Source organism: Aliirhizobium wenxiniae, assembly GCF_019511445.1.
GTDB classification, from domain to species: domain Bacteria; phylum Pseudomonadota; class Alphaproteobacteria; order Rhizobiales; family Rhizobiaceae; genus Neorhizobium; species Neorhizobium wenxiniae_A.
The window spans coordinates 1-57,240 of the sequence record NZ_JAEUAN010000010.1; the positions used below are offsets into that span (position 1 = coordinate 1).

At 60.6% G+C, this 57,240-nt stretch carries 50 protein-coding genes and 1 pseudogene (1 of these 51 only partly in view); 19 read left to right on the forward strand and 32 right to left on the reverse strand.

All coding sequences use genetic code 11. The features are described from left to right. Positions 1-180: 180 nt before the first annotated feature. From JNB91_RS13590 to JNB91_RS13610, 5 genes are all read left to right on the forward strand, one after another. Positions 181-624 (forward strand): DoxX family protein, encoded by a 444-nt coding sequence (locus tag JNB91_RS13590; RefSeq protein ID WP_220326060.1) that lies wholly within the window; start codon positions 181-183, stop codon positions 622-624. Then, positions 621-2,225: an MFS transporter gene (locus JNB91_RS13595; RefSeq protein WP_220326061.1), complete on the forward strand. Its 1,605-nt coding sequence runs from the start codon at positions 621-623 to the stop codon at positions 2,223-2,225. Before JNB91_RS13590 ends, JNB91_RS13595 begins: the two co-directional genes overlap by 4 nt. Positions 2,226-2,536: 311 nt before the next feature. Next, positions 2,537-3,373 (forward strand): alpha/beta fold hydrolase, encoded by an 837-nt coding sequence (locus JNB91_RS13600; protein ID WP_220326238.1) that lies wholly within the window; start codon positions 2,537-2,539, stop codon positions 3,371-3,373. 224 nt (positions 3,374-3,597) lie between these two features. Beyond that, a complete protein-coding gene (locus JNB91_RS13605; RefSeq protein WP_220326062.1) occupies positions 3,598-4,614 on the forward strand; it encodes a LysR family transcriptional regulator in 1,017 nt (338 codons plus the stop codon). Between the two features lie 185 nt (positions 4,615-4,799). Beyond that, positions 4,800-5,336, forward strand: coding sequence for a DUF992 domain-containing protein (locus JNB91_RS13610; protein WP_220326063.1), 537 nt, complete (start codon positions 4,800-4,802; stop codon positions 5,334-5,336). Between the two features lie 101 nt (positions 5,337-5,437). Here the strand turns inward: JNB91_RS13610 and JNB91_RS13615 are convergent, their stop codons facing one another. The 4 genes from JNB91_RS13615 to JNB91_RS13630 form a co-directional block, all read right to left on the reverse strand. Continuing rightward, the gene (locus tag JNB91_RS13615) at positions 5,438-6,016 is read right to left on the reverse strand and encodes a flavodoxin (protein WP_220326064.1); all 579 of its coding nucleotides are present in this window, start codon (positions 6,014-6,016) and stop codon (positions 5,438-5,440) included. A 28-nt stretch (positions 6,017-6,044) separates the two neighbouring features. Further along, the gene (locus JNB91_RS13620) at positions 6,045-7,262 is read right to left on the reverse strand and encodes a (R)-mandelonitrile lyase (protein ID WP_220326065.1); all 1,218 of its coding nucleotides are present in this window, start codon (positions 7,260-7,262) and stop codon (positions 6,045-6,047) included. Positions 7,263-7,420: 158 nt separating this feature from the next. After that, the gene (locus JNB91_RS13625) at positions 7,421-8,410 is read right to left on the reverse strand and encodes an aldo/keto reductase (RefSeq protein ID WP_220326066.1); all 990 of its coding nucleotides are present in this window, start codon (positions 8,408-8,410) and stop codon (positions 7,421-7,423) included. Positions 8,411-8,583: 173 nt separating this feature from the next. Next, positions 8,584-9,525 (reverse strand): sugar-binding transcriptional regulator, encoded by a 942-nt coding sequence (locus JNB91_RS13630; RefSeq protein ID WP_220326067.1) that lies wholly within the window; start codon positions 9,523-9,525, stop codon positions 8,584-8,586. A 195-nt stretch (positions 9,526-9,720) separates the two neighbouring features. Here JNB91_RS13630 and JNB91_RS13635 point away from each other — a divergent pair, with 195 nt between their 5' ends. The 7 genes and pseudogenes from JNB91_RS13635 to JNB91_RS13665 all read left to right on the forward strand — a co-directional run bounded on the left by JNB91_RS13635 (position 9,721) and on the right by JNB91_RS13665 (position 16,978). Then, positions 9,721-11,355, forward strand: a complete 1,635-nt coding sequence (locus tag JNB91_RS13635) for an ABC transporter substrate-binding protein (protein ID WP_220326068.1) — start codon at positions 9,721-9,723, stop codon at positions 11,353-11,355. A gap of 72 nt (positions 11,356-11,427) precedes the next feature. Further along, on the forward strand, positions 11,428-12,438 hold the full coding sequence (locus JNB91_RS13640; RefSeq protein ID WP_220326069.1) for an ABC transporter ATP-binding protein: 1,011 nt from the start codon (positions 11,428-11,430) through the stop codon (positions 12,436-12,438). Positions 12,439-12,494: 56 nt separating this feature from the next. After that, positions 12,495-13,421, forward strand: coding sequence for an ABC transporter ATP-binding protein (locus tag JNB91_RS13645; RefSeq protein WP_220326239.1), 927 nt, complete (start codon positions 12,495-12,497; stop codon positions 13,419-13,421). A 12-nt stretch (positions 13,422-13,433) separates the two neighbouring features. Beyond that, positions 13,434-14,360 carry an ABC transporter permease gene (locus tag JNB91_RS13650; RefSeq protein ID WP_220326070.1) on the forward strand — a complete coding sequence of 309 codons (927 nt, stop codon included), beginning with the start codon at positions 13,434-13,436 and terminating at the stop codon, positions 14,358-14,360. Between the two features lie 51 nt (positions 14,361-14,411). Beyond that, positions 14,412-15,254 (forward strand): annotated as a pseudogene (locus tag JNB91_RS13655) (ABC transporter permease). 30 nt (positions 15,255-15,284) lie between these two features. After that, positions 15,285-16,049 (forward strand): glycerophosphodiester phosphodiesterase family protein, encoded by a 765-nt coding sequence (locus JNB91_RS13660; RefSeq protein WP_220326071.1) that lies wholly within the window; start codon positions 15,285-15,287, stop codon positions 16,047-16,049. Between the two features lie 14 nt (positions 16,050-16,063). After that, positions 16,064-16,978: a TIM barrel protein gene (locus tag JNB91_RS13665; protein ID WP_220326072.1), complete on the forward strand. Its 915-nt coding sequence runs from the start codon at positions 16,064-16,066 to the stop codon at positions 16,976-16,978. 144 nt (positions 16,979-17,122) lie between these two features. Here the strand turns inward: JNB91_RS13665 and JNB91_RS13670 are convergent, their stop codons facing one another. Further along, positions 17,123-18,721 carry a GMC oxidoreductase gene (locus JNB91_RS13670; protein WP_220326073.1) on the reverse strand — a complete coding sequence of 533 codons (1,599 nt, stop codon included), beginning with the start codon at positions 18,719-18,721 and terminating at the stop codon, positions 17,123-17,125. A gap of 514 nt (positions 18,722-19,235) precedes the next feature. Between JNB91_RS13670 and JNB91_RS13675 the strand changes: the two genes are divergently transcribed. Continuing rightward, on the forward strand, positions 19,236-19,538 hold the full coding sequence (locus tag JNB91_RS13675; RefSeq protein ID WP_220326074.1) for a hypothetical protein: 303 nt from the start codon (positions 19,236-19,238) through the stop codon (positions 19,536-19,538). 202 nt (positions 19,539-19,740) lie between these two features. Further along, positions 19,741-20,646 (forward strand): S1C family serine protease, encoded by a 906-nt coding sequence (locus JNB91_RS13680; RefSeq protein ID WP_220326075.1) that lies wholly within the window; start codon positions 19,741-19,743, stop codon positions 20,644-20,646. Between the two features lie 14 nt (positions 20,647-20,660). On the opposite strand, the gene JNB91_RS13685 is transcribed toward JNB91_RS13680, so the two are convergent. The 13 genes from JNB91_RS13685 to JNB91_RS13745 all read right to left on the reverse strand — a co-directional run bounded on the left by JNB91_RS13685 (position 20,661) and on the right by JNB91_RS13745 (position 33,728). Continuing rightward, a complete protein-coding gene (locus tag JNB91_RS13685; protein ID WP_220326076.1) occupies positions 20,661-21,923 on the reverse strand; it encodes a glycerate kinase type-2 family protein in 1,263 nt (420 codons plus the stop codon). 163 nt (positions 21,924-22,086) lie between these two features. After that, the gene (locus JNB91_RS13690; protein ID WP_220326077.1) at positions 22,087-22,698 is read right to left on the reverse strand and encodes a DUF2026 family protein; all 612 of its coding nucleotides are present in this window, start codon (positions 22,696-22,698) and stop codon (positions 22,087-22,089) included. Between the two features lie 192 nt (positions 22,699-22,890). Next, positions 22,891-23,094, reverse strand: coding sequence for a cold-shock protein (locus tag JNB91_RS13695; protein ID WP_112456227.1), 204 nt, complete (start codon positions 23,092-23,094; stop codon positions 22,891-22,893). A 147-nt stretch (positions 23,095-23,241) separates the two neighbouring features. After that, on the reverse strand, positions 23,242-23,850 hold the full coding sequence (locus JNB91_RS13700; RefSeq protein ID WP_220326078.1) for a J domain-containing protein: 609 nt from the start codon (positions 23,848-23,850) through the stop codon (positions 23,242-23,244). A 105-nt stretch (positions 23,851-23,955) separates the two neighbouring features. Next, a complete protein-coding gene (locus tag JNB91_RS13705; protein ID WP_220326079.1) occupies positions 23,956-24,558 on the reverse strand; it encodes an alkylhydroperoxidase domain protein in 603 nt (200 codons plus the stop codon). Between the two features lie 13 nt (positions 24,559-24,571). Further along, positions 24,572-25,168, reverse strand: coding sequence for a CMD domain protein (locus tag JNB91_RS13710; protein WP_220326080.1), 597 nt, complete (start codon positions 25,166-25,168; stop codon positions 24,572-24,574). A gap of 25 nt (positions 25,169-25,193) precedes the next feature. Further along, a complete protein-coding gene (locus tag JNB91_RS13715; protein ID WP_220326081.1) occupies positions 25,194-26,231 on the reverse strand; it encodes a putative FMN-dependent luciferase-like monooxygenase in 1,038 nt (345 codons plus the stop codon). Continuing rightward, a complete protein-coding gene (locus JNB91_RS13720; RefSeq protein ID WP_220326082.1) occupies positions 26,228-27,880 on the reverse strand; it encodes a dipeptide ABC transporter ATP-binding protein in 1,653 nt (550 codons plus the stop codon). The genes JNB91_RS13715 and JNB91_RS13720 overlap by 4 nt, the downstream gene beginning before the upstream one ends. Then, positions 27,877-28,764 (reverse strand): ABC transporter permease, encoded by an 888-nt coding sequence (locus JNB91_RS13725; protein WP_220326083.1) that lies wholly within the window; start codon positions 28,762-28,764, stop codon positions 27,877-27,879. Before JNB91_RS13725 ends, JNB91_RS13720 begins: the two co-directional genes overlap by 4 nt. Further along, positions 28,761-29,705 carry an ABC transporter permease gene (locus tag JNB91_RS13730; RefSeq protein WP_220326084.1) on the reverse strand — a complete coding sequence of 315 codons (945 nt, stop codon included), beginning with the start codon at positions 29,703-29,705 and terminating at the stop codon, positions 28,761-28,763. The genes JNB91_RS13725 and JNB91_RS13730 overlap by 4 nt, the downstream gene beginning before the upstream one ends. An 81-nt stretch (positions 29,706-29,786) precedes the next feature. Continuing rightward, positions 29,787-31,415: a TIGR04028 family ABC transporter substrate-binding protein gene (locus tag JNB91_RS13735; protein ID WP_220326085.1), complete on the reverse strand. Its 1,629-nt coding sequence runs from the start codon at positions 31,413-31,415 to the stop codon at positions 29,787-29,789. A 165-nt stretch (positions 31,416-31,580) separates the two neighbouring features. Next, the gene (gene hutC, locus JNB91_RS13740) at positions 31,581-32,297 is read right to left on the reverse strand and encodes a histidine utilization repressor (RefSeq protein WP_220326240.1); all 717 of its coding nucleotides are present in this window, start codon (positions 32,295-32,297) and stop codon (positions 31,581-31,583) included. Between the two features lie 69 nt (positions 32,298-32,366). After that, positions 32,367-33,728: a formimidoylglutamate deiminase gene (locus tag JNB91_RS13745; protein WP_220326241.1), complete on the reverse strand. Its 1,362-nt coding sequence runs from the start codon at positions 33,726-33,728 to the stop codon at positions 32,367-32,369. A gap of 117 nt (positions 33,729-33,845) precedes the next feature. Here JNB91_RS13745 and hutI point away from each other — a divergent pair, with 117 nt between their 5' ends. From hutI to JNB91_RS13765, 4 genes are read left to right on the forward strand one after another with little or no spacing between them, the layout of a single operon-like run. Beyond that, complete coding sequence (hutI, locus tag JNB91_RS13750) at positions 33,846-35,135, forward strand: imidazolonepropionase (RefSeq protein WP_220326086.1); 1,290 nt, start codon at positions 33,846-33,848, stop codon at positions 35,133-35,135. Then, positions 35,132-36,667 carry a histidine ammonia-lyase gene (gene hutH, locus JNB91_RS13755; protein WP_220326087.1) on the forward strand — a complete coding sequence of 512 codons (1,536 nt, stop codon included), beginning with the start codon at positions 35,132-35,134 and terminating at the stop codon, positions 36,665-36,667. The genes hutI and hutH overlap by 4 nt, the downstream gene beginning before the upstream one ends. Before the next feature lie 28 nt (positions 36,668-36,695). Beyond that, on the forward strand, positions 36,696-38,381 hold the full coding sequence (hutU, locus tag JNB91_RS13760; protein WP_220326088.1) for a urocanate hydratase: 1,686 nt from the start codon (positions 36,696-36,698) through the stop codon (positions 38,379-38,381). A 4-nt stretch (positions 38,382-38,385) separates the two neighbouring features. Continuing rightward, positions 38,386-38,958 (forward strand): HutD/Ves family protein, encoded by a 573-nt coding sequence (locus JNB91_RS13765; protein ID WP_220326089.1) that lies wholly within the window; start codon positions 38,386-38,388, stop codon positions 38,956-38,958. A gap of 33 nt (positions 38,959-38,991) precedes the next feature. Here JNB91_RS13765 and JNB91_RS13770 read toward each other — a convergent pair whose 3' ends face one another. The 11 genes from JNB91_RS13770 to JNB91_RS13820 form a co-directional block, all read right to left on the reverse strand. After that, positions 38,992-40,728: a sulfite reductase subunit alpha gene (locus JNB91_RS13770; RefSeq protein WP_220326090.1), complete on the reverse strand. Its 1,737-nt coding sequence runs from the start codon at positions 40,726-40,728 to the stop codon at positions 38,992-38,994. A 10-nt stretch (positions 40,729-40,738) separates the two neighbouring features. Next, a complete protein-coding gene (locus JNB91_RS13775; protein ID WP_220326091.1) occupies positions 40,739-46,234 on the reverse strand; it encodes a glutamate synthase-related protein in 5,496 nt (1,831 codons plus the stop codon). Between the two features lie 216 nt (positions 46,235-46,450). Next, positions 46,451-47,305, reverse strand: coding sequence for a D-amino-acid transaminase (locus JNB91_RS13780; RefSeq protein WP_220326092.1), 855 nt, complete (start codon positions 47,303-47,305; stop codon positions 46,451-46,453). A gap of 72 nt (positions 47,306-47,377) precedes the next feature. Next, a complete protein-coding gene (locus tag JNB91_RS13785) occupies positions 47,378-48,292 on the reverse strand; it encodes a LysR family transcriptional regulator (RefSeq protein WP_220326093.1) in 915 nt (304 codons plus the stop codon). 5 nt (positions 48,293-48,297) lie between these two features. Further along, entirely contained in the window at positions 48,298-48,957 is a 660-nt protein-coding gene (locus tag JNB91_RS13790; protein WP_220326094.1) for an aspartate/glutamate racemase family protein, read from the reverse strand. Continuing rightward, positions 48,954-50,414 carry a dihydropyrimidinase gene (gene hydA / locus JNB91_RS13795; protein WP_220326095.1) on the reverse strand — a complete coding sequence of 487 codons (1,461 nt, stop codon included), beginning with the start codon at positions 50,412-50,414 and terminating at the stop codon, positions 48,954-48,956. Before hydA ends, JNB91_RS13790 begins: the two co-directional genes overlap by 4 nt. 11 nt (positions 50,415-50,425) lie before the next feature. Next, positions 50,426-51,352, reverse strand: coding sequence for an N-carbamoyl-D-amino-acid hydrolase (locus JNB91_RS13800; RefSeq protein WP_220326096.1), 927 nt, complete (start codon positions 51,350-51,352; stop codon positions 50,426-50,428). A gap of 20 nt (positions 51,353-51,372) precedes the next feature. After that, positions 51,373-52,038, reverse strand: coding sequence for an amino acid ABC transporter permease (locus JNB91_RS13805; protein ID WP_220326097.1), 666 nt, complete (start codon positions 52,036-52,038; stop codon positions 51,373-51,375). Positions 52,039-52,048: 10 nt separating this feature from the next. Then, positions 52,049-52,723 (reverse strand): amino acid ABC transporter permease, encoded by a 675-nt coding sequence (locus JNB91_RS13810; protein WP_220326098.1) that lies wholly within the window; start codon positions 52,721-52,723, stop codon positions 52,049-52,051. Between the two features lie 5 nt (positions 52,724-52,728). Beyond that, positions 52,729-53,472 (reverse strand): amino acid ABC transporter ATP-binding protein, encoded by a 744-nt coding sequence (locus JNB91_RS13815; RefSeq protein WP_430736277.1) that lies wholly within the window; start codon positions 53,470-53,472, stop codon positions 52,729-52,731. Between the two features lie 161 nt (positions 53,473-53,633). Next, complete coding sequence (locus JNB91_RS13820; protein WP_220326099.1) at positions 53,634-54,485, reverse strand: transporter substrate-binding domain-containing protein; 852 nt, start codon at positions 54,483-54,485, stop codon at positions 53,634-53,636. 236 nt (positions 54,486-54,721) lie between these two features. Here JNB91_RS13820 and JNB91_RS13825 point away from each other — a divergent pair, with 236 nt between their 5' ends. Continuing rightward, the gene (locus tag JNB91_RS13825; protein ID WP_220326100.1) at positions 54,722-54,943 is read left to right on the forward strand and encodes a hypothetical protein; all 222 of its coding nucleotides are present in this window, start codon (positions 54,722-54,724) and stop codon (positions 54,941-54,943) included. Between the two features lie 89 nt (positions 54,944-55,032). Here the strand turns inward: JNB91_RS13825 and JNB91_RS13830 are convergent, their stop codons facing one another. The 3 genes in view from JNB91_RS13830 to JNB91_RS13840 are tightly spaced (at most 22 nt apart) and all read right to left on the reverse strand, a layout consistent with a single transcriptional unit that may run on beyond the window. Further along, positions 55,033-55,788: an SDR family NAD(P)-dependent oxidoreductase gene (locus tag JNB91_RS13830; protein WP_220326101.1), complete on the reverse strand. Its 756-nt coding sequence runs from the start codon at positions 55,786-55,788 to the stop codon at positions 55,033-55,035. Then, positions 55,781-56,665, reverse strand: a complete 885-nt coding sequence (locus tag JNB91_RS13835; RefSeq protein WP_220326102.1) for a polysaccharide deacetylase family protein — start codon at positions 56,663-56,665, stop codon at positions 55,781-55,783. Before JNB91_RS13835 ends, JNB91_RS13830 begins: the two co-directional genes overlap by 8 nt. A 22-nt stretch (positions 56,666-56,687) precedes the next feature. Next, on the reverse strand, positions 56,688-57,240 hold the 3' portion of the coding sequence (locus tag JNB91_RS13840; RefSeq protein ID WP_220326103.1) for an ABC transporter ATP-binding protein. Its footprint extends 1,160 nt past the window's final position; 553 of the gene's 1,713 nt are visible here — the last part of the coding sequence; its start codon lies off the right edge, out of view — the gene reads right to left on this strand; the stop codon is at positions 56,688-56,690.

A 57,240-nucleotide genomic window follows, 5' to 3' on the forward strand; every position in this document is an offset into this window, starting at 1 on the left:
TAAGAGACAGGGGCATTTCTGTCCTAGGTGAGAACCAATTCGATAGATGAATTGCGATTTTTGCAATTAAATCGACACTTTTAGTGCAATTGTCGGCGGCAATCTTTCCGGCCAATATCGCTCCATCAACAGACGACAGCGCCGCTCGGTTCGACCGGCCAAACCTTAAGAGGAGCAGACATGACCGATCATTCTCCAGCCGCAACGCGCCCAGGCACCTTGCTCGCCCGTGTCGCCACCGCCCCTGCGACGCGCACCGTGGCACTTCTGGCGCTCTGCGCCGCCTATATCCAGGGGCCGCTGACCAAGATCTTCGATTTCAACGGCGCTCTGGCCGAAATGGAACATTTCGGCCTGCACCCTGCCGGCTTGTTCGCCGTCGCCGTCATCGCCTTCGAACTGACGGCCTCCGCCATGGTCATCTCGGGCTTCCTGCGCTGGGCAGGCGCGCTCGCGCTGTCGGGCTTCACGCTTCTCGCCACCTTCATTGCCCTTCGCTTCTGGGAAATGGCACCCGGCATGGATCGCATGATGGCGACCAATGCCTTCTTTGAACATGTCGGCCTCGCTGGCGCTTTCGTCATCGTTGCCGCAATCGATCTGACCAAAGGACAAGGCAAATGAGCGCCGCCCCCTCCAAATCCGGCGGAGGCAGCTTTGCCCCGCTCGCCCAACCGGTCTTCGCAGTCCTCTGGGCGGCAACGGTTCTCGGCAATACCGGCAGCTTCATGCGTGATGTCGCAAGCTCCTGGCTGATGACGGATCTTTCGGCTTCACCGGCCGCGGTCGCCATGGTTCAGGCGGCGGGCACCCTGCCGATCTTCCTGCTCGCCATCCCGGCGGGCGTGCTGACCGACATTCTCGATCGCCGCAAATTCCTCATCGCGGTGCAGATCCTCCTGGCATCGGTCAGCCTGACGCTGATGGCGCTTGCCCATACCGGCCTTCTGTCGATCAGCTCGCTGATCGCCCTCACCTTCGTCGGCGGCATCGGCGCTGCCCTGATGGGGCCGACATGGCAGGCGATCGTGCCCGAACTCGTGCCGCGACAGGATGTCAAAAGCGCCGTGGCGCTGAATTCTCTCGGCATCAATATCGCCCGGTCGATCGGCCCGGCTGCCGGTGGCCTTCTGCTGGCCGCCTTCGGTGCCGGTGTCACCTATGGCGCTGACGTGGCAAGCTATCTTGTCGTCATCGCAGCACTCATCTGGTGGCCGCGGGCAAAGAACGCCAATGATGCGCTGGCTGAAGGTTTCTTCGGCGCATTCCGTGCCGGTCTTCGTTACACTCGTGCCAGCCGTCCGCTGCATGTCGTGCTTGTCCGCGCCGCGATCTTCTTCGCCTTCGCCAGTGCCGTCTGGGCGCTTCTGCCGCTCGTTGCCCGCCAGTTGCTTGGTGGCGATGCAGGCTTCTACGGTATCCTGCTCGGTGCCGTCGGTGCCGGTGCCATCGGCGGAGCGCTTGTCATGCCGAAACTGCGTCAGCGGTTGGATGCCGACGGTCTTCTGCTTGGTGCGGCGATCATCACCGCGCTGGTCATGGGAGCGCTTGCACTCGCCCCGCCAAAGTGGCTCGCCATCGTCATTCTGCTCTTTCTTGGTGCCGCCTGGATCACCGCACTGACGACGCTCAATGGCGCTGCCCAGTCGATCCTGCCCAACTGGGTGCGTGGCCGCGGCCTTGCCGTCTACCTCACCGTCTTCAACGGCGCGATGACGGCAGGCAGCATCGGCTGGGGTGCCGTGGGTGAAGCTGCAGGCATTCAGGGCACGCTGCTGATCGGCGCCGCCGGATTGCTGGTCGCCGGCCTGATCATGCACCGCCTGAAACTGCCCACCGGCGATGCGGACATGATCCCGTCCAACCACTGGCCCGAGCCGCTTGTTGCAGAACCCGTCTCCCACGACCGTGGACCCGTGCTGATCCTCATCGAATACCATGTCGAAAAGCACCACCGTACCGCCTTCCTGCATGCTCTCGATGAACTCTCCCAGGAGCGCCGCCGTGATGGTGCCTATGGCTGGGGCGTGACGGAAGACTCGGCCGATCCGGAAAAACTGGTCGAATGGTTCATGGTCGAATCCTGGGCGGAACATCTTCGCCAGCACAAGCGGGTCTCCAATGCCGATGCCGATTTGCAGGGCAAGGTTCTCGCCTATCACACCGGTCCGGAAAGGCCTGTCGTGCGCCATTTCCTGACCATCAATCGGCCCGGTGCCGCTTGATAAACCCGAGAAAGGCGGCATCCGCCGCCTTTCTCAATAATTGCGGAAATCGCAATTGATTGGAAAGCATTGGTGCAATTGTTGGTGCCAATCTTTTCGGCCAATATGCCTCCATCAGACGAACACAGGGTCGTTTGAGGCAAACGAAAACGATCCGAGGAACTGACATGACAACGAATATTCTTCCCATCACCCGCCGCGGCGCTTTGCTCTCGGGCGCTGCCGCTGCCGCAATCCTGGCAATCCCCACCTCGTTCACTCTCGCAGCCAATGCTGCATCCACCAAACACCCCACCGAAGGAAACAAGACCATGGCTTATGTAACCACTAAGGACGGCGTTGAAATCTTCTACAAGGACTGGGGTCCGAAGGACGCTCAGCCGATCGTCTTCCACCACGGCTGGCCGCTGTCGTCGGACGACTGGGACGCACAGATGCTGTTCTTCCTCTCCAAGGGTTATCGCGTAGTCGCCCATGACCGCCGTGGTCATGGCCGCTCGGCCCAGGTGGCGGAAGGTCACGACATGGACCATTATGCAGCCGACGCATTCGCCGTCGTCGAACATCTGGATCTGAAGAATGCAGTCCATATCGGCCACTCCACCGGCGGTGGCGAAGTTGCCCGCTATGTCGCCAAGCACGGCCAGAAGGCCGGCCGCGTCGCCAAGGCTGTTCTTGTTTCCGCCGTTCCGCCGCTGATGCTGAAGACCGACGCAAACCCGGAAGGCCTGCCGATCGAAGTGTTTGACGGCTTCCGCTCGGCGCTTGCCGCCAACCGCGCGCAGTTCTTCCGCGATGTTCCGGCAGGCCCCTTCTACGGCTTCAACCGCGATGGTGCCAAGGTGCAGGAAGGCGTGATCCAGAATTGGTGGCGTCAGGGCATGATGGGCGGCGCAAAGGCTCATTATGACGGCATCAAGGCCTTCTCCGAAACCGACCAGACGGAAGACCTGAAGGCGATCACCGTGCCGACGCTGGTGCTTCACGGCGAAGATGACCAGATCGTTCCGATCGCAGATTCCGCACTGAAGTCTGCCAAGCTTCTGAAGAACGGCACGCTGAAGACCTATCCAGGCTTCTCGCACGGCATGCTCACGGTCAATGCCGATGTGCTGAACGCCGATCTTCTGGCCTTCGTCCAAGGCTGAATTTGAACATGGGCCGCGGCAGGATGAATGCCGCGGCCTTTTTGTCTCTGCGCTATCGGGCGCAGGAAGATTTGTCGTGTTTCATGACAACGATCAATCTTTTCAGGCTCTTGATGCTTTAGCCATGATTTCGATCCCCGCCGCCATTGCGGTCTGCATTCCTGCGATGCCCGCCTTTTCGGCGATCGAAATGAAACGTCTATGCGAAAGAGCAGCGGTTCCCCATGAGCCTTCCTCCCAGCTTCCGCCAGGTGCGCGCCTTCCTGGCCCTTGTCGAACACCTGAAATTCACCCGCGCTGCGCAGGAACTGAACGTCTCGCAGCCGACATTAACGGTGCAGATCAATCAGCTCGAGGAGCAACTGGGCATCAGGCTATTCGATCGCAACAAGCGACGTGTCGAGTTGACGCCGGCCGGGCGCAACATCCTGCCGCTGATGGAGCGCCTCGCTATGAATATGGATGAGATCCTGCTCGCTGCAACGGATCTCACCTATGCCCGCAGGGGTATCGTAAAAATTGCCGCCCTGCCTTCCGTTGCGGCAAGTTTTCTGCCGCGAGCGATCATGTTTTTCCGGGAGCAGAACCCGGGCATCGAGATTAGTGTCTGGGATGTCGTCGGTGAAGACATCATCAAGCTTGTGAAAGCCGAGGAGGTCGATTTCGGCATTGGAACGCGTATCAGTTCCGATCGAAGCATAAAGGTCGAAGACTATGTGTCCGACAGCCTTTGTGCGTTCTTTCCAGTCGACCACCCACTGGCCAATGCTGCGCCGGTTTTGCAGATCATTGATTTTGCGTCCTATCCACTCGTCCTGACGAGAAAAAACAGTACGGTTCGCGTGCTTTTCGAGCGTTCGATGGAGCGTGAAGGCTGTGAGGTCAGCGTCGTCATGGAAGCCAACTATATGTCGACGGCACTGAGCATGGTGCGGGCAGGCGTTGGCGTCGCCATTCTTCCGACGTCCGCGGTAGAGGCCGGGAACATGACGGGGCTTGCCTTCAAGCTCGTTGATGCGCCCTGGTTCAACCGACGAGTGGGGATCATACGCAAAGCGGAGCGTTCGCTTCAACCGGTAGCCAAACGCTTCATCGAGACGATGTATAATATGCCGGATCTTCGCACCGACGAGAGTTTCAAATCGGTTCGCCGCCTTGACAAGGTTCCGGCGAGAGTGCCGATGCCGGGAGCGAACAAGTCTGACAGCGTTCCGGTTTCGTTGCCCGGAGTAGCGGTCTGAGGCGGTTTGCCCTTATCGTTGAGGGGAAGACGTGATCGGTGGGTGCGCTTCATTCACATTGGCGCGCAAAGCGAGATAATTCGTGTTCCTGCAATTTTGGATCATTCTTCTGCCACATGCGTTAGTCATCGCTGCACATCATCCGCACCCGAACGGATGAACAGAATACGATAAGGAGTACAGGGATGAAAAAGACAATCGCCGCGGCTTTCGCCGCTCTTCCCGTTGCATTCGTCGCAACGGCTGCCCCGGCCGCTGACGTCATCAGCCGACGGGATAACGTTCCGACCTACCAGGAAACTGACCAGCGCGGCGGTGTCAGGATCGGCTATCTCGATTGCTCGATCGGTGGCGGCGTCGGTTATGTACTGGGCTCGGCCAAGGAAGCAGACTGCGTGTTCAAATCGACCATGGGCAGTGAGCCGCTTGATCGCTACACCGGTGTGGTGCGCAAGATGGGCGTCGATCTCGGCTTCACCACGCGTAGTCGCCTGATCTGGGCAGTCTTCGCACCGACTGCCGGTTATCACCATGGCTCGCTCGGTGGCCTTTATCAGGGCGCGACCGCGGAAGCTACGATCGGCGCTGGCGTAGGCGCCAATATCCTCGTTGGTGGTACATCCGGCTCGATTCATCTCCAGACGGTCAGCGTGACGGGCCAGCTCGGCCTCAACCTCGCTGCGACCGGCACGTCGGTTACACTCTCGCCTGCCCAGATGTAATCCAGCACAGCGGCCTGCCTTGCCAATCTTGCGAGGCAGGCCGAAATTGCGTTGATCGCAGCTTCGCTGGTAGATCGGCCGACGACGGCAAGAAACGCTTGCTAATTTTCCGTCAGCCAGTCTGAAACCCTGTTCAGGGTTCGGCGCTCCTGGTCTGCCTCCATCGCGAATGGCGAATGAAGATCGGTGCCCGGCATATGTGCTTGAAGCACATCCATGCAATTGCCCAGCCCATATCCACCATGTGTGATGAATGGAATGACCGCCTTTCCGGACAGCTCGTGGGCGCGAAGGAACGATCGAATGACCGGCGGCGCAGTCATGCCCCATATCGGCATGCCCAGAGAAACCCTGTCATATCGGTCGATATCGGCCACGAAATGCCCGAGCGGCGGCAGGTATTGCGATTGGGTTTCACGTCGCGCCTGCTCGACTGTTGCCTGGTAGTCCTCCGGGTAGGGCGTTTCCGTTTTAATCTCGAAAAGCGTGGCATCCATGGCCCGCCTTATCTGGCGGGCTATGACGGCGGTGTTTCCCGTTCGCGAATAATAGGCGACGAGTATCTTTCCTGCTTCAACCTGACGCTGTTGGGCCGATGTCTCGGCTGCCGCCAGCACCAGACCGGCGGCAGTCAGGGGCAAAGCTTTCAGCAGGTTTCTTCTCTGCAACTCGTTGTCCATGATCGGCCACCTCCGGTCTCCTGTTCCTTCACTCTATGGTGCTGGCCTTGCCATAATGGTCGTCGGAGACTTTCTCCATCCAGGTTACAACACTGCCGTTCTCGGCTTCGGCAATGGCGAAATGCGTCATGGCTTCGTCAGCGGAAGCACCATGCCAATGCTTGAGATGCGGCGGGATCCAGACGACATCACCGGGACCGACGGTCTCCACAGGGCCGCCTTCCTTCTGCACCCAGCCCTTGCCGGAGGTGATGAAAAGCGTCTGCCCAAGAGGATGGGTGTGCCATGCAGTGCGGGCCCCGGCTGAGAAGGAAACGGTTGCACCGCTGATGCGCGCCGGATCGGTACCTTTGTAATGTCCGGCAACGCTCACCTCTCCGGTGAAATAGGCATCCGGCCCGGCAGCAGGGTTGCTGTTGGCACGTGTGACTTGAAGGTTCATGTCTGCTCCTTGGGAAATCGCTTGAGAAGCCTGCGTCTGGGTTATGCTTTTACGGCCTTCGAAGACTGCCTTCAGCACGGGAACTGCCGACATGGCCCGTGGCCAGCCTGCATAAAACGCGACATGGGTTATCGCTTCGGATGCCTCCGAGGCGGTCAGGCCGTTCTCCATCGCCCGGTTGGCATGGAAGGGCAGTTGCTCCGGCTGACCGATCGCAACGAGAGCAACCATTGTGATCAGGCTGCGGTCTCGGGCAGAAATATCCGGCCTCTGCCACAGATCGCCGAACAGCACGCGGTTCGTCAGTTCGGCAAGCGCCGGGGCTGTCGGGGCGACCGCGGTGTTGACCGTTGCGGTACGTGCAGCTTCAGTTGCCGCCTCGAGTTCGATACGCGCAGCATCGCTGTTTCTCACCGGCGCGATATTGCGTTCATCGAAGACCTTGGCGACTTCCTGTACCGCCGAAATCGCGTTGGGCCAGCCGGAATAAAGGGCGAGCTGAGTCATCAGCTCGCCGATTTCCTCGGGCTTTACGCCATTATCGAGAGCACGCCGCACATGGCTGCCGATTTGTGCCGACTTGCCCGTGGAGACAAGTACCGCGAGCGTCACGAGGCTGCGGTCGCGAGGCGCTAGTTCGGTTCGCTCCCATACCTCGCCGAAGAGGATATCATCGGTAAAGTGACCAAGCCCCGGGGCAACATCATAGACCGCCGGAGGAGCAACGCGGCGTCGCTCCTCCTGGGCTTCCACGCCGGTTACGGCGAGCGTTGACATGGCGATGCTGGCAGCAATGTTCTTCATCCGGATTTTCCTCTCCATAAGGTCTTGGTCGGCCAAACGCGCGGTTTCCCAGCCTTTCATGTGGGCTGAAATTCCTGCGGGATTAGATGGCTGAACCTGATTGGGCCTATGCGCCGGGTTCATGAATGGACCGATGGCCGCGCCGTCGGCCGCGGGGGTTAGAGGCCGGTCGTCTTCATGAGATGCTCGGGATAACGTTCGCCCTCGATACGGATCTCGGCGGCAGCTTTTTCGATCCGCGACAATTCGGCTGGCGTCAGTTCGACATCCGCGGATGCGAGGTTTTCCTCAAGCCGATGCAGTTTGGTCGTGCCCGGGATCGGAACGATCCACGGTTTCTGAGCGAGGAGCCATGCGAGAGCAATCTGGGCCGGCGTGGCGCCTTTCTCATCGGCGATCGCCTTCAGAAGATCGACCAGCGCCTGGTTTTTCTCCATCGCCTCTGGAGTGAAGCGTGGCAGGATGTTGCGGAAGTCACCTTCGCCGAGCTTCGTATCCTTGTTCATCGCGCCTGTTAGAAAACCCTTGCCGAGTGGGCTATAGGGAACGAGCCCGATACCGAGTTCCTCGCAGGTTTCGAGAATGCCATTGGTCTCCACGCCGCGGGTCCAGAGGGAATACTCGTTCTGGAGCACCGTTACCGGTTGCACCGCATGGGCGCGGCGCACCGTATTGGCACCCGGTTCGGACATGCCGAAATGCTTGACCTTGCCCTGGGCAATCAGGTCCTTCACCGTGCCGGCGACATCCTCGATCGGCACATTCGGGTCCACCCTGTGTTGGTAGAGGAGGTCGATCGTCTCGACGCCAAGGCGCTTCAGGCTGCCCTCCACTGCCTTCCTGATATTGTCTGGCTGGCTGTTCAGGCCGGCCTGTTTGCCATCGACGAAATTGAACGCGAACTTGGTGGCGATGACGACCTGATCGCGGAAAGGCTTCAATGCCTCGCCGACCATTTCCTCGTTGGTAAAGGGGCCATAGACTTCCGCCGTGTCGAAAAAGGTCACGCCGCGCTCGGCGGCCTGGCGGATCAGGGTAATACCTTCCTGCTTGCTGACCTTGCTGGCGTAACCGAAGTCCAATCCCATGCAGCCGAAGCCGAGCGCCGACACTTCGAGGCCGGCGTTTCCGAGGACGCGCTTTTTCATATCCTGTCTCCATTCACGATAATCGTGAGGAAGTGTCGCCAACCAGCCAGTTTGCCGGGCAATCACCTCACCATAGATGGAGATTTAAACCCTAATCGGTCATTCGATTAGGTGCTGAGTGCGGCATGAACTTATGCTTCATATTCATCAATTGATAGGCCGAGGCGGCAATTTTACAAGTCTCGGCCCAGCAGCCGATATGCGCTGTCGGTATCCGTGATGACGGTGGTTGCAAGCCTAGCCTTGAGGCATGCGGCCAATATCTCCCCCTTATGCGCGCCCCCGGATGCGATGATACGCGTCGGAATTCGGCAGTAATCGATGATCGACGGAGATATGACCTGCCGGTTCAAGGGGTGATCAATCTCCGTGCCGCTGTCGTCGAGATATCGCCCTAACAAATCGCCAACGGCTCCGGCTCTCGTAAGTTCGGTGATATCGGTTCCGGTCGGCAGGCCATATCGCACCTGAAGCGATTCCGGCGAGACATCGCCGATGCTGAGGATCGACACGTCCACAGCGGTTGCTTCCCGGAGCAGGCTCTGGAACACAGTCTGCGCAACGATCGTATCGCGCGAAGCCGGATCGTCAGCGTAGATCGGAGCTGCCAGATAATGGCATTCCGCATTCAACACCTTGGCGAAGCGCCGCACGATTTCGAACGTGTTGATCTCCGAGCCACGCGTCAATCCGCCCATCATCGAACGAACCTTCACATCCGGCGCATTCGCTGGCGCCATGTGATGGACGGTCTCCCTGAGCGTCGCACCCCAGCCAACACCCAGCGATGTCGGTTCACTCGCCTGTATCAGACGCTCCAGAAACATGGCCGCAGCACGACCGATTACCGTCGCCATCTGCTTCTGATCTTCCGGGGTCGGAACGATGACCACGTCGGTCAGGTCAAAGCGATGGCGTAGCTCCGCTTCAAGCTCTACGTTTTCGGTGAGTGGCGAATTGAAGCTGATCCTGACGACACCCTGATCCAGCGCTGCGGCCAGAAGCTCATTGACCTTGCGGCGCGTCAAAAGCATGCGTTCGGCGATCTGCGCCTGGGTCAGGCCCTCGACGTGATAGAGCCACGAGGCTCTCACCATGAGCTGTTGATTGGACATTTCCACCCCTCCCAAATGTCACACGAGCGTAACATTTGTAACCTAGAGCTACGCCAAGTCGATACCGCGGTAAAGCCCGCTCGGCATGTCGACCCATTCGTTTGTCGATTTCTTGCGACGCCCAACGCGATAGCCCCGGCTCTCGCGACGGACGACGTGTGTCTGCATCGTTCCTACTCTCTATAGGGGAAATTCATGTTATCTATCAACCGTCGCCACGCTCTCGGCCTGATGTCGGCCGCAGCCGGCAGCATCATCCTGCCGCGCATGTCGTTCAGCCAGGGCACGCGCCCGTCGATCACGATCGCGGTTCAGAAGATCACCAACAACAACACGCTCGACATCTGGAACGAGCAGTCCAACGTTGGCGAGCGCATCTTCTACCCGAACCTCTGGGAAGGCCTGATCAACCGTGACTGGATGGGCAACCAGGGTCCGGTTCCAGGCCTCGCCACCGAATGGAAGCGCATCGACGACAAGACGCTCGAGCTGAAGCTCCGTCCGGGTGTGAAGTTCCACAATGGCGACGAGCTGACGGCTGATGACGTCGTCTTCTCCTTCTCCAAGGAACGCGTGTTCGGCAACACCGAACCGGCTGGCGGCAAGACGATCTTCGAAGCTGACAACAAGCCGACCACCGTCAAGGAACTTCCGGCAATCGTGCCCGGCGTCGGCCGTCGCCTGTGGCCGGCTCTCGCCGGTGTTGAAGCCGTCGACAAGTACACCGTCCGCTTCCACAACACGACGCCGGACGTCACGCTCGAAGGTCGCCTTTATTCCGGTGGCAGCCAGATCACCAACCGTCGCGCCTGGGATGAAGCCAAGAGCTACATGGACTGGGCTCGCAAGCCGATTACAACCGGCCCCTACATGGTCGGCGAATACAAGCCGGACGTATCGCTGACGCTCGTCGCCTTTGACGAATACTGGGGTGGCCGTCCGCCTCTGCAGGAAATCCGCTTCGTCGAGGTTCCGGAAGTCGCGTCGCGCGTCAACGGCCTGCTGTCCGGCGAGTACGATTTCGCCTGCGATCTGCCGCCGGACCAGATCTCGGCCATCCAGAACGCACCGGGTCTCGAAATCCAGAGCTCGACGATCTGGAACCACCGCGTTTCGACCTTCAACATCGACAATCCGATCCTGGCCAACCCTCTGGTACGCCGTGCCATGACCCATTCCATCGACCGCCAGGCGATCGTTGAAGCACTGTGGGCAGGTCAAACAGTCGTTCCTGCCGGTCTGCAGTTCGACTCCTTCAAGACGTTGGACATGTTCATCGAAGGCTGGGCTGCGCCGGAATTCGATCCTGAACTTGCCAAGAAGCTGCTCAAGGAAGCCAATTACAAGGGCGACGCGATCCCGTACCGCCTGCTCAACAACTACTATACCAACCAGACTGCCAATGCGCAGATCATGGTCGAGATGTGGAGACAGGTCGGTCTGAACGTCGAGATCGAGATGAAGGAAAACTGGGCGCAGATCTTCGATCCGGCAGGCGTCAAGGGCGTGCGCGACTGGTCGGCCTCCAACACGATCAACGACCCAATTACTCCGATGGTCGTGCAGTTCGGCCCGAACGGCGAAGCGCAGCAGAAGAAGGACTGGAGAAACGACGAGCTCAACAAGCTTTCCGTCGTGCTGGAGACCTCGACCGACCGCGCGCTGCGCAAGAAGGCGATTGCCCGTATGCTGGAAATCGCAGAACGCGAAGACCCTGCCTATCAGGTCCTGCACCAGAACGCCGTCTTTACCGGCATGAAAAAGTCGCTGAAGTGGAAGGCCGCTCCGGCCTTCGCCATGGACTTCCGTGCTTCCAACTGGAACGCCTAAGCGTTTCTGATCCCGCGCCGGCCGCTGAAAAGCGGCCGGCGTCTTCTATTTCTGAAATGGAGATGACCTCCGATGGTTTCCAATCTCGTGGAACTGCGCGGCCTGAAGGTCGCTTTTGACGGTGTTCAGGTGCTGCATGGCATCGATCTCGATGTCGCCCGCGGCGAGGCGATCGGCCTTGTCGGTGAATCGGGTTGCGGCAAGTCGGTTACCTGGCTCGCAGCCCTCGGACTTCTGCCGGGCAAGGCGACGGTTTCCGGTTCCGTCCGCGTCGATGGACAGGAAATCCTCGGCGGCCCACGCACGGTTCTCGAAAGTGTCCGCGGCAAGCGGATCGCGATGATCTTTCAGGATCCGTCGAGCTCTCTCAATCCGGTGCTTCGCGTCGGCCGCCAGATTACCGAAGCGCTCGCCATCCATCGCAGCCTTTTAGGTGACGCCGCCAAAGCGGAAGCGCTCAGGCTGCTCGACATGGTCGGCATTCCCGATGCGCGCCGGCGTTTCGATCTCTTCCCGCATGAATTTTCCGGCGGCCAGTGCCAGCGCCTGATGATCGCCATGGCGCTTGCCGGCGAGCCGGACCTGCTCGTCGCCGACGAGCCGACGACGGCACTCGACGCAACGATCCAGGCGCAGATCCTCGACCTGCTGATAGAGTTGCGTGCCGAAACCGGCATGGCGACGATCTTCATCAGCCACGATCTCGGGGCCGTCTCCCAGGTCTGCGAACGCGCATGCGTCATGTATGCCGGCCGCATCGTCGAGCAGGGCACGATCGAGGCGCTGTTCGACAATCCGCGCCATCCCTATACGCGCGGTCTGTTCGACGCCATTCCGCGGCTTGATGGTCCGCGCGAGAGGCTGATCCCGATTCAGGGCACTGTTCCGCATCCCCGCGACCTGCCGGAAGGCTGCGCCTTCTCGCCGCGCTGTTCGCATGCCGCCGTCGACTGTCGCCGCCACAGGCCGGATCTCGATCCGCTGGCGGATGGACGCCTTCTCGCCTGTCATCACCCGGTCGGTCAGCAATCGGCCGATACGCGCCACAATACCGAAACGCGGGTCATGGAGACCGTATCTTGAGCGCCCCTCTGATCGAAGCAAAAGGTCTTGTTCGGACCTACGAAGTGCGTCAGGGCATGTTCGGCAAGGTGACGCCGGTGCGTGCCGTCGATGGTATCGACCTCAAGGTCATGCCGGGCGAGACGCTCGGCGTGGTCGGCGAATCCGGCTCGGGCAAATCGACCCTCGGGCGCATGCTGCTCGGTATCGATCCGCCGCAGGAAGGACAGACCTTTTTCGACGGTGAAGCGATGCCGAAGCTTGGTACGCCGGAATGGCGGGCCTTGCGGGCGAAGATGCAGCTCGTCTATCAGGATCCGCTTGCCGCCCTCGACCGCCGCCTGACGATCGCCGAGCAGATCGCGGAGCCGCTCGCCATCCACAAACTTGTGCCGAAGGAGCACCGCGCAACCCGCGTGGCGGAACTGATGACGGCAGTAGGTCTGCGCCCGGATCAGGCGGATCGTTACCCGCACGAACTTTCCGGCGGCCAGCGTCAGCGTGTCGTCATCGCCCGGGCGCTTGCCTCGCGCCCGAAACTTCTCGTCTGCGACGAGCCGGTTTCGGCGCTCGACGTGTCGATCCAGGCACAGGTGGTCAACATGCTGCGCGACATGCAGGAAAAGAACCGTATCGCCATGGTGTTCATCAGCCATGACCTCAAGGTGGTGCGCAATATCGCCGACCGGGTGGCGGTCATGTATCTCGGCCGAATTGTCGAGGAAGCATCGTCCGACGTCATCTTCGGCACGCCGCTGCATCCCTATACCAAGGCGTTGGTTTCCAGCGTGCCGGTGCCCGGCAAGCCGCTCAAGGGCCGCATGATCCTGCAGGGCGAACCGCCGAACCCGGCCAACCGCCCCTCCGGCTGCGCCTTCCACCCCCGTTGTCCGCTGGCGACCGATATCTGCCGCACGAGCGTGCCGCCGCTGCGTCAGGTCGCCGATGGCCGCACCGCCGCCTGCCACCTGGTCACCAGTGCCGACCAGCCTGTTGCCGCATAAGGAGCGAGAAAGATGCTTCGTTTCGTCTCGACCCGCATCCTGCGGGCCCTCATCACCATTCTGGCCGTCTTGACCTTTGCCTTCGTGGTGCTGCGCATGTCGGGCGATCCGGCACAGGTCATGCTCGGCCCCGACGTGCCGCAGGAATCCGTCGATGCGTTCCGCAAGGCCTGGGGCCTCGATCAGCCGCTGTGGATTCAGTATCTCGCCTATATCAAGGCGATCTTCACCGGCGATTTCGGCGTCTCGATGCGCGACAAGGCGTCTGCCATGCAGCTCGTCATCGACCGTATTCCGGCGACCCTGCAGCTCACCATTCCGGCGCTGTTCCTGAAAGTCGTGATCGGCATTCCGGCCGGCGTTTACGCAGCACTTCATCGCCAGAGCGCCGTCGACCGCGGCGTCATTCTGGCTGCGATCTTCGGCTTCACCATCCCCTCCTTCGTCATGGGCTTGCTGCTGGTGCTGATCTTCTCGATCACGCTCGGCCTACTTCCCTCTGGCGGGCAGGATACATGGCAGCACGGCATTTTGCCGACGCTGACGATGAGCATCGGCGGGATCGGTATCCTCGCCCGTTTTTCGCGCAGCGCGATGATCGAGGTGATGGGCCAGCCCTATATCCGCACGGCGTCTGCCAAGGGCATGCCGTGGCAGCATGTCGTCTGGCGCCATGCGCTGCCGAATGCGGCGGTGCCGATCGTCACCATCGTCGGCTTCATGGTCGGTTCGCTGATCGCCGGTGCCGTTGTGGTGGAATCGATCTTCTCTTGGCCCGGTATCGGCCGGCTTCTCGTGGTCTCGGTTACCAATCGAGATCTCGCCGTCGTCCAGTGCATCCTGCTGATGATCGCCGCCACCATGGTCGTGTCGAACCTGATCGTCGACCTGCTCTATGGCTGGCTCGACCCGCGGCTTCGCGCTCAGAGCGCTCACTAAGGAGAGACGGATATGACAATCGTCGATACTTCCCGTCAGCCCGCCGCTGAGATGTCCTTCTTCACCCGCTTCATCAAGCAGGTGCGCAGGATTCCGTTTTCCGTCGGCTTCGGCATCACCTGGCTGGCGGCCATGGTGTTCGTCGCTTTCTTCGCTGACCTGATCCGCCCCTATGGCATCACCGCCATGGACTTGCGCGCCCGCCTCTCGCTGCCCGGCAATCCGGCCCATCTTCTCGGCACCGACGAACTCGGACGCGACGTGCTCTCCCGTCTTCTTCAGTCGATCCGGGTCTCGCTGGCGATCGCCTTCGGTGCGACGATCATTTCGGCGGTCGTCGGCACGACACTCGGTTTTCTCGCGGCAAAATTCCGTGGCGCGGTGGAGCATTTCGTTCTGGTCCTGGCGGATTTCCAGGCGGCTCTGCCCTTCCTCATCATGTCGCTGGCGGTGCTTGCCTTCTTCGGTTCGTCCATGCCGCTGCTGATCGGCCTGATGGGTTTTTACGGTTGGGAACGCTATGCTCGCATCGCCCGTGGACTGGCGATTTCGGCGAGTGCACAAGGTTATGCGGCGGCCGTCGTGCAGCTCGGTGCGACCCCGACGCGGGTCTACATGAAGCACATATTGCCCAATGTCGCCTCGACGTTGATCGTGTCGATGACGCTCACCTTCCCGGAAATCATCCTGATGGAAAGCGGGCTCTCCTTCCTCGGCCTCGGCGTCCAGCCACCGTAAACCAGCCTCGGCAACATGGTGGGCTTCGGCCGCGAATACCTGACCCGTGCACCGTGGATCATGCTCGCCCCCGCCTTCGTGATCATGATGACGACGCTATCGATCTCGCTGGTCGGCGACTGGCTGCGCGACAAGCTCGACCCGACGCTTCGTTAATCTCTTTCGTTCCCATCCAAGGAATTTCACATGACCAAAACCAAGATCACCGGCCACCGCGGCGCCCGCAATCTCTGGCCGGAAAACTCGCTGACCGGCTTCCGCAACGTGCTGGCGCTCGGCGTCGATGCGATCGAATTCGACGTGCATTTAACCGATGCCGGCGAACTGGTTGTCATCCATGATGCGACTTTGGAACGGACTACGGACAAGGCCGGCCTAGTACGCCACCTGACACCGCAATCGCGAACGGAAGCGCATCTCGAAGGCACGGCGGACACTGTGCCGACCCTTGCGGAAGTGCTTACCATTCTGGTCGATGCCGGCGAGCGGCAGCTGCACGTCGAAATCAAGTCAGACGAAGCTGACAAAGCCTATCCCGGCATCACGGAGAAGGTTGTTGCCGAGATAGAGCGTTTCGGTCTCGCCGACCGCTGCCACCTGACATCCTTCGACGTGTCCGTACTGGAAGAATGCCGCCGGGTGGCGCCGAAGGTCGAGCGTCTCGTTTCGGTGAATGCCGAATGCGCGGCAAAGCAGGGCGGGCTTGCGGCCTTTATCGATAGTGTCGATGGTCTCGTCGATATCGTCGCGATCAATCATGAATTGATGGCTACCGAGTGGGACCTTATCACATCGAAACTGCCGCTTGATCGTCTCTGCGTCTGGACGCTGAACGAGGAGGCGCTGATCCAGCGGTGGCTGGAGCGCGGCGTCGGCCATCTGACTACAGACAGCCCCGACCTTGCACTCAGCCTGCGTGAAGAAATCCAATCGCAATCCGAACCTGCCTGAAGAGGAATTTGATCATGGGCAATATCATCGGCACGGGCTTCAACGCCGGTTCCCTGGACGGAGAACTGGCAAGCCTTGAACAGGAACTGCGCATCCTCGCCGATATCGGCGTCGATACGGTCGAACTGGGGCTGACCAGCCTCGATCTCATCGCCGGAGGCCGGATCATCGAGGAGCGTGCCGCACGGCTCGTCGAGATCACCAAGCAGTTCGACTTCCGTTACACCGTGCACGGTCTGGTCTCTTCCAATTTCATGGATCCAGACACCTGCCGCTACCAGATCGACGCCGCCAAGGCGCTGGCACAGGTCTGCGACCGGATCGGTGCGCGCATTCTCGTCCAGCATGGCGGAAACCTGCGCGCCGACCAGCTGGCGGAACGGGCAGATGCCGACAAGCGGGAGCGTGAAGCGTTGTTCGAGCTTGCCGAATTCTGCAAGCCCTATGGCGTGCGCATCGCGTTCGAAAACATCTTCACCACCGAGCTCGGTCAGTATCGTCAGACGCCGACGCAAGTTGCCGAAACAGTGAAGGCGGTCAATCATCCGAACCTCGTGGCGCTGATCGATTTCAGCCATGGCTATCTGGAATCCACCTATCGCGGCCTGAATTTCCGCGATGAACTGCGCGCCATGGCGCCGGTTGCCGGACACCTGCATGTGCATGACAGTTTCGGCCGTCCGCAGGCCTTCTACAAGCCATATCACGTACAGGAAAACACAGCGCTCGGCATCGGTGACCTCCATATGCCGCTCGGTTGGGGCGATATCGACTGGGAGGACCTCTTCTCCGAGCTCGCCTTTCTGCCGGGTACGGTGCTGATGATGGAGATTGGTCGCCGTTACCACGCGGAACAGCCGGCAAGCCTCGAGCGCGCCAAGCAACTTATTGCCCTTAATGCCAATCGCTCGGCAATCGCAGCTGAGTGATATGAGGCTGTGGCCTCCCTTTCTGTGCAAGAAGGGGAGGCGCTTTTAACCGAAAGCCGTTTGGCGCTGGAGCATTTCTGCCCTTCCAGTTCAAAGCACTTCCAGCAAAATCACGCCCACTTCTGCTGGAATTTCCCTGATCCGCTATGCCATGTGCCTGACGATCTTTGCCGGTTGCGCGCGTCGGACGATTCCCACCAGGTGATGCGCCAGGCGAACGCCGAATGCGACAGCCGGAAATGTCGGATTGGCCTGGCCCGATGTCGGGAATATCGAGCTTCCGGCCACGAATAGATTATCGACATCGAAGGTGCGGCAGTTGGCGTCAACGACGCCATCGTGACGATTGCTGCCCATGCGCGTCAATCCTATCTGGTGATAGCCGTCGTGGGATTGCGATACCACCATTTCTTCCAGATCACCTTCCTGGAAGCGCAACGAGCCAAGGCCGGTTTTCCGCAGCCATTCGTCAAAACTGTGATGGACGCGCAGCACGGACTGATAATCTTCCGGGCAATAACTGAATTCGGTGCTTATCCCGTGCTGATTGTATTGGTCGGGATCGTTGACCAGTTGTACCCGACTTGATCTCCTCGGCACCTGCTCGGCATGATAGCGAAGTCCATATTCGTTTTGCGCGTCACGCACCTGGAGATGCGGCAGTCCATAAAAATACCTGTCATGTGCAAGCCTGGAGAGCGATGCCAGGCCGTTGATGGGATGGCGCATCAGGAACATGCCATGGGTGATGCAGTCCTGCCGCGATGCACTGCGTTGCCCTTTGAGAACCTCTCTCAGAAAGGCAGCAGAGGCCAATGCCTGCCGAGGGGGAAGCTTGCCCATGTCCGAGTTGTGCGGCCACATCGCCGTGTTCAATAATTCCAGACTTCGTTGGGTCTGCGCAGAGGGCTGCAGACGCCTGCGTGTGAAACGTCCGTCCTGTTGTCGTTTGAAGAAAAATTGTTCCGCGATCGCCTCTGACTGGAACCGTATCTGGGCGATCTGTCCGGTCAAGTGGCCCATGTAATATCGTCCAAGCGGGCCTTCCTCTCCGGCAAATAGGTCCGGAAACCGTGCCTGCAGGTTCAGCAAAAGGCGCGAATTCTCGCGACCGCCGCATGCCAGAACGAAATGTTTTGCCCGAACGGTGCCCAGGTGCTTGTCACAGCGAATGGTCGCCGACGTGGTTCTGCTTGTTGCGCTGTCAAAATTCAGTTGGATCAACTGGGCATCGAGCAAGATGTGCAGCAATCTGGAAGACAGGAGGGCCGAGCGGTTTGCCGTGGCGGTGTTGCGCGGGAAAGCCCAGCTTTCGACCGACTCCATGAATGCTTCGTTTGATGTCGAAGTATTGTGCGGGCGAGGGGCCTTCATCAGCGTTGCCGCTTCCGAATAATAAGGCTCCAGTTCACTGTGGCTGATCGGCCAGGCCGCATCCACGCCTAGATAGTCGCGGTGCTCGAAATCGATATCGTCGAATTCAACGCATCGCCCTCCCCAGCGGCTTGATGTGCCACCCAAGCCGAATGCCAAAGTGTCGTGGTCCGGAGCGTGGGGAACCGCATCATCCAGCCGCACCCCCTCTTGCCGCTTCGGCGCACTCGCGTTTCGTGCCCCACGTTCGAGAAGAAGCGTTCGAATGCCGGAATTGCTCAAGGTAAGCGCGATGCAGACGCCGACAGGCCCGGCCCCGACAACACACACGTCGAACTCGCTATTCAGGACATCGCGGCTGGAAAGCATGAAGATACACTCCGTCACAGGTCGGACATGTACTCATGCGCATCGATGATACGCCCACATGGCCGATTTCGCCTCGCTACATCGTGGAAGGCGTGCCGCGACGCCTTCCTGCTCTCAATCGGTTGCCTCGGAAGAAACATCCAATCCGCGCATACAGAAAAGATGTGCTGACCTATTCTTCAAAAGCAACGTAACGCATGCAGGATAGAAGTGAAATTATTGTTTTTATGTGAGTGTGTCGAGTTTAGTCTCGATCTAATCGAATAGATGATGAGGTGATGTCGGAGGAAACGCAAGATTAATCGAGACTCTTCTTGAAATTTGTTTCGTTTCGATCCAGATAGGCGGCTTACACAGCCGAAAAATAGGCAATATGTCTCTTCGCTCTAAGGCATTCAGCTGAGCTGGCGATTGATTGGAGTTCTTCCCGGCAGCGTTTGGAAAACAAAGGAGCATCAATGTCAAACATAGGTGTCACCATAAGAAACGCGCGCGCAATCACCGCGGTGTCAATATGAAAGCCGGGCTGTCCACGTTTCTCGCCTGCTCGCTGTCCTTGGCCGTCCCCGGCCACACAGCCGAGTATTTCTGGTCAAGCAGCAGCGCATGCACTGAGAGACAATTGCAGGTGCAACGCATCCGAGATGGATTGAGAGCAGGATTCATTGAGCTTCGGCTGGCCGAGCTCGGGCATGCTGGCGTCAAGGACGATCCGAACTGGACGCCGCCTCAGGCCATTGAAGATGCGGCCTTCAAGAGTATCGATCAGTATATCCTCGACCTGAAGATCATCTGCGGACAGCGTTACCCGAACTGAGCCTGTCGTTTTACGGCAGGCGCAAGGTGGTCGATGACTGCTGATCGGGGACGATCTGCAAAGAAGATACGGCAGTTTCGAGCGCCGCCATTTTCCGTATCTTTGCCGACACGTTAATTTGAGGTTCGCAGGGTTGAGGGTTCGGGGTTAGACTATAGTTTTTCAAGGGATGTTTTCCCTTTATGTTTTGAGGATTTGCGCCATGGATCTCGAAAAGAACTTGCGGTCGATCGTAGCGGTCCGAGCCTCCATTCCGGAAAACGCTTTCACCGCCGGCACGCTTGGCACGCGGCGCGAAGGCAGCGGTGTCGTGATCCGCGAAAATGGCTTGGTCCTCACGATCGGTTACCTGATCACCGAAGCCACCGAGGTTTGGCTGATGCGTCACGATGGTCGCGTCGTGCCGGCCCATGTTACAGCTTATGACCAGGAAAGCGGCTTCGGCCTTGTTCAGGCACTTGCTCCGCTCGACCTGCCGGCACTTCCTATCGGTAATTCGGATGAAGCATCCGTTGAAGATGCAATCGTCTTTGCCGATGGCGAGGGGCAATATGTTCGCGGGCATATCGTCGCCAAGCAGGAATTCGCCGGCTATTGGGAATATCTGCTTGAAGAGGCGATCTTCATCTCCCCTGCTCATCCCTCATGGGGCGGAGCGGCGCTGATCGATACCGAAGGAAAGCTCATCGGCCTCGGCTCACTCCGCTTGCAGATGAGCAAGGGCGGTGAAATTGCCGATATCAATATGGTCGTGCCGATCAATCTGCTCAAACCTATCCTCGATGACGTCTTGAGCCAAGGCCTGATCAACAAGCCGGCACGGCCCTGGCTCGGGGCGTATTCGGCTGAAACCAACGGCGAAGTTGTGGTCATGAGTGTCACGCAAGACGGGCCGGCCGCAAAGGCGGGTTTGAGAAGCGGCGATGTGATCTCCGAGATCCGCGACGGTGAGGTCGATGGATTGGCGGATTTCTACCGAAAGGTCTGGGAAAGCGGCTCGCCCGGCGCCGAGATTCCTATGCGCATACTTCGCGACGGCCGCGAAGCCTGGCTTAGGGTCAAGTCGGCAGACAGGAACGATTTTCTCATCAAGCCGTCTCTGCAATAATCGGCGCGGCGGCGTTAGCGTATCAGGATCGCCCTGAAATCATTGACGTTCGTTCCTGTCGGACCGGTTTCGAACAGATCGCCGATCGCGGAAAATCCGGAATAGCTGTCGTTGCGGTCGAGCAATGCGCGGCCATCAAAACCAGCGCGCAGCAGACGTTGCGCCGTCGTACCATCGACAAAGGCGCCGGCATTATCTTCCGAGCCATCGATCCCGTCGGTATCGGCGGCCAATGCGACGACTTGGGTGCCGCTGATCGCCATGGCGAAGGACAATGCGAATTCTCCGTTTCGTCCCCCCTTGCCGCCTCTGGAGCGGAGGGTAACCGTCGTTTCCCCGCCGGAAAGCAGTACTGCAGGTTTTGTAAATGGCCGGTTCTTCACGGCAACTTCCCGGGCGATGGCCGCATGAACAAGTGCGACATCCCGTGCCTCACCTTCAATGGAGTCCGAAAGGATATGCGCCTCGATGCCATGAGTGCGGGCAAAGGCGGCTGCAGCTTCAAGCGAAACGCCGGCCGATGCGATGACATGGTGCTCGTTCCACGCAAAGCGGGGATCTTCCGGCGCTGGTGCCTCGGCTGCCGGTGAATTCAGATGCTCGATTATCCGAGCCGGCAGGTTCATCCGATATTGCTCGATGATCGTAAGCGCTTCCTGCCGAGTGCTGCCATCAGGTACGGTCGGACCTGAGGCGACGAAGGCGGGGTTGTCGCCGGGTATGTCCGACACGATCAGGCTGACGACACGCGCTTTGGTTGCCGCGGCCAGTCGTCCGCCCTTGATCGTCGAGACATGCTTGCGCACCACATTCATGGCCGAAATCGGCGCGCCGGATGCAAGCAGCGCTTCATTGAGGGCGATCTCATCCTGAAGCGTCAGACCATCCGGTGGCGATGGCAAAAGAGCAGAGCCGCCGCCGCATATCAGCGCGATCACCAGATCATTTTCCGAAAGGCCTGATACGGTATCGATCAGTCGTCGGCTTGCAGCAAGGCCTGCCTCGTCGGGCAACGGATGAGCGGCTTCTATAATCTCTATCGATCTGGTTTCGCAGCCATAACCGTATCGGGTGACAACGACGCCGCTGAGTGCCGGGCCATTCCAGACCGTCTCCAGAGCCGCCGCCATCTGTGCCGCTCCCTTACCGGCGCCGATGACGACCGTACGGCCGTTTGCAGGCGGTTGCGGCAGGTGTTTGCGGATCCCATTGAGAGGATCTGCGGCCTTTACGGCGGCATCGAAAAGCATCTGCAGCAGCTGGCGTTCACTGGTCATGTCATTTCCTCATCCTGGCGAACGGTTCTGACCATGGCCGTCAGGATGCGTCAATCACCCTTTTGCCGAGGATATCGATTGCGAAGAACGCGCATGAGTTGGGACGGACGATGGCCGGGGCCTTGCTCTTTCCGGAGCGAAGCAACGGTACCCCCCCGGCATTTCACGACCACGAACCGGTGAGAGAATTTCCGATGAGCGGGATGGTCTTGGTCGCGCCGAGCTTTTCCTGAACTGAAATGGATGCGGGTATCTGCCTCGGCGATTTGCGAAACCATTTGGCCGCGATGGTGGCGAGGTCGCCGATCATTGCGTGCTTGCGCCAGTCCGCGAAACGCCGCGCGGTGGCTTCCGGTTCTGAGCGATAGAAGAAGTCGCCGGACCGTTCCATATCGTTGATCGATGCTGCCATCTCGGACATCGGGCGTTGGAACATCCTGGAAGGAACCGATAGGTCCTTGGCGCTTTCCGAAAATGCCGGGGCCATGAAGTCGATCGCCCAGCCGTCTGCCTCGACCCAGCAATGAAAATTCTCTCCCGCGCCGGTTACGAAGCCATCCTCGCGGTGATCGGCAAAAAGGATGACGGTGCCATCGAGATTATAGGCTGCCAGGCCACCCTTAGGCGTCGCATCGAGCTTGTAGTGCTGCTTGAGAATGAAGGCGCCGAATGTGCTGAAATACATGGCGGCCGTCGCCGGGTCGGCATTCTCGTTGATTAGCAGGCTGTTGATGACCTTGTAAATCCGGTGATAGTCAGTTTGCTTGATCAACATGCCGGTCTGCCCCTCAAATCGCTTAGTTCGGGGCACCATTAGCGCATCGTTCCGACAATCGAAATCTGTTTTCGGCGGGATCGGCACGAAGCATCGATGCTTTCATCCAATGGAGAGCGTGCATGCGACAAAAAAATGGAGCCGCGTTGTTTTCAACGCGGCTCCACCGAATATCAGCTGTCAGTGATCCGCTTACAGCGGGTTGACGTTTTCAGCCTTGGACTTGCCGGTCTTGCGATCCTGGCCCAGTTCGTAGCTGACCTTCTGGCCATCACGCAGAGCGGCACCGTAGGCGACCGCCGAAATGTGCACGAACACGTCCGCGCCGCCATTTTCAGGCGTGATAAAGCCGAAGCCCTTGTCTTGGTTGAAAAATTTTACAGTGCCGGTCGCCATCAGAGTTCCCTGTTCGATTGGAGCATGTGCCCCACAAATTCATATAACGATGCAGAAGTGCCCCGTCATACAGATACCACGCCGCAAGACGCTTGATCGTTACATATCCCGAATTTGGGGCTCAGGTAAACCTTATCCAAGCAAGCTCTAGCAAAATCCGTTCAGCTTCAGGATTTTATGGGCCTCGATCGAGGCGCGAAGCAGGTCTTCGGAATTGCGGTTTCCCTGATTGGCATCAGGATGGTGCATTTTCAGGCGCTCTTTGTAACGGGTCCTGATTTCCTCCGGCGTTGCATCCTCCGAAAGCCCGAGCACCTCGAAAGCCTTTGCTTCGAGAACCTTGAGCTTGCGTGCCTGCAATTGTCTTTTCTCAAGCATACGCTGCGCCGCGGTCTTGCGGGCATTGATCGCCTTGGCCGAGCCGGACCGGGACGTAGAAGGAAGCGGAGCCTCTTTCGCCTCGGTGAAGGCCGTTCCGGATGTTACCCGGCTGCCTGCAGCAGCTTCCTTCTGATAACGGGCAACTTCAGGCGTAGAAAGGGCCGGGGAGTAGTTATAACCCTTGTTGTATTCCTTCACGTGCTCGAGACAGAAGGAAAGGTACAACCCATCCGCCGCGCCGCCGACAGGCGCGCGATGCGGAGCGACCTTGTCGCAACCATCCCACTGACACTTGGGGCCAACGGGCTCAACAGGCTTGGCAGCCCGTTTCTTGGTGGGCTTCAGGCTTACGAAAATTTTGGAATCAGACGTCATGGCCCGTATATGACGACAACAGGTCGGCATGGCAAGAATGCTCTACCATGCCGACACAGTTGATTCGTTACGAACAGTTAAGGTGTTGCGAATGTGTCGGCGCGATCAATTCGCAGGCGTCGGCTCGCCGATCGAGAGCATCAGCCGGTTTGCCCAGTTGAAGAAGGCGGCGCCATGAACGACGTCGGAAATCTCCTCGTCTGACAATCCGGCTTCACGCAGACGCTTTGCATGATCTGCGGTGAAGCTTGGCGGCGTGGTGCTGAGCGCGACCGAAGCCGAGACGATCGCGTTCCAGCGTTCACCAAGATCGGCTTCCACACCCTCATCCAGCAGTTTCTGCACATCGGCTTCGCGCTTGGAATATTGCGAGGCGAAGCGCGAATGGACCGAGGCGCAGAGAATGCAGCCGTTCAGCCTTGATGCGGCCGTGGCGGCAAGTTCTCGTTCCGCACGCGGCAGACCATCCTTGGTATTGTAAAAGATATCGTTGTCCGTCTTGGTGCGGGCTTCGAGAATATCCGGATCGCGGACCAGAAGCGCGAAATAGGCAGATTTGGCGCGCGCCTTGTCGACCAACGCCTCATAATGGCATTCGGTGAGTTCGCTCTCTGCCAGTGGCTGAAGCCAGGCGGTCCAGCCGATCTTGTCCTGGGTGAAGACGACCGGCGGGTTTTCGACGGCGGGTTCGATAACGGTATCAGACATGGAAGGTTCTCCGTTAGGCCGCAGCCAGGACCCGAAGGCCGGCGACGACGCGGATCTGGAAGGCGAGGAAGGAGACGAGCTGGGACAGCGTGACCACACCTGTCGTGCTCCATCCGGCTGAAAGCAGTTTTTGCAGTTCCGCGGGGCTGGCGTCGCGAGGATGGTATGTCAGCAGATAGGCGTGTTCGAGCGCTGCGGAGAGCCGATCCCCGAGAATGGCGCGATCGGCGGGGCCGATATCAAGAGCCGGTCCATCGGTATTTTCTGCGCTCAAGGGCCCTTCTGGATAATGGCCATAGGGGCCTTTCGCCGCATTGAGCTCGGCAAGAGCCTTTACGGTCGCGAGAATGACGGCACTGTTTTGAAGCCCTGCCAGCTTCGTCCCGTAAAATTCCTTGATGCTTTTGTCGCCATGCAGGGCTGCCACAAAGACTGCGACGGCAAAACGCTCGGTGAGCGATGCCTGGCTGGCATCGACGGGTTCGAAAAGAGCCGTCCAGCTTTTCTGTGCGTGCTCTTTGGTAATCGGGCGCCGGCTGCGCAGCGCATCGGCAGGCGCTCCTGGCGTGATCCCGACGAGATGGTCGATAACGTCGATCGTATCAGTCATGAATGTCTCTTTCGATTATCGGCAGTTATTGAGCGGCAACGAGCTGCGGCGCTGAAGACCGCGTCCAGCCGAGGGCCGGCGCGACTTCCGCGGCGATCAGTTCGATCGAGCGCAGGATTTCTGCATGGGGCGGGTCGATGGAATGGACCTGGAAAACGATATCCGTCGCGCGGGCGAGGGCCGTGTCCTTCTTCAACGATGCGATCACGTCGTCCGGTGTGCCGACATGGCTGTCGAGCGCCTTGATCAGGTCTTCGAGCCTGTCTCCTGCAATCCGGTGACCGGCGGCGGCGAAACGATCGGCGACACGGCGAAGGCCGGTTTCGGCAAGTGAGAGCGCCCGTTTGCGATCGTCGGCGACGAACAGGCTGCGCGAGCCGAGAATGCGCGGCGCACGGCCTTCCGGCAGGCCTGCAAGATAGGCATCGATGATCGGGTTCTGGATGTCGTCCAGCGTTGCATCGGGATTGCCGGCCGGGCGCGGCTGGGTTCTCGACAGCATCAATCCATCGCCGCTCAGGCCCGCAAGACGCGCACCATTGGCGGAGAAGGTGGCGAGCCAGACCCGATCGAGCAGATGCGGTGCATCGGGATAAAGGCGGTTGCCGCCATGCAGCACCTTTCCGGCCCAGGCATCGCGAACCACGGTCAGGTTTTCGGCATAGACCTCGCCACGGCGATCGGATGAGATACCGAAGGCCTCGAAGGATTCCTTCGTACCGCCGGTGCCGAAGCCCACCTCCAGCCGTCCGCCCGAAAGCAGATCGAGCACGGCGGTATCCTCGGCCACGCGCAGCGCATTCTCCATCGGCAGCGTGATCACACCGGTGCCGAGGCGGATGGTCGATGTGCGGGCCGCGACATGCGAGAGGAAGACTGCAGGGGAAGGAAGGCCGCCTTCTTCGGCATGAAAATGGTGCTGCGCTATCCAGGCGCTGTCGAAACCGTTTTCTTCGGCATGGATGATCTGTTCCGCCGCCAGCCGATAGCGTTCGCCGGCCGGAACATCGTCCAGAAGGCGGGTGAAGAAGCCTAGGCGCTTGGGGGCAATTTTGCTGGTCATGACAAAGGTCCTGTTTCAATAGGCTGCTGCGCTTTTTCGGCGCGTGGAAATTTCTTTCCGGGAATGGCGTCGATGAGTTCGCGCGTGTAGGCGGTCGAAGCTGAGGAGAAGACCTCTTCGACAGTGCCGTAATCTACCTGCCTGCCATTGTGCAGGACCGACACCGTGTCGGCGATCTGCCGCACGACCGCGAGGTCATGGGAGACGAAGACATAGGTGAGGCCGAGATCCCGCTGCAACTCGGCAAGCAGTTCGAGGATCTGTGCCTGAACCGTCACGTCGAGTGCGGAAACAGCCTCGTCGAGCACCACGACTTCAGGCTCCAGAACCAGCGCGCGGGCGATTGCCACACGCTGGCGCTGGCCGCCGGAAAGGGCATGCGGCAGCCGAGAAAGGACCGTGGCGGGAAGCCCGACGCGCTCGATGATGGCGCGGACGCGCGCTTCTCGCTCGGCCCTTGGTAACGGGTCGAAATTGAGCAGCGGTTCCTCCACGATCGCCTGCACCGTCTGGCGCGGATCGAGCGAAGCCCAGGGGTTCTGGTAGACGAGCTGCACCTTGCGCCGGAACTGTCGAAGCGCTTCGGAGCGCAGGCTTGCGACATTGAGATCGCCGATGCGGATCTCGCCGGATGTCGGCTTCTGGAAACCGGCGATCGAACGGATCGTCGTGGTTTTTCCCGAGCCGCTTTCTCCCACCACCGCATGGGTGGTGCCGCGCGCTACGCTGAAGGAAACGCCATCGACGGCGCGAAAATTCTTACCCGTCGGCAGCGAAAAATCCTGAACCAGATTGGTGACCGTCAGTGCGGCCGGCCGGCCCGGCTTCACCGGTGGGCGCGGCTTGGCGACGGAAAGCGACGGCGCGTCGGAAAGCAGTTTGCGGGTATAGGCGCTTTGCGGCGAGGCCAGCACATCGGCGGTCCTGCCCTGTTCCTGAATACGCCCACCTTGGAGCACGATGATCCGGTCCGACCGATCCGCGGCAACGCCAAGATCATGGGTGACGAGCAGGACGGAGGTGCCGTGTTCGCGGCGCAGATCGTCGATCAGGTCGAGGATACGGCGCTGCACGGTGACATCGAGCGCCGATGTCGGCTCGTCGGCGATGATCAGAGCCGGACGCAGGGCGATGGCAATGGCGATCAGCACGCGCTGCTTCATGCCGCCGGAAAGTTCGTGCGGATATTGGTGTATCCGCAGTTCCGGCTGCGAAAGGCCGACATTGGCGAGAAGTTCGATGACCTTGCGATCGGCCGTGCGGCGATCGAGCCGTCCGTGAATTTGCAGGATCTCTCGGACCTGCGCGCCGATGGTGAGGACCGGATTAAGCGAACTGCCCGGATCCTGCGGAACGAGGCTGACGAGGGCGCCGCGGATCGATCGCAGGCGTCTTGCGTTCCAGCGGCTGATATCCTCGCCATTGAGGAGGATGGAACCGCTTTCGACCCGGCCGTTTTCTGCCAGCAGGCCGATCACGGCCTGAGCCGTCGAAGTCTTGCCGGATCCGCTTTCGCCGACCAGAGCCACGACTTCGCCCGGCTCGACGGTGAAGGAGACGCCATGCACGACCGTCGGGCGCTCATCGCCCTGGCTGTAAGAAATATGGAGGTCACGAACGTCGAGTACGGGATTTGCGGAGGTGCTCATCGCGTGCTCCTTCCTATAGACTGGCTGATGCGGTTGGCCGACAGGACGACGGCAACGACGATCAGGCCGGGCGCGGCGGTCAGCCACCATGCGGTGGCGAGGTAGTTGCGGCCTTCGGCAATCAGCAGGCCCCATTCCGGCGTCGGCGGCGGTGCGCCGTAACCGAGGAAGCCGAGGGTGGAGATCTGCAGGATGGCCCAGCCGAACTGCACGGCGGTATAGGCGACGACGGAGGTCAGCGAATTGGGCAGGATATGCCGCCACAAAACCTTGCCGAACGTGCCGCCGCTGCCGAAGGCCGCCTCGACGAATTCGGCATTGCGCACCCGCACGACTTCCGAGCGCATGAGGCGGGCGAAACCGGCAATTGCCGTCGCACCGACGGCGATCGCCGCATTGAGCGTGCCGAAGCCGAGCAGGATGATGATGCTGAGCGAAAGCAGCAGCGTCGGGATAGACAGAAGCACATCGACCAGCCGCATCAGGACTTCATCGACGCGTCCACGCACCGAACCGGCGACCAGGCCGAGCCCGCTGCCAACGACAAGCCCGACGCCAACGGCTGCAATGGCGCCCGAGAGCGAGTGAACCGCGCCGTAGACAATGCGCGCGAAGAGATCGCGACCAAGCGAATCCGTGCCGAGAATATGCAGGGCGGACGGTGCCTTGAGCTGGCCGCCGGGCGTACCCTGCAACGGGTCATAGCTGGTAAATACCCAAGGCACGGTCGCCCAGAGAAGCACGAGCGCCAGCACCAGCCAGGCAAGAGCAAGACCGTAAGGGAAATTGCGCAGGACGCTCAGAACGTCACGGCGATTGCCGGAGCGGCTCGAGGTTTCGGCGGTCGTCGAGGTGAGATGAATGAAAGTATCGAGGCTGGTCATGCTGCAGCTCCATGTCCGGTCCTGAGGCGCGGGTCTAGCAGCGGATAGGCTAGGTCGACCGCGAGATTGATGGTGACGAAGGCTGCAGCGGAGATGACGACGACCGCCTGAAGCACCGCGAGATCCTGATTGCCGACGGCCTTTTCGGTCAGTCCGCCGATACCGTTGAGACCGAAGACGGTTTCGGTAACGACGGCGCCGGCGATCAATTCGCCGAACAGCACGCCGGCGATCGTCAGTGTCGGGAGGATGGCGTTGCGGGCGACATGCCGCCATAGCAGCCGCGTCTCGCTTGCGCCCTTGGCGCGGGCGACGGCGACGAAAGGACGAGTGCGGATTTCATCGATATTGCGGATGAGGATCTGCGCCAGCGGCGCTGCGATCGGAACGGCAAGCGTTGCGACGGGCAGGACGAGGCTTTCCCACGGGCCGGGATTGATGACCGAAACCAGACGGAAGCGGAAGGAAAAAATCTGGATCAGCATGATCGCCAGCCAGAAGACCGGGATCGAGATGAACAGCGACGGCAGCGACTGGATGGCGTTTCTCAGCCACGCGAAAGGCGCCATCGAGGAGAGAAAGGCGATGAAGATGGCAAGCAGGGTTGCGGCCAGAAAGCCGAGGCCGGCAAGCTTCAGCGTCGGCGGCAGGTTGGTGGCAAGCTGCGCCGAGACCGGAACGCCCGCCTGCAGCGAATAACCGAAATCGCCCTGGAGGAAATTGACGAGTGTGTGCCCGTATTGCACGACGACGTTGGAATCCACCGCATAGGCTGCGCGGATTTCGGCGACCTGATCGGCACTCAGGCCGAATTCCGGATTGAGGAATTTGATCAGCACCGCATCGCCGGGCATGGCCTGCAGCAGGATGAAGGACAGCGTGAAGGCGGCCCAGAGAACGAGCAGCGCCTGGCCGATCCGTCCTACGACATATCGCGTCATTTCATATCTCCACGGGGGGGTGGATGGCAGCCTTTACAGCTGCCATCCGTGCGGCTTGGGAGGCCTGTTGGTTATTGGCGCTTACTTGTCGAGCCAGGTGCTGTAGAAGGCCGGACGGCCGACCGCTTCGAAGGCGACACCCTTGACGTAAGGTGCGCCGGCATAGGCCTGCGGCTCCTCGAAGATCGGAACGGCGTAGGCCTGATCGAGAACGTAGGCCTGCGCATCCGCCACGGCCTTCAGGCGCTTTTCGCGATCCGGCTGCGAGGCGATCTCGTTCAGGATTTCGTTCAGCTTGTCGTCGGAGAAGGTCTTCACCTTGTCGCTGACGCCGCCCTTCTGCACCAGCACGTTGCGGTTGGTCGGGTAATACTGGCTCTTGATCACGTCCGGATCGGCGCGGCCGACCATGGCGACGGCGACCGGCGTTTTCAGCGGATCGAGTTCGTCGACGACCTTGCTGCCGGCGTCACCGGCAAGCACGTTCAGCTTGACGCCGAGTTTCGACCACTGCTGTGCGATCAGTTGCAGAACCGCGCGGCTCTGCGGCTGCGGCAGCGATTCATAGGAGGTCAGGACCAGTTTCTGGCCGTCCTTGGCGCGGATGCCGTCTGCGCCGAGCTTGAAGCCGGCCTCGTCGAGCAGCGCTTCGGCCTTTTCCGGATCGTAGCCGAGCTTGTCTTCCTGCGGCACATAGCCGATTGCGCTCGCCGCGATGATCGAAGTCGCCTTCGGATAGTTCTTCGAGAAGATCGTCGAGAGGATCTCGTCGCGGTTGACCGCAAGCGACAGGGCCTTGCGCACCTTGATATCCGCGACCAGCGGATTATCCGGTCGGAAGACGATCGAGTTGTTCACGCCGCGCGTGCCGGGCGCATAGATGGTAAAACTCTGCGCCTCGACCTGGCCTTCGTCATAGGCCTGGATCTGGCGAATGAAATCGGCCTGACCGGCGAGAAGGGCGCCGATGCGCACGCTGTCTTCGGCGGTGATGATATAGTTGATCTCGTCGAGATAGGCGCGCCCCTGATGTTCGAGCTTCGCCGGTCCCCAGTTATAGTCCTCGCGAACCTTCAGATCGAGCGACTTGCCCAGCGTCTCGGCATCGACCACGAAGGGGCCGGAACCGATGATCTTCGTTGCATCGCCAAGCTGCTCGAAGGGCAGCGCCAGGGTCGACAGCGAGACGATGCCGGAGCCGATCACCGACGTGCCCTGCAGGAAGCCGGGAGAGGGCTTCTTGAAGGTGAACTTTACCGTCAGCGGATCGATGACTTCGCTGCGCTCGTAATTGTTGACCACTTCGGAAACCGGCTGTTTCAACTCCTTGTTGCCGAGGCCGTAGGTGTCGAAGTTCTTCGCGACCGCTGCAGCATCAACCGGCGTGCCATCGGAGAAGGTGACGCCCGGACGAAGCTTGAACGTGTATTCGGTAGCGTTGTCGTTGACCGTCCATGATTCCGCCAGCCAGGGCTCGATCTCCAGCGTCTTGGGGTTCTGGTAGGTCAGCTTGTCGGTGATCTGATTGAGAATGCCGCCGTTGGGATAAAAGCCGCCGGCCGGCGGGTAGAGATTGGTGTGCGCCTGCTGCTCGAGATAGACGAGCGTGCCGCCTTTGACCGGCGCGTCTGCGGCGAGGCTGGCCGTCGCAAGTGTCGTGGCAGTCAGCAATCCGAGGCTGAGAGAAAGAAGTTTCCGATAGCGCGTCATGGGTCCGGTCTCGCGGTTGATCGATGACCATGAGCCTATCCACTCCCATCAGATTTCTATGGATTTGCTATTCTATTTTGAAGGCAAGCGCGGAAGTTTCTTTGCTGTTTGGAGGCCTCTTGGAACAATCGCATTCCGGTCTCGGCGCTACGGCGTTCTGTTCACTCACGCAGATGCCGGACGAAAATCGGCGGTGACGACGTGGCGATTGCCGGGATAGGTCATGCGCACCCAGGTCACCGCTCCCGATGTATTCCAGGTGCGGCGCTCGATGACGAGGCAGGCATCCTTCGGAGTGAGATTGAGGAGTTTGTGTTCCTTGCGGTCAGCGGGCACGGCCTGAATGCGGTGCTGGGCTGTAATCCAGGGAATTTGCGAGGAGAGCCAGGGGCCGGGGGCAACGAGCAAGAAATCGGCTTCGAGTGCGGCCGGCACGGTGGCAAGATTGATTGCGCGCTCTTCCAGGCAGAAAGGTTGACCTGCGGCAAGATGCAGGCAGGTGACAAAGAGGATGTCGCCGGGCGAGCCATCCGCAAACCAAGCCAGCTCTTCCCCGATCGCCTTGCGGCGGGTGATCGACAACCGCTGATAGGAATATTCCAGGTTGAGGGAGCGCACCTCATCGGCGATATCGTGGATCTCCAGCACGGCCGATTGCGCCTTGGGTTGGGAGACGAAACTTCCGCCCTTCTTGCGGCGCTCGATCAGGCCGGCCTGCGCCAGCTGGCCCATCACCTTGTTCACCGTCATCCGCGAGACGTCGTAATGCGCGGCAAGATCGACCTCGAAAGGGATCCGGTGACCGGGCGGCCAAGTGCCGGAAACGATCTTTTCCTCGATATCCGCTAGGATCTTGCGGTGAAGGGTCGGGGTCTTGAAAATGCTGGTGGTCTCCGTTCGGGCGCGTGTTGCGGCACGTCTATACTGCTGTCCTGCCCCGTCAATCGTGCTTCAGTCGCTGAGCAGGACCTGCATGGTTTCTGCAAAGCGCTTGCGAATGCGGTCCCGGGCAATGTGTCGGCCGTTCGCCACCTGCTTCTTACCTGCGGCCCAGACACTGTCGACTGTGACATCTGCGCCGAAAATCCAGTTATCGAGCAGGTTGTCTTCCGCGAGATAGCAGGCATTGGCGGTATCCAGCGCGACGATATCGGCAGGGGCTCCGGGAGCGAGCCCCGCCTTCGTGGCAAGAGCCTGCGCGCCGCCCTCGACAGCCGCGTCGAAAAGCCGACGACCGGTTGAACCGTTCGGTGCGGCAATGACGTTGCGGGCGCGATGAGCGAGACGTTGCGAATATTCGAGCTGGCGCAATTCGCCCGAAAGAGAAATCAGAACGTTGGAATCCGACCCGACGCCCAAGCGACCGCCCTTCGCAAGGAATGCGGGCGCGGCAAAGGTGCCGTCGCCGAGATTGGCCTCGGTGATCGGGCAGAGGCCTGCGACCGCGCCGCTTTGCGCCATAGTCGTCACTTCCTGATCCGTCAGGTGAGTGGCGTGGATCAGGCACCAGCGATCATCGACGGGGGCATGATCCAGCAGCCATTCGATCGGGCGCGCGCCGGACCATGCGATACAGTCCTCAACCTCTTTGGTTTGTTCGGCAACATGGATATGCACGGGGCCGCCTTCGGCCAGCGGCAGAATGGCGGTCAATTCGTCGGGCGTAACCGCACGCAGGCTGTGCGGCGCTATGCCGAGCTGCATGCCGGGAAGCGAGGCCTGCATCTTTCGGCAAGCGTCCATCAGCCGGCCAAAGCTTTCGATCGAATTGATGAAACGGCGCTGGCCCTCGATCGGAGCCTGTCCGCCAAAGCCGGAATGGGCATAAAAGACCGGCAGCAAGGTCAGGCCGATACCCGTCTCGGCGCTCGCCGCAGCAATGCACTCGGCATGTTCGGCGATATTGGCATAACGCGAGCCGTCGCGGTCGTGATGCAGATAGTGGAACTCACCGACGCGGCAGAAACCGGCTTCGAGCATTTCCATATAGAGCTGCGCCGCCACCGCCTCGATCTGTTCCGGCGTCATCTGCAGGGCGAAACGATACATCAGGACACGCCAGCTCCAGAAACTGTCGTCGCTCGGTCCGCGAAGTTCGGCCAAGCCGGACATGGCCCGCTGGAACGCGTGGCTGTGAAGATTGCTCATGGCGGGGACGAGAACCGAATGGCGCTCGTCGGCTGCCTCGGCTTCAACGCCGATGTCGATGTTCGAGATAAGCCCGCCCGTGATCGAGATACGCACATTGGAAGCCCATCCCTGCGGCAGGAGTGTCGAGCCTGCATGAAGCGTCGAAGCAGCCGAATTGGTCATGATTGCCGGTCCGTCGTTGGGTTGTCTGATCACGGGTGTATCGTCGGGTGAAAGAACGTACTTGCCAAGATGGTTATTATGTATATACATGTTTGGCCATAATGAAAGGCGCAATCAATGTGCGGGAACGAAAACTTGGGCAGTGTTTCTTCCAGTCATGCCGGGCCTAATGCGGGCATTAGGGTGTGGATAAATGCGCATCTGGCGACCCTTGCCGAGGGCGCGAAGGGGCTTGGTGCCATCGAGAATGGTGCTGTCGCGGCCAAGGATGGACGGATCGTCTTTGTCGGCGCTGAGGCCGATCTCCCTGCCAATTTGAAGGATGCTGCCTCGATCATCGATTGCCAGGGGCGCTGGATTACGCCGGGCCTGATCGATTGCCATACGCATATCGTCTTCGGCGGTGATCGCGCGATGGAATTCGAGATGCGGCTGGAAGGCGCGACCTATGAGGAAGTGGCGCGCGCCGGTGGCGGCATCGTTTCCTCCGTCAAGGCAACCAATGCGCTTTCCGTCGAAGGCTTGGTCGAGGCGGCGTTGCCGCGCGTCGATACGCTGCTTGCCGAAGGTGTCTCGACGCTCGAGATCAAGTCCGGTTACGGGCTTTCGATCGAAGGCGAACTCAATATGCTGCGCGCCGCGCGCGCTCTGGAAAAGGTTCGCCCCGTTCGCGTCGTGACATCCTATCTAGCGGCCCACGCAACGCCGGTCGAATACAAGGGCCGCAACGGCGACTACATTACCGATATCGTGCTGCCGGGCATGGACAAGGCACATGCCGAAGGCCTGATCGATGCCGTCGATGGATTTTGCGAAGGCATTGCCTTTTCCGTCGAGGAGATGGCTCGTGTCTTCGATCACGCCAAGGCGCTCGGCATTCCGGTAAAGCTGCATGCCGAACAATTGTCGAACCTCGGCGGGGCAAAAATGGCGGCGTCCTATGGCGCGCTGTCTGCCGATCATCTGGAACATCTCGATGCCGAGGGTGCTGCCGCGATGGCAGAGGCGGGTACGGTGGCCGTCATTCTGCCCGGTGCCTTCTACGCCATCAATGAAACCCAAAAGCCGCCGATCCAGGTGCTGCGCGATGCCGGTGTGAACATTGCGATCGCCACCGACTGCAATCCCGGCACCTCTCCGCTGACCTCACTGCTTCTGACGATGAACATGTCGGCAACGCTGTTCCGCCTGACGGTGGATGAGTGCATTGCCGGCGCGACCCGCGAGGCGGCGCGGGCTCTCGGCCTGCTCGACGAAACCGGTACGCTGGAGGTCGGCAAGTCCGCCGATCTCGCCATCTGGAACATCCAGCGCCCTGCGGAGCTCGTCTATCGCATCGGCTTCAATCCGCTCCATTCCCGCATCTTCAAAGGCCAGACCATCAAAGGCCAGCAGGTATCCACATGACGATCACGCTTCATCCGGGCAGCGTCCCGCTTGCCGATCTCGCAAACATCTATTGGAATAACGAGCCGGCCGTCCTTGATCACTCCTTCGATGCGGGCATCGAGAAGGGTGCCCGTCGCATCGCCGAGATCGCCGCCGGCAATGCGCCCGTCTATGGCATCAATACCGGTTTCGGCAAGCTCGCCTCGATCAAGATTGACAGTGCCGATCTTGCGACCCTGCAGCGCAATCTCATTCTGTCGCATTGCTGCGGCATCGGCGCTCCCCTGCCGGAAAACGTCGTGCGGCTGATCATGGCGCTGAAGCTGATTTCGCTTGGTCGCGGCGCCTCGGGCGTACGGCTGGATCTGGTGCGGCTGATCGAGGGAATGCTGGCAAAGGGAGTCATCCCGGTCATCCCCGAAAAGGGCTCGGTCGGCGCGTCGGGCGATCTTGCACCGCTTGCCCATATGGCAGCCTCGATGATGGGCGAGGGCGAAGCCCTTTTCGAAGGTAGGCGGATGGCGTCTGCCGATGCCCTTGCAAAGGCCGGCCTGACACCGGTCGTGCTTGCGGCCAAGGAAGGGTTGGCGCTGATCAACGGAACCCAGACCTCGACCGCGCTGGCGCTTGCCGGCCTGTTTCGGGCCCATCGCGCCGCACAGACTGCACTGGTGACCGGCGCATTGTCCACCGATGCGGCCATGGGGTCTTCCGCCCCGTTCCATCCGGACATCCACACGCTGCGCGGCCACAAGGGGCAGATCGACGCCGGTGCCGCATTGCGCCAGCTTCTGACCGGCTCCGAAATCCGCGAAAGCCATATTGAGGGCGACGAGCGTGTGCAGGATCCCTATTGCATCCGCTGCCAGCCGCAGGTGGATGGCGCCTGCCTCGACCTGTTGCGTCAGGTTGCCCGCACGCTGGAAATCGAAGCCAATGCGGTGACCGACAATCCGCTGGTTCTTTCCGATAACGAAGTCGTTTCGGGCGGCAATTTCCACGCCGAACCGGTCGCCTTTGCCGCCGACCAGACGGCGCTTGCCATCTGCGAGATCGGTGCGATTGCCCAGCGCCGTATCGCGCTTCTGGTCGATCCCGCCCTGTCCTACGGCCTGCCGGCGTTTCTCTCGAAAAAGCCGGGCCTGAATTCCGGTCTGATGATCGCCGAAGTCACCTCTGCTGCTTTGATGAGCGAAAACAAGCAGATGTCGCATCCGGCCTCGGTGGATTCGACGCCGACTTCCGCCAACCAGGAAGATCATGTGTCCATGGCCTGCCATGGAGCACGCCGCCTGCTGGCGATGACGGAAAACCTGTTCGGCATTCTCGGCATCGAGGCGCTTGCCGCGGTTCAGGGCGTCGAGCTGCGCGGTCCGCTGAAGACCAGCCCGGAGCTGCAGAAGGCGGCCGGCGTGCTGCGCTCTGCCGTGCCGTCGCTCGAAGACGATCGCTATATGGCGCCGGATCTTGCTGCCGCGAGTGCGCTCGTCGCAACCGGCGCGCTTGCCTCCGCCATCTCTGCCGGCATCCTGCCGGTGCTCGACATCTGATTGCAAAAGAACAACGGGAACAGAAGTCATGACCAATCCGCGCCACAACATCCGCGACATAAGATCCCCGCGGGGGCCAGAACTCAACGCCAAGAGCTGGATGACGGAAGCGCCGCTTCGCATGCTGATGAACAATCTCGACCCGGACGTGGCCGAGAATCCGCATGAACTGGTCGTCTATGGCGGGATCGGCCGCGCGGCCCGCACCTGGGATGATTTCGACAAGATCGCCGCAACGCTGAAGACGCTGACCGAGGAAGAAACCCTGCTGGTGCAATCCGGCAAACCGGTCGGCGTGTTCCGCACCCACAAGGATGCGCCGCGTGTGCTGATCGCCAATTCCAACCTTGTGCCGCATTGGGCGACCTGGGACCATTTCAACGAGCTGGATAAGAAGGGGCTGGCCATGTACGGCCAGATGACCGCCGGCTCGTGGATCTATATCGGCACGCAGGGCATCGTGCAGGGCACGTATGAAACCTTCGTCGAGGCCGGTCGCCAGCATTATAACGGCAGCCTCAAGGGCAAGTGGATCCTGACCGGTGGCCTCGGCGGCATGGGCGGCGCCCAGCCGCTTGCAGCCGTCATGGCCGGTGCCTGCTGCCTTGCTGTCGAATGCGACGAGACCCGCATCGATTTTCGCCTGCGCACCCGCTATGTCGACGCCAAGGCAAAGACGCTCGATGAAGCGCTGGCGATGATCACTGAGTGGACGGCCAAGGGCGAAGCAAAATCCGTCGGCCTGCTCGGCAACGCCGCCGAGATCTTTCCGGAACTGGTCAAGCGCATGCAGGCCGGCGGGCCGCGCCCCGATATCGTGACCGACCAGACCTCGGCGCATGACCCTCGAAACGGCTATCTGCCGATTGGCTGGACTGTCGAAGAGGCCAAGGCCAAGCGCGAAAGCGATCCGAAATCGGTTGAAGTGGCCGCCCGCGCCTCGATGAAAGCCCATGTCGAAGCCATGGTCGCCTTCTGGGATGCCGGCGTGCCGACGCTCGATTACGGCAACAATATCCGTCAGGTGGCCAAGGATGAAGGTTTTGAAAACGCCTTCGCCTTCCCCGGCTTCGTGCCGGCCTACATCCGCCCGCTCTTCTGCCGCGGCATCGGTCCGTTCCGCTGGGCCGCCCTTTCCGGCGATCCGGAGGATATCTACAAGACCGATGCCAAGGTGAAGGAACTGCTGCCGGACAACAAGCACCTGCACAACTGGCTGGACATGGCGAAGGAGCGCATCGCGTTTCAGGGGCTTCCGGCACGGATTTGCTGGGTGGGTCTCGGTGATCGCCACAAGCTCGGCCTCGCCTTCAACGAGATGGTTCGCAATGGCGAGCTTTCCGCCCCGATCGTCATCGGCCGTGACCATCTCGATAGTGGCTCCGTTGCCTCGCCGAACCGCGAAACGGAAGCGATGAAGGACGGATCGGATGCGGTTTCCGACTGGCCGCTGCTGAACGCGCTGCTCAATACGGCGTCGGGTGCCACATGGGTGTCGCTGCATCACGGCGGCGGCGTCGGCATGGGCTATTCGCAGCATTCCGGCATGGTGATCTGCGCCGATGGTTCGGAAGATGCTGACCGTCGTCTGGAGCGCGTGCTGTGGAACGATCCGGCGACCGGCGTCATGCGTCATGCGGATGCGGGATATGAGATCGCCGTCGAATGCGCGACCGAAAAGGGGCTTCGCCTGCCTGGCATCCTTGGAAACTGAGCCGATGCGCATTCTTCGTGCAGGCGACCACAAACGCATGCCGTGGAAGAACGGCAAGGGAGAGACGGTCGAGATCGCCGTCTTTCCCGAAGGTTCAAGTGTCGACACGTTCGACTGGCGCATCAGCATGGCGCCGGTCGTATCGGATGGCCCGTTCTCCATTTTCCCGGGCATCGACCGGACGCTGAGCATTCTGACCGGGGATGGCATGATGCTTTCGGTTGAAGGCATGGCGCCGACGGTACTCGGCCGTAAATCAGCACCGTTTTCGTTCGCGGGTGACGCAAAGACCGAAGCGGCGCTTCGGGCAGGGCCGATTACCGATCTGAATGTTATGACACGGCGCGGGCGCTTTTCGCATCGAGTGATGCGGGCAAAGCGGGGCGGCGAGATAGGGTTTTCTGCCGAGGCGACGCTTGTGATCCTCGTCGTAACGGGGAAAGCGCAGATGTCACAGGTCGAGCTTGATCCGCTCGACGCCGTGATCCTAGATCATCCGGCAGATAGCCGTGGCTTGAAGCTTGAGACCCAAGAGCCTTGTTGCGTCATCGAGATCTTCGCATCCGCGAGCGGCTGACCTGTCAGGCTCGCGGCAGCGCTTGTCGGCTTGTCAGTAGACGTCCCGGAGATAGCGCTTGTCCTTCTTCAGGCCGGCGAGATAGTCCGCGGCCTTTTCCGCGATCATGCCGCCGTGTTCGGCGATGATCTCGCCAAGCGCGGTATCGACATCGCGGGCCATGCGGCTGGCATCGCCGCAGACGTAGAAGGAGGCACCGTCTTCCAGCCAGGAAAACAGCGCCTTGCCGTTTTCCTTCATCCGGGTCTGCACATAAATCTTGGCATCCTGATCGCGCGAGAAAGCGAGATCGAGGCGGGTCAGCAGGCCGTCGCGGCTCATCGTCGAAAGCTCGTCTTCATAGATGAAGTCGCTCTCGCGGCGCTGGTCACCGAAGAACAGCCAGTTGCGGCCTTTCGCGCCGCGGGCACGGCGTTCCTGCAGGAAGGCGCGGAAGGGGGCGATGCCGGTGCCGGGGCCGACCATGATCATCGGCGCATCGTCATTGCCTGGCACGCGAAAAGCCTTGTTCGGCGAGACGAAAATCCCTGCGCTGGCACCCTCGGCCACCCGATCCGCCATATAGGTCGAGCAGACGCCGCCGCGATCGCGATTGGCAGCGTGATAACGGACGCTTGCCACAGTAAGATGGACGCTACCTTCTGCCTCTTTCGGGCTGGACGAGATCGAATAGGCGCGGTGCTGCAGCGGCTTCAGAAGGGTGACAAATTCCTTGGTATTCAAGCTGCCTTGGGGAATGAGCGAGATCAGGTCGAGCGTGTCCTTGCTCCACAGGAAGGCATCGAGCGCTTCCTTGTCGCCGTTGCGGACGACATGGGTGAGTTCCTCGTGGCCGGCGCGGCGTTCGACTTCGGCAATCAGGTCGCGCGAAGGCGTCGAGATCTCGTATTGGGTCGAGAGCAGCGCGCCGAGTGGTGTGCCGCTGACTTCTGTCTCGGCCGAAGCGCCGAGCCTTGCGATCAGCAGATCGACCAGGGCCGGATCGTTGACCGGCATGACACCCAACGCGTCGCCAGCCTCGTACACGAGGCCGCTGTCTGCGAGATCGAATTCGAAATGGCGGATTTCCTTGGTGGAGGCTGCCCCGGAAAGGCGGCGATTGACCGCGATTGTCGAGACGTAAGGGTTTTTACGGCTCCAGCCGGTTTGTTCGCGGGATGGGGCCGTCACGGTCGCTGCGCCAACGACCGGCTTTTCGGCGGCAAGCGGCAGGGTTTCGCCAAACCATGCGGCAGCGGCATCCTCGAAGTCGATATCGCAATCGAGACGGGTCGTGATACGCGTGGCGCCGAGCTGCTCGAGGCGTGTGTCGATCAGCTTACCCGCCTGGCAGAAGCCGTCATAGCCCGTATCGCCAAGTGCAAGCACAGCAAACTTCATGCCTTCGAGGCGCGGTGCTGTGTCGGCGGACAATGCCTCCCAGAAAAGCTGGGCATTGTCGGGCATTTCGCCCTCGCCATAGGTGGAGGTGACGATCACCACATGGCGCATGGCCGCGAGCGCTTCCATCTCGATATCGTCGAGGCCGCGCACCTCCGGCGCCATGCCGAGGCTTTTGGCGGAAGCGGCGGCATCCATGGCCAGATTTTCGGAATTGCCGGTCTGGGTGCCGTAGAGGATATGGATCGGCTGTGCGGCACTCGAAGCCGGAGCGCTTGCGGTATTTTCACCGGCAATCAGGCGCGAGTTGAGGCCGGCCATGAAGCCGGAAAGCCAGGCGCGCTGTTCGCCGTTGAAGGGAGCATCCTCGGGGATATGCGGGATCATCATCGGTGTGGTCTCAGGCTCTGGCTGTTGCAAGGCCACCAACGGCCTTGGCTGCAAAGAGCTCCTCGAAGCTCGGGATGCGTCCGATCCGGTCGCGGTTGCTTTCCGTCTGCTGGATGATCCAGCCATAGGTGCCGGGGCTGTCGATCGACAGCGTATTGCGGCCGGCAAGCGCCTGGCGATAATCCGATAGCCGCTTTTCCGAGACGAGAACCGCAAGGCCCTGGTCGTCGTAATCGGCAATCGCCTCGCGGGCATAACGCGACAATTTCTGCATCAGTGCGAAATCCTCGGTCAGGATCAGGTTGCGCACGGCCTTTTCGACTGCCGGTTCGGACGGGCCGAGTGCATTGGGCACTCGCGCCATCGCAAGCGACTGCGCCATGGAAAGCACCGTGTAGTTGTTGATCAGCGCAAACATCTCTTCGGTGTCCGTCTCGCCGTGACCGGGCGCCTTGCCGTTGAGGATCGGCTTGCGGTCGCGATAGGCAAGCTTGAACTTGCGCACCTGGTGGCCGGCAAGTGCGGTCGACAGTTCCTCGATCAGGTCCTTGCGGCTCTTCGCCTTCAGGATGGCATCGCTATCCTGATAGAGGAGCAGGGCGCGGGGCAGGCAATAGACGAAATTCGAGCGTTCGCTTTCGAAGTTTTCGAGCAGCCAGCGTGCCTTTTCCGATCCCGTTGCTTCCACATGCCATTGCAGCATCATGCGGATCGCATCGGCGTGGAAGGCCACGTAAGGGTCTGTCGGATCGGCGATCGAGCCGATTAGAATGGAATCGTGGCTCATTTTCTTCGGCAAATCGCGATAGGGATCATACTGGTAGAAGAAGCCGCCGCTCATGCCGTTGCCGACGCCCTTGCCGAAGGAGCCGAGATTAAGCACGGCGCCATTGGTCATGTATTCGCAGCAGAAATCGCCAACGCCTTCGACCACGGCGGTGGAGCCGGAATTGCGCACGGCAAACCGGTCGCCCGCCTGGCCTTCGACGAACAGACGGCCGCCGGTCGCGCCGAACAGGGCGAAGTTGCCGATCAGTACGTTGCCGCCTGCCTCGAGCGAACCGCCGCCCGGCGAGCGAACGGAGATCGTGCCGCCATTGGCGCTTTTGCCGACACCGTCATTGCAGGTGCCGGTATGGGTGAGCATCATGCCGTCGTTGCAGAATGCGCCATAGGACTGGCCAGCGGAGCCGGATGTGGCGATCTTGACTGAACCTGCATCGAGGAAACGGCGACCACGCTTGTCCTGCCGCACGGCGGGAAGGTGGCGAGTGTCATCCTCGGTCAGCTCATGGTTCAGCATACGCTCGATATCGACCGAAAGCTGGCCGCCGACGCTCTTGTTGCGGTTGTTGAGGTGTTGGTTGCCGCCAAGCTCGACCACCGGCAGGCCGCCGTCGATCAGCGCCGAGCGCACCATGTCGATAAAGGCGTCATCGACCGCGTAATCCTTCTCCATATAGACCGGATCGGTGATCTTCACCTCCTCGACCACCTGCAGCATCGCGCGGAGGTCAAGCTGCCCGACACTGGACGGGTGATCGAGAAGGTGAAGAAGGTCGCTGCGTCCCCGTGCTTCGCGCAAGGACTTGAAGCCGAGGGATGCGAGGATTTCGCGGGTCTCGTGGGCGATGTTGAGCAGGTATTGCGCCAGCGCCCGCGGGTCGCCATCAAACACTTCGGCATTGGTGGTGAGGCCTGCCGGGCACTTGATGTTGCAGTTCTTCGCCATGACGCATTTCAGCATCATCAGCGCCGTCGTGCCGAATTCAAAACTGTCGCCGCCGAGAAGCGCGGACTTGACCACATCGCTTGCCGTCTGGTGCGCGCCGGAGCAGCGCAGCAGCACCTTCTGGCGCAACCCATTGGCGCAAAGCGCCTGATGCACTTCGGCAATGCCGATTTCGGCGGCGCGGCCGGTGTATTTGAGGCTGGTGACGGCAGCCGCCCCGGTGCCGCCGGTATTGCCGGCGACGTTGATGACATCCGCACCCGCCTTGGCGACGCCGACCGCGATCGTGCCGATGCCTTCCGACGAGACGAGCTTGACGATAACGCGCACCCGCGCCGCCTTGCAGTCATGGATCAGCTGCGCCAAATCCTCAATCGAATAGGTGTCGTGATGCGGCGGCGGCGAGACGAGCTCGACCCCCGGCGTGCCACCACGGGCAGCGGCGATCTCGACCGTCACCTTGGCGGCCGGCAACTGGCCGCCTTCACCGGGCTTTGCACCCTGGCCAATCTTGATCTCCAGCTCTTCCAGCATCGGGTCGGCCAGATAACCGGCCCAGATGCCGAAACGGCCGGACGCGAACTGCTTGATGCGCGAGGCACGGATCGTGCCGTAACGCGAGATATGCTCGCCGCCTTCGCCGGAATTCGACATGCCGCCGACCATGTTGGTGCCGTGGGCGACGGCTTCGTGAGCGGTTGCCACCAGCGCGCCATGGCTCATGGCGCCGGAGGCGAGAAGCGGCGTGATTTCGCTCGCCGGCTGAACTTCATCGAGTGCAATGCCGGTGGGGGCGGTGCCGAGAAGCTTCAGGTAAGCGAGAGCCTGGCGGCCTGCGTGGACGGCCAACGCACCGCCTTCCAGCCAATGGCCGAGGATATCTGCGCCGAAGCGGACGACGAGCGACTGGCCGAGCGCTGCAAGTCGAGCAAGATCGCCGCCCTGCGGGCCGGTCAGGGTCAGACGGAAGACATCGTCGGGCAGGGCCTCGCAGCTTAACCCGCGAACGAGAAAACTGTTGTTGCCCTTGCGGGAAAACCGCTTCATCTCCTTGCGGAAATCGTCCGGTGCGGTCGCGTAGGTGACGTCTGCCGGGAAGGCCAGCACGTCGCGGAGAGCCGCGGGACGGCGAGCGCGTTCCTCTGCCATCATCCGCGCGAAGGAACGATAGCCGGGTGTGATCGAAAAACGATTGATCGCTTCGGGAGACAGCCGGTCATAGCTCGTATTGGTATAGGCCGCGTCATCGATGCCGAAAGCGTCGTCGAGGCGGTTGAGGGTGAGCAGGCGCAGGAACGGATCTTCCTCGCCATCCGGCTCGGCGAAAGACGGCTTTTCCTCTGTCATGTCGACGAAGCCGCGCACGGCAGTGGTGCCGAAGGAATGACCGGCGCCTTCGGCGCGCTCCTTGAACAGACCGAGCAGCGGGATTTCGTCCTCGCTCTTCACCGTCAATGCCTTGGCGTGCCAGTCGGCGACGGCCTGGGCGATGACTTTGAAATTGACGCCGCCGACCGGCGTCTTGACGTTGGGGAAGTAGCGCTTGAGCACCGGATCGCTGGTATCGAGGAAATTCGGCTCGAAAAATTCGCCAGCGACATAGCTTTCGGCGGTGCAGAGACCGACCTTGCCCATGGTCTTCATCAGCGACTTTTCGGCCGCCTTGGCAAAGCGCTTGAAGGCCTTGTCGGCTTCCGCTCCGAACTTTTCCTCGGCGCGGAACTGCACGCCGAGCGGATAAACGGCCGAAGCGCCGAAGCCGAGCGCTGCCGCGACGTGATGGGAGGACGAGATCTGGCCGCTTTCGACCACAAGCGAAACACGCAGACGCGCGCCTTCCTCGATAAGCTTCTGGTTGATTGCCGAGACGACGAGGATCATCGGAAGCGCCGCGCGGTCACGCGCCACATGCCTGTCGGTGACGACGGCAATCCCGCCTTCCTCGCGGGCAAAGGCTGCAATCGCATCGCAAAGCGTGCCGATGCCGGCCTCAAGCGCCTGCGCATTGGCATCCGCATCGTCGAGCACCGGCGTATAGAGCATTTCGAAGCGGCGGAAAGGCGTTTCCGTCTGCTCGCGCAGCTTCAGCATGTCGAGATGGGTGAGGATCGGCGAGGGCACGACTATCTGCCGTGCGGCCTTTGCGCCGATATTCGGCTTGGCGCCGAGCGCGATCCTGAGCGTCATGCCGTCGGCTTCGCGGATGCTGTCGAGCGGCGGGTTTGTGACCTGGGCGAAGCGCTGCGAGAAATATTTCGCGACGCCGCCTTCCTGGTCGGACAGCGCATTGATGGCATTGCCATAACCCATGGCGGAGATCTTTTCCGCGCCGGTCGCAAGCATCGGGTCCATCAGGAACTTGAAGCTTTCCTGATTATGGGAATAGGCGACGTAACGCTGATGACGTTCCAGATCTCCATTATAGCGCAGCGGCGAGCCTTGCGCTTCCGCCGGGATTTCCGGCAGGTCTGAGAGGCGTACGCGGGCTTCGACCAGAAGGTCGCGGTATGGGCGGCGGGCAGCCAGCATTTCCAGCGCTTCGACCGTGCCGTAGCTGCGCTTTTCGACGTGATCGTAAACCAGCATGCCGCCGGCTTCGATGCGGCCGCGGTTGAGCACGGTTTCCGGCGGGAAGGCGATCTGGCCGGCTTCCGACATGACGCAGAGATAGTCTTCCGTCTCGACGGTGCGCAGCGGGCGCAGGCCGAGCCGATCCAGTCTTGCGCCGATGACATCGCCATTGCCGAAGATCAGCGCTGCCGGCCCATCGTTCTTCTCCTCGTAAAGCGAGAAATATTCGAGCATGGCAACGACTTCTGCAGACAATGTCTCGTCGTTTTCCCATGCCGGCGGCATCATCGAGACAACGGCGGTCACCAGATCGAGGCCGTCTTCCAGAACGCGAGATTGCAGCGTCTGGTCGAGACGGCAGCTGTCCGACTGTCCCTTGGGGCGGATGATCGCGGCATTCTTCGCGGCCGCAATCGCTGCTTCCGACAGGCGGTTCTTGCGGTCGGTGTTGAGTTCGCCGTTATGCGCCATCTGCCGGAACGGCTGTGCCATGGACGGATGCGGATCCGTGTTGGTGGAAAACCGCGTGTGGAAATACATGGTGTGGATCGTGTGATCCGGGTCCACCAGATCGCGGAAATAGGGAATGACCTCATCCGAATTGAGGCGACCCTTCAGCACCTGCGTGCGGGCGCTAAGCGAAATCGGGTAAAGGCCGCCAAGTTCGGCGCGCGTATAGGCTTCCGCCTCGATCGCGAGCAGCGCCTTGTGGATGCGAAAGTCGAATTCGGCCTGCGAAGCGGCCTCGCTGTGACAGCCGAAAACCCATTGGCGGATGGTCAGCTGATAACGGATGGCGGCAGGCCGGATCGCATCATTGTCGACCGGCACGTCGCGCTTCAGCAGAATTCCGAAACCCTGTTCCGCCAGCGCGGCCTCGACGAGACGCTCCGCTTCTTCGTGGAATGCTGGATCCGCCGGCAGAAAGAAATTGCCGACGCCGAAGCGGCGCGGCTGAAGATCGGGGCGACCCGTCAGCTTGCGGAAGAAGCCGAGAGATAGGTCCACGGAAATGCCGGCTCCGTCGCCGACACCTTCCGCTGACATCCCGCCGCGATGCGGTACGGCGCAGAGCGCCTCGTGACCCTTCAGCAGAACGTCATGGGTCTGGATGCCGTTCTTTCGCGTTATGAAGCCGACGCCACAGCTGCTTTTTTCCTCTGTGGGATCATAGAGACCGAAGCCCTTGTTTAACGATTCCATATCCAGACTCCAACAGGAAATAAGTCAACTGTGCTGACCTATATAATGTGATATATGGAGTCAAGTTTAATCGTTTTTGCAGCGCACAACAACACTCCGGCGGCCCGCCAAGATGAGATGGATCGACCTGAGAAGTGCTTGTATGGAAGCGGTTTGCAGAGCTGGAGACGAGCAAGCAGGGCTTCATCCTTGCTCGTCTCAAAGTGATACTTACGATCAGATGGCGCTGGCTGTTTTGTGCGCGATATAGAGCTCGCGCAGCTTCAAGGTCAGCGGCCCGGGCTTGCCGTCACCGACCGGCTGGCCGTCGATCACGGTGACCGGCAGGACGAAACTCGTTGCCGATGTGATGAAGGCTTCGGCGGCGGCCTTGGCTTCTTCCGGCGAGAACGGGCGCTGCTCATAAGGGATGCCGGCCTTGTCGGCGATATCGAGAACGCTGGCGCGGGTGATGCCGTGCAGAATGGCATTCGACAGCGGCCGGGTGATCAGCTTGCCGCTCTTGTCGATGATATGGGCGGTCGCCGAGCTTGCTTCGGTAACGAAACCATCTTCCACCAGCCACGCATCATCGGCGCCTTTTTCCATCGCCTGCATCTTGGCCATCGATGGGTAAAGCAGTTGCACCGTCTTGATGTCGCGGCGCTCCCAGCGCCAGTCCGGCAGCAGCGCCACGGACATGCCGGTTTTCACCTTGGGGTTTTCGATCACCGATTTCGCCTGGGTGAAGAGAACCAGCGTCGGCTTCGGTTGCTTCGGGAAGGCGAAGTCGCGGTCGGCGGCGCCGCGGGAAATCTGCAGGTAGATCAGGCCTTCGGTCAGATCGTTGCGACGGACGATCTCGCGATGGACTTCCAGCAGTTCTTCGGTCGAGATCGGCAATTCGATACCCAGTTCGGTGATCGAGCGCTTCAGGCGGGCGGAATGACCGTCATATTCCAGGAGCTTGCCGCCGATGACGCCGGTTACTTCATAGATCGCATCGGCAAACAGAAAGCCGCGATCGAAAATGGAAACCTTGGCATCGGCTTCAGGCAGCCATTCGCCATTGAGATAGACGATACGGGACAAGACGGATTCTCCTTCAGGATGATGAGTGGCGGTCAGCAAATGCTGTGCAGCGCCGATAAGGCAAAATAGGGATCACAGCACATCGCCGACGGCTCGTTTCAATTCGGCGATGAAACCATGCAACAGGCGCGAGCGCGGAACGCCCTTGCGGGTAATCATGACCGCCGGAATTTCGCAGGGCGGCTGGAAGGGAAGCTGCACCAGGCCTTCGGACGGCTGATAGGCGGCGCTATAGGGATCGATGATCGCGGCACCGACGCCTGCACCGGCAAGAACCGCTGCGGTTGCGCAATAACGGACTTCGACGCGCGGCTCATAGGTCATGCCGTCGCGCTCGAAGGCGTCGCGCAGCATCTGGCCCATGCGCGATTCGACCTCCAGGCCGATGAAACCGTGCTCGGTCAGATCGTTGACCGTCACTTCCTGACGTGCCGCGACCTCGTGTTCCTTCGGCACCAGAGCGACCATGTGGGTGCGCGCCAAGACCTCGACATTGACCGACGGGTGACGCTCCAGCGCGATGGCGAGCCCGATATCGGCAGCGCCGCTCTGGACGGCATCGATGACGTGTTCGAGGCGGCGCACGTCGTAGGCGACCGAGACATCCGGCCGGTCCTTGAGAAAGCGTGCGAGCGCCATCGGCGCGACCGTATTGCCGAGCGGTGGCGTCGACATGATCCGCAACCGGCCCGACGTGCCATGCCTGATCGAGCGGGCCCGAGCGGAAAAATTGCGCAACATGCTGAAGACCGGGCGGACTTCCTCGAACAGGAGTAGTGCTTCCTCTGTCGGTTCCAGCCGCCGGTGCAGGCGTTCGAACAGGGTCACGCCAAGCTGATTTTCGAGCTGGCGGATGCCGTTCGATACGGCAGGCTGGGAGATACCCAGCTGCTCGGCGGCCTCTACTGTGGTCTCGCAACGCATCATCGCGCCGAAGATTTCGAGTAGGCGCAGCGAGATATCCGGCTTGTGCTCGATTTCGGTCATGGCTGTCAGGTCAAAACTGCGCCGAGCGCCATGGCAACGGCCGCCTGGGTCGGGTCGATGACGCGGATGCCGAGTTCCTCCTCCAGCCGGCGGCGGTGGCCGGACATGCCGGCGCAGCCGAGCACGACGGCACCGGCGCCCATCTGGCGCAGTTTCGTACCGGCCTTGAGCAGTGCCAAATAGCTCTCCTCGCCGTGGCCACTTTCCGCAACGCTGATCGAACCTTCGAGCGCGACCTCACCGGCAAGCCTGCCATCGACACCGAGGCGGCGAAGATTGCGCAGGTGGCGCGGGATCGAGCCTTCCGCAACGGCGATAACACCGAAGAGATCGGCAAGCGCCAGTGCACTCAATACTCCGGCGTCCTGAATGCCATAAACGGGCTTGGTCGTGATCGACCGGGCGAGATCGAGGCCGGGCTGCGAATAGCAGGCCAGCACATAGGCGGACGCATCCGGCCGGCTTTCGATCAGATCGGCCGTGCGAAGCGAAGCCTCATCGACATGGCGCTGAGTGACGACGCCGGGCGGGCCTTCCTTGATTGTGACGCATTCGATCAGCGGGCCGCCGGGAAACTGCATGCCGGCAAGCGCCTCGCGAAGGCCTTCGGTGACGCTTTCGGAACTGTTCGGATTGATGACGAGGATCGGCCCGATAGTGCTCATGGTGCGATCTCCACGCCGAAATTCTGTGCCGGATCCAGTTCCTTGGCACGGTAACCGGGCTTGCCGGTCAGGTCGACCGGGTTACGGGCGATGAAGCGGCCACGGCCGCGCTCCGCCTTCAACTCGCCGTTCTCGACGATGACATCGCCGCGGCTCATGGTCAGAACCGGCCAGCCTTCGATCTCCATGCCCTCGAAGGGCGTGTAGTCCATATTGTCATGCTGGTCGGCAAGCGTTGCCGTGCGGCGGGCTTCAGGGTCCCAGATGGCGATGTCGGCATCGAAACCGGGAGCGATCGTGCCTTTCTTGGCAACGCCGAATGTCTTGGCGGCGTTCGTGCTTGAGAGCGCGACGAACTGCTGCAGCGTAATGCGGCCCTTGGCGACACCCTCGGAGAACAGATAGGGTAGGCGCATGGCAATGCCGGGCATGCCGTTGGCAATCCTGGGGTAGGGCGCATCCGCGCCATTGGCGAACTTGCCTGTGGCATCGAAGCGGTAAGGCGCGTGATCGGAGGACACGCTTTCGAACGTGCCGGACTGCACATGCCGCCAGAGTGCGGCCTGGGTTGCCGCATCGCGCACCGGCGGCGAGCAGATGAATTTCGCGCCTTCCATGCCCGGCCGGTCGAGGTCCTCGCGGGTCAGCGCCAGATATTGCGGGCAGGTTTCGGCAAACAGTTTCGTGCCTGCAAGCTTTTCCCGCTGGACAATGGCGGCACCGCCAGCCGTCGAGACATGGACGATGAAGAGCGCGGCATCGACGAGTTTCGCCAGCGAGACGGCGCGGTTGATCGCTTCTTCTTCCGCGAGTTCCGGGCGGCTGATCGCATGATATTTCGGCGCGGTGAGGCCGGAAGCGGCCAGCCGCTTGTTCATCCACTTGACCATGTCATTGTTTTCGGCATGGACCATGGTCAGCGCGCCATGGGTTTTCGCCACTGTCAGGATATCGAGCATGCCGCCGTCGCCGATATTCATCAGGTCATAGGTCATGAATACCTTGAAGGAGGTGATGCCGCGGGCAAAGACGCCGGGCAGCTCTTCCAGTACGGCAGCTGACGGGTCGGAAATGATCAGGTGGTAGGAATAGTCGAGCACCGATTGCGGTGCCGCGCGGCCGTCATAGGTTGCTATGACATCGGCGATCGACTGGCCGCGATGCTGTGCCGCAAACGGAATGAAGGAGGAATTGCCACCGAAAGCGGCGGAGACAGAGCCCGAATAATAGTCGTCGGCGGACATCAGGCCGCTCGAACTTTCCTGGGCGATATGGGCATGCGCCTCGATGCCGCCCGGAACCACCAGCTTGCCACTCGCATCGATGCGGCGCTGACCGCCGGCGATCTTTTCGCCGATTGCAGCGATGCGGCCGTCGATGATGCCGATATCGGCATTAAAGACATCGGATGCGGTGGCGATGCGGCCGCCATGGATGACGGTATCGAACTCTGTCATGACGCTGTTCCTCACACTTCGACAATGACGCCGGTCTGGCTCGTGATGCGGCCATAGTGTTCGATACGACGATGGCGTTCGAAATCAAAGATCGTCTTCTTGCCGAAGTCGCATTTGGCAAAATCGCATTCGGCGATGATCAGCTCGTCCTCTTCGGTGACGGCCTTTGCCAGGATGAAGCCGTCCGGATCGACGATGATCGAGCCGCCCATCAGCGGATGACCGTCCTCGACGCCCGCCTTGGCAATACCGGCGACATAGGTCGCGTTCTGGTAGGCGCCGGCCTGCAGCGAGAGTTCCGAGTGGAACAGCCGCTTTTCCAGGCCCTCGGCGCTCATCTGGGCATTCACCGACGGCGTGTTGTAGCCGATCGTTACCAGTTCAACGCCCTGCAGGCCGAGGCAACGGAAGGTTTCCGGCCAGCGGCGGTCGTTGCAGATCGCCATGCCCATGATGACGCCTTCGTTGCGCCAGACATTGAAGCCCAGGTCGCCGGGTTCGAAATAGCGCTTTTCGAGATGCTGGAAGGCACGTTCGGTATCGTATTCGGAATGACCCGGAAGATGGACCTTGCGATATTTGCCGACGATATTGGCCTGCCGGTCGGTGATGATCGAGGTGTTGTAATAGTGTCCGTCCGGGGTTTTTTCGGCGTAACCGAAGGTGATTGCGATATTGAGTTCGCGGGCGCGGTCGAAGAGCGGCTTGGTGGCCGCATTCGGCATTTCCGTTTCGAACCAGAAATCGATCTCGGCCTGATCCTCCATATACCAGCGGGGGAAGAAGGTGGTGAGCGCCAGTTCCGGGTAGACGACCAGATCGGCACCCTTTCCGGCGGCTTCTTCGAGCAGGGCTATCATGCGCTTGACGACGCTTTCGCGGCTATCGGCCTTCTGGATGGCGCCGAGTTGAGCACCTGCAATCTTCATGACGGTCATCGGGGTTCCTTTCGAAGCGATCAGGCGGCCAGACGCCGCTGGAAATGGCTGACGAGGCGCACCAGCGGCCACAGCAGCACGAGATAAAAGAGAGCGGCCAGCACCAGCGGCGAGGCATTGTAGGTGACCGAGCGGGCCATGCCGGCATTGTAGAGAAGCTCGGACAGCGAGATGACGGAGGCGAGCGAGGTGAGTTTCACCACCTCTACCGTGTTCGACAGCAGGTCCGGCAGGACATTGCGCATCGCCTGCGGCAGCACGACATGGATCAGCGTCTGCGTAGGGCTGAGGCCCGTCGATTGCGCCGCTTCCCACTGGCCTTTCGCAACGGAGATGAGGCCGGCGCGATAGACCTCCGCATAATAGGAGGAATTGTTGAGCAGGAAGGCAATGACGACCGCGGCAAAGGGCGAGATGTTGATGCCGGCAAAGGGCAGGCCGGCATAGATGAAGATCAACAGCACCAGCGGCGGCAGCGCCCGGAACAGGTCGGTATAGGCAATCGAGATAAAGCGCAGCCAGCGGCGCTCGCTCATGTTGCCGAGTGCGACGAACAGGCCGCCGATTAGGCCGAGCAGGATGACGGCGCTGCAGAGCTGCAATGTCATCCAAAGGCCGGTGAGCAGCAGCGGCAGCGATTTGCGCATGATCTCGATATTGAAGAACTGATCGATGAAAATATCCATGTCCGGCCTCCTACCGCTTCTTCCAGGCGGTGCGGCTTTCCAGCCAGCGGGCGACGACGACCATCGGCAGGAAGATCACCAGATAGGCGACGACCGACATGGTGAGCGGCGTGGCGCTGCCGGAAAAACTCTGCGCCGTCGTGGCGCTCGACAGGATTTCCGAGACACCGATGGCAGAGCCGAGCGCCGTCATCTTGGTGATTGCCAGAACGCGGTTGACGAGCGGCGGAATGGCGAGCCGCACGGCCTGGGGCAGGGCGACATAGGCGAGTGTGCGGGTAAATCCGAGGCCCGTGGCAATGCCGGCTTCCCACTGGCCTTTTTCGACCGATGAAAAACCGGCCCAGAAGATTTCCTCTGCAAAGGCGGCCAGCGTCGCGGCCAGCACGATGAACAGCACCATCGGTCCAGAGAGCTGGATACCGATCGAGGGAAAGCCGAAATAGAGGATCAGGATGACGACGAGCGGCGGCAGGGCGCGAAAGATATCGGCATAGCAGATGATGAAGAAATTCAACGCCCTGATGCGATAGCTGCGCAGGCAGGCGAGCGCCAGGCCTCCCAAAATGCCGGCGACGATGACGGCTGCGGCGATCTGCAGCGTCACCCAGACGCCCGCGATGATATCCGGCGTATATTGCGCCATCACCACCGGGTTGAAGAAGGTTTGCAGAAACCGGTCCATGGCTGTTACCCGGAAACGCGCGAGAGGAAGGCGCGGGTGCGCTCGGCCTTCGGCGCGCCGAAAATCTCGTCCGGCGTGCCCTGCTCGACCACGACGCCACCATCCATGAAGACGACGCGATCGGCAGTTTCGCGTGCAAAGCCCATTTCGTGGCTGACGACGACCATCGTCATGCCCTTGGATTTCAGGTCCTTCATAACTTTCAGGACTGAGCCGACCAGTTCCGGGTCAAGCGCGGAGGTCGGCTCGTCGAACAGCATGACCTTCGGATCGAGCGCTAGCGAGCGGGCGATCGCGACGCGCTGTTGCTGACCGCCGGAGAGTTCGCCCGGATAGGCATCCGCCTTGTGCGCCATGCCGACCTGTTCCAGCATGTCGATTGCGCGTGCATCCGCCTCGGCCTTTGTGCGCTTCAGCGCCTTGCGCTGGGCAAGCGTGACATTCTTCAGCACGGTCATATGCGGATAAAGGTGAAAGCCCTGGAAGACCATGCCGATCTGCAGCCGCATGCGGTCGAGATCGCGGCGGGTGCCGGCCATGATATTGCGGCCATCGACGATAATGTCGCCGGATGTCGGTTCTTCGAGACGATTGCAGCAGCGCAGCATCGTGCTTTTGCCGGAACCGGACGGGCCGATGACGAAGACGAGTTCGCCCTCCGCAACCTTGAGATCGATCTTCTTCAGAATGGTGTTGGGACCGAAGCGCTTTTCCAGCGAGACGATTTCCAGCATGGGGCGATTGGCCATTCAGGCTACTCCGGCAGGCACGGTGCAGGGCGGGATGGCTGATGCGATGTTAGCCGCTAGCGAGCCCGCGTGGATACGACCTGCAGCGGCCGGTCGTATCTTGGTCTGTAAAAGAGTGCGGACAGGCGAGTGGGAGGCCCCGCCCGTCCACGATGCAAGGATTACTTCAGGTTCTCACAGGACGCCTTGTGGTCATCGTCCTTGTAACCTTCGAAGCCCGGCACGCCGAAACCCTTGGTCGGGGTAGCGATCGTCGTGCCGGCAACCGGCGTGACGCCGAACCATTTTTCGGAAAGCTTGGCCATGGAACCGTCCAGCTTCAGGCATTCGATGGCGCGATCCACCAGATCGCGGTTTTCCTCATCGCCCTTCCGGAAGGAAAGCGCCCATACGAGGCCGGTCTGATATTCGAAGGACAGTTTCAGGCGCGGGTTCTGCTTGACCGACCATGCGGCAACGGTGTTGCCTGCGAGATTGGCATCGGCACGCCCGGCCATCACGGCTGCGACGGCATCCGTATTGGTGCCATAGCTTTCGACCTTCCAGCCGAATTCCTTTTCCTTCTCGCGAAGGAAGCTGTCATAGGCAGAGCCCTTGTTGACGGCGATCGTCTTGCCCTTGAAGTCTTCGAGCGTCTTGTATTCCGGGGCATTGGCCGGGACGACGAAGCCGAAATTCGTATCCATGAAGCCTTCGGTGAAGAGAAGGTTGGCGGCGCGCTCCTTGTTGACCGTTACCGGCGCCACGAGAAAATCGTAGGTGCCGGCCTGAAGCGCCGGGATCAGGCCCGAAAACTGGGCGCCGGTCAGATCGACCTTCTTGCCGAGACGTTCACCGATCAAGTCGGCCATATCGACGTTAAAACCTTCGATCTTGCCATCGAGGGTCGGCATGGCATGCGGCGCAAAGGTCGCGTCGATCGCGGTTTTGATTGGGTCGCCGAGTGCGAAAGCTGAACTGCAGGCAAAAAGTGCCGATAAGCCGACAATGCCGGCCTTTATAAAGGATTTCATCGATGTTCTCCTACTGGTGGTCCGGGCCTTTAGCGACCCTTGTTGCCCTCATAGTTCCATCGAAAATTCCGCACTGCAATATAATTTATTATTATAATCGAATTAGAATTATATGAATTTTGAATACGACCGCATGACTTCAAACGGAATATGCCTCCTAGAGGCAAAGCCGGTTCAAAGCTTGCCTTGCGCGCTGTTTGCTTTAGATGGAAGCCGCAACCGAAGGAGCACCGGATATGGACGACACGATCGAAATCGGCAATCGCGGAGACTTCGGCCTCTGGGCAATCGAAGTTGCAAAACAGCTTGTTGCCGATCAAGGCTTTGAGCTCGCCCGCGCCGCGCGCGACGGAAATGATGACGATGTTCGTGCCGCCGGAAACGCGCTCGGCCAGGCCATCACCAATGCGCTGATGGAAGTTTATGACGGCCTGACGGAAGGCGTAGAGGACGAATAATTCAGGGAGGCTTTCTCATTTTTCTTGCAAATCGGCCGAGTAAGCCAGGCATATGGCTCACCAGGCTCGCATTGTGACAGCCGGCTGGTTCACCGCACCCATTGCATGCCATCGATCTGGATATCCTGGCCAGTGATGAAATTGGGCTCCGCAGTTGCCAGAAAAGTCACGACGCTTGCAACATCCTGCGGGGTTCCCACGCGTCCGAGAGAGATCCCGGCAACAAGGCTCGCCTCGCGGGCGTCGATCATGGCGTTTGAGCGTTCGGTCTTGATGACGCCGGGGCAGACGGCGTTGACGACGATCTCCGGTGCAAGTTCCTTTGCCAGCGCCTTCGTCATGCCGATGATACCGGCCTTGGCGGCAGTGTAGGAGAACTTGCTGACAGCGCTGGTGACACCGCCGGTATGGGCGTTCATAGACGACATGTTGATGATCCGACCGCCACCACTGCGGCGCATCACTGGCACGGTCGACTGGATATAATTGAACGCGCCCTTGAGGTTGATGGCGATCGTATCGTCGAATTCCTGTTCGGAAATCTCTTCTATCCCCTTCGACATCGAACGGCCGGCATTGTTGAAGAGGACGTCGATTCGGCCCCATTCATGATCAACCTCGGCGACGATTTCGGCAGCGCGGGCGTGATCGCTGACGTCGGCGGTAAAGGTCAGGGCTTCCCGACCGAGGTCACGGATTTCCATAGCCGTGCGCGCAAGATCATCCTCGATCAGATCGACGAGGACGATATCGAAGGCGTGGCGGGCAAGATCGAGAGCGCAGGCCCGCCCGATGCCGCGACCGCTCCCGGTGACGATCGCGACTTGTCTTTGTCCGTCAGACACCGGATGCCTCCTTCACGAAACGGGCGATATCCGCATGGGTGGCAAACCAGACATCGTCATGGGACTGGATATGGCGGATCAACTCTTCGAGAATGAATATGCGGGAGCGATAACCTGTTACATGCGGGTGCATGGTCAGCAGGAAAAGCCCGTCTTCCTGATAGGCGCGGTCGAATTCGCGCTTGAATATGTCGAGAACAGCGGTTGGCGGGGTGTAAGGCCTGAGCGCGGTGAAGCGGTTCATATTGAAATAGACTGCGTCGTCACGGATCCATTCGACCGGCAGTTCCACCATGCTGGTTGCCTCGCCTTCCTCGATCAGTTCGTAAGGGTCGTCATCCGCCATCAGCGAGGAATCGTAGATTAGGCCCAGTTCGCGTTCGATCTGCAACGTGACCGAGGAAAAATCCCAGGAGGGCGTGCGCATGCCGACGGGGCGGATGCCTGCGATCTTTTCCAATGTATCGGCGGCGCGAAAATGCAGTTCACGCTCCTTTTCCGGCGGCACTTTGGTGTTCACCTCATGGATCCAGCCATGCAGGCCGATCTCGTGGCCTTCGGCAATGACGCGCCGCTGTTCGTCGGGATAGAGTAGAGCAGTGACGGCCGGAACGAAGAAGGTCGCTGGCACCGAGGCGGCGGAAAGCGTTTCAAGAATACGCGGCACGCCCTTGCGATTGCCGTACTGGCCTTGTGACATGCGGCCGATGGATTCGCCACCGTCACGCAATTCGTTGGTCTCGTGGTCGCTGTCGAAGGAAAGAGCCACGGCGCAGCGCGCGCCACCCTTCCAGGCCTTCGGCTTTAGCGAGCGGCCAGCGCGGACCTTTTCGACCTTGCCGCGCCAGATTTGCTCATCCCATTCCCATGGTTCCATATGCCTTATCCTCCAATGATGATTATGCCGCTGTCGGCAAAACGGGGACGGCTGCCAGCAGCCGCTTTGTGTAGTCGTGTTGCGGGTTGTCGTAGATGGTCGCCGCACCGCCTTCCTCAACGATCCGGCCGCGATACATGATCGCCACCCGATCGCAGAGATGCCGTACGACCGAAAGGTCATGGCTGATGAAGATCAGCGACAGATCGAGCTCGGAACGCAGGCGGATCAGCAGGTTGATGATCTGCGCCTGGATCGAGACATCGAGCGAGGCGACCGGTTCGTCGCAGACGACGACATCCGGCTGCATGGCGAGTGCGCGCGCGATCGCGATACGCTGGCGCTGCCCGCCGGAAAACTGGTGCGGGAAACGATTGGCGAAGGACGGATCGAGCCCGACCGCCGACAGCCATTGCCCGACATAGGCCGGTGCTTCTGCGCGGGAGACGAGCTTGTGCGCGAGTGGGCCTTCCGCAACGATGTCGCCGACGCGCATGCGGCTGTTGAGCGAGGCGAACGGGTCCTGAAAGATGGTCTGGATGCGGGTCGTGACCTTGCGCGGATTGCGGCCATTG

What these genes read in the sequence shown, in the direction of transcription:
- JNB91_RS13590 (WP_220326060.1), top strand. Translation starts at nt 181, where the DNA reads ATGACCGATCATTCTCCAGCCGCAACGCGCCCAGGCACCTTGCTCGCC.
- JNB91_RS13595 (WP_220326061.1), top strand. Translation starts at nt 621, where the DNA reads ATGAGCGCCGCCCCCTCCAAATCCGGCGGAGGCAGCTTTGCCCCGCTC.
- JNB91_RS13600 (WP_220326238.1), top strand. Translation starts at nt 2,537, where the DNA reads ATGGCTTATGTAACCACTAAGGACGGCGTTGAAATCTTCTACAAGGAC.
- JNB91_RS13605 (WP_220326062.1), top strand. Translation starts at nt 3,598, where the DNA reads ATGAGCCTTCCTCCCAGCTTCCGCCAGGTGCGCGCCTTCCTGGCCCTT.
- JNB91_RS13610 (WP_220326063.1), top strand. Translation starts at nt 4,800, where the DNA reads ATGAAAAAGACAATCGCCGCGGCTTTCGCCGCTCTTCCCGTTGCATTC.
- JNB91_RS13615 (WP_220326064.1), bottom strand. Translation starts at nt 6,016, where the DNA reads ATGGACAACGAGTTGCAGAGAAGAAACCTGCTGAAAGCTTTGCCCCTG.
- JNB91_RS13620 (WP_220326065.1), bottom strand. Translation starts at nt 7,262, where the DNA reads ATGAAGAACATTGCTGCCAGCATCGCCATGTCAACGCTCGCCGTAACC.
- JNB91_RS13625 (WP_220326066.1), bottom strand. Translation starts at nt 8,410, where the DNA reads ATGAAAAAGCGCGTCCTCGGAAACGCCGGCCTCGAAGTGTCGGCGCTC.
- JNB91_RS13630 (WP_220326067.1), bottom strand. Translation starts at nt 9,525, where the DNA reads ATGTCCAATCAACAGCTCATGGTGAGAGCCTCGTGGCTCTATCACGTC.
- JNB91_RS13635 (WP_220326068.1), top strand. Translation starts at nt 9,721, where the DNA reads ATGTTATCTATCAACCGTCGCCACGCTCTCGGCCTGATGTCGGCCGCA.
- JNB91_RS13640 (WP_220326069.1), top strand. Translation starts at nt 11,428, where the DNA reads ATGGTTTCCAATCTCGTGGAACTGCGCGGCCTGAAGGTCGCTTTTGAC.
- JNB91_RS13645 (WP_220326239.1), top strand. Translation starts at nt 12,495, where the DNA reads ATGTTCGGCAAGGTGACGCCGGTGCGTGCCGTCGATGGTATCGACCTC.
- JNB91_RS13650 (WP_220326070.1), top strand. Translation starts at nt 13,434, where the DNA reads ATGCTTCGTTTCGTCTCGACCCGCATCCTGCGGGCCCTCATCACCATT.
- JNB91_RS13660 (WP_220326071.1), top strand. Translation starts at nt 15,285, where the DNA reads ATGACCAAAACCAAGATCACCGGCCACCGCGGCGCCCGCAATCTCTGG.
- JNB91_RS13665 (WP_220326072.1), top strand. Translation starts at nt 16,064, where the DNA reads ATGGGCAATATCATCGGCACGGGCTTCAACGCCGGTTCCCTGGACGGA.
- JNB91_RS13670 (WP_220326073.1), bottom strand. Translation starts at nt 18,721, where the DNA reads ATGCTTTCCAGCCGCGATGTCCTGAATAGCGAGTTCGACGTGTGTGTT.
- JNB91_RS13675 (WP_220326074.1), top strand. Translation starts at nt 19,236, where the DNA reads ATGAAAGCCGGGCTGTCCACGTTTCTCGCCTGCTCGCTGTCCTTGGCC.
- JNB91_RS13680 (WP_220326075.1), top strand. Translation starts at nt 19,741, where the DNA reads ATGGATCTCGAAAAGAACTTGCGGTCGATCGTAGCGGTCCGAGCCTCC.
- JNB91_RS13685 (WP_220326076.1), bottom strand. Translation starts at nt 21,923, where the DNA reads ATGACCAGTGAACGCCAGCTGCTGCAGATGCTTTTCGATGCCGCCGTA.
- JNB91_RS13690 (WP_220326077.1), bottom strand. Translation starts at nt 22,698, where the DNA reads ATGTTGATCAAGCAAACTGACTATCACCGGATTTACAAGGTCATCAAC.
- JNB91_RS13695 (WP_112456227.1), bottom strand. Translation starts at nt 23,094, where the DNA reads ATGGCGACCGGCACTGTAAAATTTTTCAACCAAGACAAGGGCTTCGGC.
- JNB91_RS13700 (WP_220326078.1), bottom strand. Translation starts at nt 23,850, where the DNA reads ATGACGTCTGATTCCAAAATTTTCGTAAGCCTGAAGCCCACCAAGAAA.
- JNB91_RS13705 (WP_220326079.1), bottom strand. Translation starts at nt 24,558, where the DNA reads ATGTCTGATACCGTTATCGAACCCGCCGTCGAAAACCCGCCGGTCGTC.
- JNB91_RS13710 (WP_220326080.1), bottom strand. Translation starts at nt 25,168, where the DNA reads ATGACTGATACGATCGACGTTATCGACCATCTCGTCGGGATCACGCCA.
- JNB91_RS13715 (WP_220326081.1), bottom strand. Translation starts at nt 26,231, where the DNA reads ATGACCAGCAAAATTGCCCCCAAGCGCCTAGGCTTCTTCACCCGCCTT.
- JNB91_RS13720 (WP_220326082.1), bottom strand. Translation starts at nt 27,880, where the DNA reads ATGAGCACCTCCGCAAATCCCGTACTCGACGTTCGTGACCTCCATATT.
- JNB91_RS13725 (WP_220326083.1), bottom strand. Translation starts at nt 28,764, where the DNA reads ATGACCAGCCTCGATACTTTCATTCATCTCACCTCGACGACCGCCGAA.
- JNB91_RS13730 (WP_220326084.1), bottom strand. Translation starts at nt 29,705, where the DNA reads ATGACGCGATATGTCGTAGGACGGATCGGCCAGGCGCTGCTCGTTCTC.
- JNB91_RS13735 (WP_220326085.1), bottom strand. Translation starts at nt 31,415, where the DNA reads ATGACGCGCTATCGGAAACTTCTTTCTCTCAGCCTCGGATTGCTGACT.
- JNB91_RS13745 (WP_220326241.1), bottom strand. Translation starts at nt 33,728, where the DNA reads ATGACCAATTCGGCTGCTTCGACGCTTCATGCAGGCTCGACACTCCTG.
- hutI (WP_220326086.1), top strand. Translation starts at nt 33,846, where the DNA reads ATGTGCGGGAACGAAAACTTGGGCAGTGTTTCTTCCAGTCATGCCGGG.
- hutH (WP_220326087.1), top strand. Translation starts at nt 35,132, where the DNA reads ATGACGATCACGCTTCATCCGGGCAGCGTCCCGCTTGCCGATCTCGCA.
- hutU (WP_220326088.1), top strand. Translation starts at nt 36,696, where the DNA reads ATGACCAATCCGCGCCACAACATCCGCGACATAAGATCCCCGCGGGGG.
- JNB91_RS13765 (WP_220326089.1), top strand. Translation starts at nt 38,386, where the DNA reads ATGCGCATTCTTCGTGCAGGCGACCACAAACGCATGCCGTGGAAGAAC.
- JNB91_RS13770 (WP_220326090.1), bottom strand. Translation starts at nt 40,728, where the DNA reads ATGATGATCCCGCATATCCCCGAGGATGCTCCCTTCAACGGCGAACAG.
- JNB91_RS13775 (WP_220326091.1), bottom strand. Translation starts at nt 46,234, where the DNA reads ATGGAATCGTTAAACAAGGGCTTCGGTCTCTATGATCCCACAGAGGAA.
- JNB91_RS13785 (WP_220326093.1), bottom strand. Translation starts at nt 48,292, where the DNA reads ATGACCGAAATCGAGCACAAGCCGGATATCTCGCTGCGCCTACTCGAA.
- JNB91_RS13790 (WP_220326094.1), bottom strand. Translation starts at nt 48,957, where the DNA reads ATGAGCACTATCGGGCCGATCCTCGTCATCAATCCGAACAGTTCCGAA.
- hydA (WP_220326095.1), bottom strand. Translation starts at nt 50,414, where the DNA reads ATGACAGAGTTCGATACCGTCATCCATGGCGGCCGCATCGCCACCGCA.
- JNB91_RS13800 (WP_220326096.1), bottom strand. Translation starts at nt 51,352, where the DNA reads ATGACCGTCATGAAGATTGCAGGTGCTCAACTCGGCGCCATCCAGAAG.
- JNB91_RS13805 (WP_220326097.1), bottom strand. Translation starts at nt 52,038, where the DNA reads ATGGATATTTTCATCGATCAGTTCTTCAATATCGAGATCATGCGCAAA.
- JNB91_RS13810 (WP_220326098.1), bottom strand. Translation starts at nt 52,723, where the DNA reads ATGGACCGGTTTCTGCAAACCTTCTTCAACCCGGTGGTGATGGCGCAA.
- JNB91_RS13815 (WP_430736277.1), bottom strand. Translation starts at nt 53,472, where the DNA reads ATGGCCAATCGCCCCATGCTGGAAATCGTCTCGCTGGAAAAGCGCTTC.
- JNB91_RS13820 (WP_220326099.1), bottom strand. Translation starts at nt 54,485, where the DNA reads ATGAAATCCTTTATAAAGGCCGGCATTGTCGGCTTATCGGCACTTTTT.
- JNB91_RS13825 (WP_220326100.1), top strand. Translation starts at nt 54,722, where the DNA reads ATGGACGACACGATCGAAATCGGCAATCGCGGAGACTTCGGCCTCTGG.
- JNB91_RS13835 (WP_220326102.1), bottom strand. Translation starts at nt 56,665, where the DNA reads ATGGAACCATGGGAATGGGATGAGCAAATCTGGCGCGGCAAGGTCGAA.